The sequence below is a fragment of the Microcoleus sp. PH2017_09_SFU_O_A genome (assembly GCF_020738625.1).
Classification (GTDB): Bacteria; Cyanobacteriota; Cyanobacteriia; order Cyanobacteriales; family Microcoleaceae; genus Microcoleus.
Map to the genome: position 1 here is coordinate 1 of NZ_JAEQCF010000067.1, position 53,503 is coordinate 53,503.

Sequence of the window (53,503 nt, forward strand, 5' to 3'; positions counted from 1 at the left end):
GGAAGCGGAAAATTGCTGCGACGCCGAAACTGGGGGCGAAGAACCAGCCTGATTGACCCAAGGGGTAGAGCAGGAACACCGACACAAACACGGCGATCGGGCCTGTGAATGCGAGGGCGTTGTAGGGACGGATGCCGACTAAACGGGCGATTTCGATCTGACGCAGGCAGAAGCCGATCAGTGCGAAGGCGCCGTGGAGGGCGACAAATGCCCACAGGCCACCGAGTTGGAACCAGCGGGTGAAGTCCCACTGTGCTTCGGGGCCCCACAGGAACAGCAGGGAGTGTCCGAGGCTGTTGGCTGGGGTGGAGACTGCTACGGTGAGGAAGTTGGCTCCTTCGAGGTAGGAACTTGCCAAACCGTGGGTGTACCAAGAGGTAACGAAGGTGGTGCCGGTTAACCAGCCACCGATTGCCATGTAAGCGCAGGGGAATAGCAGGATGCCAGACCAGCCTACGAAGACGAAACGATCGCGCTTGAGCCAGTCGTCGAGTACATCAAAGATGCCTCTTTCGTTCTCGGCGCGTCCGACTGCGATTGTCATTACGCTAATCTCCAAATAGATATAATTACGACGGATTTGTCTCTAGTCATTATTGCCCAAATGTTGATCTGCTTAACAGAAAATGGGTTGAATTATGAACAGAGTTTACTTTTCTTTACCGTATTTAAGATTATAGGGGTAATTCTTTACAATGGCAAGCATTTCTTCAAGAAGTTCGGGATCTTGACTGGTTCGGGAAGTCCTCTAAGTTCTCGAATAAACCCGGAATCCTTGCCGGCACGGGGACAGCGCCCTTACAGCAAGCGATGTTTTTTACCGCAATACTTTGTTACAGCCCGTCGGAAAAGTAAAAAACCGGGTTTTTTGAGTCTTGATGCGTAAGTCCTGTCCTAAGTCCTGTCCTATATATATACTGAGGGTAGAGTTCCAAACTTAGGTTTTTAAGACTATATGTTCAGCATTGACATGATTGTGAAGAACACGCCCGTCTCGCTGTCGGTGCAGCGGAAATCGGTGGAGGACGCTGAGGCTGTTTACCAGCAGGTTTTAGAGGCAATGCGTAACTCCCAACCGCAAATTTTGGAACTTACTTGTGAGAAAAATACTGAGAAAAAGGTAGCTGTTCTCAGCAGCGAGATTTCTGGGGTGGTGATTTCTCAGAAATCGGGAAGTGCTTCTACGGGAAGAGCACCGGGTTTTGTTTCGATGACTTTGGCAGAATGAGGGCTGGGGGTGTGGGCGCCGATATGGGCCAGTCAGCGGTTGCTGTGCGGGATTTGGGTTTTTGCTGGCCGTCGGGCGATCGAGTTTTGCAAGGTTGCTCTCTGGATGTACCCAAGGGTGAGTTTTGGATGCTTTTGGGTACTAACGGTAGCGGCAAATCTACGCTGCTGAGGCTGATGGCTGGGCTGCTGCACCCCCAATCGGGCGAAATTGATCTGGGCGGGCGCGTGGGTTTTGTGTTCCAAAATCCCGATCACCAGTTGGTAATGCCGACGGTGGGTGCGGATGTGGCTTTTGGTTTGGTTGAGGAAAGGCTTTCTAATCTTCAGGTGCGCCAGAGGGTGGCTGAGGCTTTGGAGGCGGTGAATTTGCTGGATTTACAACGGCGGCCGATTTATGCTTTGAGTGGGGGCCAGAAGCAGCGGATTGCTTTGGCTGGGGCGATCGCCCGTCATTGCGAAATTTTGCTGTTGGATGAACCTACGGCTTTGTTAGATCCTGATTCTCAGTTGGATTTGGTGGCGGCGGTGCAGCGGTTGGTGAAAAATCGCGGGATTACGGCTTTGTGGGTGACTCACCGTTTGGATGAGTTGAATTATTGTGATGGGGCTTTTTTGTTGGAAAAAGGCCAGGTTGTCGATCGGGGAGATCCGGCGCGTTTGAAGCAGCGGTTGATGCAAAGCCAAGATGTTTAGCGATCGAGCAATTTTAGAATATGGTGTCATTAGAATATGGTGTCATTGTTCTTGAAAATATGTTGTCATTGCGAGCGTCTTAGCGAAGCAATCTTTGGGCTCTGCGATTGCTTCGCTAAGAGCTCGCAATGACATTCAAGGACTCGCAATGATATTCAAGGACTCGCAATGACATTCATCGCAATCCTCGATCGCGCAACCAAGCGTCAGCCCAAATTGTATCAGCCTCTGACAGCGCTGGTATGACTTCCCAGTTACGATAATCTATCTTGAGATCGTAACTTGCTACGTCGTAAATTTCAGTGAATAACTCCTGTAAATTGATTACAGGTTCCGTATCACCCGATCGCAGTGGCAAAGGAAAAGCTGGCATCGGGTTCTGCACGTTAAAAGCGTACAAATCTGCTCTGGGGCGGCGATTTCCCCGACACACCAAAACGCTATAGTGACTTTCAATGTCATTACCAATAACTGGCATTTTTTCACCGCGCCGCAATAAATCTATTTCAATTAAATGAGTGCGGCTACCTAAAATCTCTTCTCGCTTTTTTTCGTACATTTGTCGTCCTTTTCCTGTGCGTTTATTGCTAGGCGAGAGAATTTCAATGAGGGTGATTAATTCTTGGTTTCCCCTTTCTCTAATTTCTAAATAGCCTTCCCGAACCTGGTATGGCATGGGAATATTCACTGTTAATGGTTGTGTTGGTGGATCTGCAACGGCTACGTTTGATGTTATTAATTCGGTTGTGGTTCTTGGCTGAATTACGTTTACATCAGGAATGCCAATTGATAAATTGTCGTCAGCGGTTTCATACATTCTCACTTCTACAGACACTAAATACTTAGGACGTAGTTGTGGAGATAACAATCTGGCAATTTCAATAATTAGCCAGTGGTGTAGGGCAGGCCAGAGTTCTGGATGCTCTAAATACGGATCCATACCGGGAAAGGGAGATGGCATTGATTTGACTCCTTGACTTAAGTCTATTTATAGTTTAGCAAGACTTTTTTGGAACAATTAGGGCGATCGCACATTTTGCATTTATTGCCACAGTCCGCCTGGGGTTTGAATCTGACAGAAGTCTCCAAAAGAACAGGTATTCCCTATACCACGATCGTCACCTATGCCAATTCTCCAGGTATGGCAATTGTAGACTATACAGCCTTGGATAAGATGGCTCGGGTGTTCGATATTGCGATCGAGGATTTGGTTGAGATATTAGAACAGTAAACTAATTTTTAGGTGGCAACCTGGAATTAATTCCGTTGCAAGTTATATAATTTGCTCAAGATAACTGTTCAATCTCCGATTCTTCAACTAAATTGATATTGTTTTATTCAGAATCAACACATTTTCCCTCTTCCCTCTGGGTGCATCTCAATGCAAGCGAATATATCCGTAGGGGCGAAGCATGACCGCAGAAAATAGGAGATGATAACTAATAACTTATATGCGGTCATGCTTCTTCAGGCTTCAAAAACCAGATGCACCCTTCCCTCTCTTTAACCAAAACTTTTTCGGTTAACTATTTAATTTTTAATTTTTCTCTATCTCATTCAGCTTTTGGGCGACTAGCTTCCTGACTTATGTAAATATTTTCTGCAATTGGCATAGCATCTCTAGTCCATAGAGGTTGCATGATTTTTTATTGCAGACTAGGATAATGCAATAATGCGCGAATAGCTTCCAGTAGCACTTACGCACCATAGCCAGGTGTAAGTCAACGACAGCGGATTGCCCCTTATTTCACCCTATATGTAGGGGCTGTGCCTAAGTCCTGTTCAAGGAGATATTTAATGAATCGTAATAATTGGCGACTACCTGTAACTGGGCTGCGGTTTTTACTTTTTGTGCTGTTGGTGATGGGCATATTTTTTAGAGTTGTCAATATCGATCGCAAATTCTACTGGTTTGATGAAACTTACACTTCCTTGCGAGTGTCTGGCTACTCAGGGAAATCTGTTCAGGAGCAAGTATTCAATGGGCCAGCAGTCACTAGCCAAGATTTACTGAAATATCAGAGCATTAATAATAAAAATAACGAAATCGATACTATTAAGGGTTTAGCAGCAGAAGAAGGTCAACTGCCACCACTCTATTTTCTGATAGCGCGATTTTGGGCTAAATTGTTTGGAACTAGCGTTACAGCCATGAGAAGCTTGCCTGCTGTGATTAGTTTACTACAGTTTCCCTGCGCTTATTGGCTCTGCCTGGAATTGTTTGAGTCTCCCATGGTGGGATGGGTAGCAATGGCATTGATATCGGTTTCGCCCATCCACGTGCTGTACGCTCAGGAAGCACGACCCTATTCTTTGTTGACTGTGTTAACTTTGCTATCCAGTGCGGTTTTGCTGCGGGCTATGCGACTTAAAACTAACCTGCAATGGGGAATTTATACAGCAATTACAGTAGTCAGCATTTACACTCATCTTTATGGTTTACTTGTTTTGATAGCACATGGAATCTATCTACTTATAATTGAAAAAGTGAGATTGAGTAAAACCACTTTTTCTTATGCTATCGCCTTTGCAGTCACGCTAATCGCAGGTTTAATCTGGTATTTGACCATCATTTATTGCCGACCTCTGCACGCTAATCCAAGCCTGCTGCAACCAGAACCTAAAATAGCGTTGACATCTTTAATGGCAAGGTGGATCGGGAATAGTAGCAGGATTTTTTTTGATATAAATATTGATGCGATGAGCTCATTCAAAAAGATGCTCCCTGCGATTCCTGTGATTTTATTTTTATTACTTTTAGTGGCATATTCGATTTATTTTGTCTGCCGCCACACTTCCCAACCGATTTACGCTTTCATCTTGGCTTTGATTATTTTTACATCCGTGCCTCTGATGATGGGAGATTTAATTTTAGGTGGACGGCGGCTCTCAGGCTACGCTCGATATCTAATTCCTACTTATCTAGGTTTGCAGTTGGCTGTGGCTTATTTGCTGACAACGAAAATTACTTCTTCTACTGTTAATACCTGGCGGCAGAAGTTTTGGCAGTTGGTTGCAATAGGAGTGTTTTCGGCTGGAGTCCTGTCTTGCACCCTGAGTTCTCAAGCAGAAGTTTGGTGGAATAAAGGTCTGGATCAAGGCAAATTCACTATTCCTATAGCCCGCATCGTAAATCAAGCCAATTCTCCGCTGTTGATTACTGATACTCCGATCGGTGAACTCATTCCTTTGAGCCGTCGGCTCGATCCGAAAGTGAAAATTCTGTGGGGAGATCAATTTAAGCTTGCTGGGCGTCCTAAAAGTTACAGCAATTTGTTTGCATTTCTTCCCAGTGAGAAACTTCAAGAGAGGCTTGAAAAAGAATACAAATACAAGTTAAAGCCTGTTTTTCTTAATTCAGAGGTGACTTACGATACGCGGCTTTGGGAACTTATTGATAAGTGAGTGGCTATGGCGCGTCTAAGTGCAGTAATCTCAAATGCTGACTTTTTTCCTGGGAATTCTCAGGGTATGGCAACTGTAGATTATACAGCTTTGGACAAGATGGCTCGTGGGTTTGAATTTGCGACAATTTAGTTGAGATTTTGGAACAGTAAACGGATTTGTCGATCGCACATTTTGCACTTATTCCAACAGTCCGTCGGGGGTTTAAACCCCCGCCGGAATCTGGCAACAAATGCAAGATATCAGTTCGATCGCATTAAACTTCGATCGGCAATTGCATCGGAATTGGCACGCTGTTTTCATCTAACACAGACACCGCATTCACGAAAACAATTGTATGCGGGACTGCGGGCATTAAGCGGCGCAGTGCGTTTAGGTAAGATTCGGCATCGCGGCGACGGGCGAAGCGGGCGACTGTTAACCGCTGACACTTGGGGAGGTGGCGAATTAGATGCCAAGGTTGAAGTCGATCGCGATATGTCGGTTGTTTTGGTATCATAGGAGTATCCTTCCCACTTTTGTGGGTGGTGAATGAAAGGCGATCGCTCTTGATTTATCAGGTCTGAGGGCGATCGCTATTGACTGTATATTCATACAATTACGACTACTCGTAATTGTCAAGGGCCAAATGGGACGAATTAGACTGCGAGTTCGAGAACTTGCTCAAGAAAGGGGTTGGACTCTCAGGGAAGTCTCCAACAGAACAGGCATTCCATATACTACGATCGCCACCTATGCCAGTTCTCCGGGTATGGCAACTGTAGACTACACGGCATTGGACAAATTAGTCCGTGTATTTGAGATTCCGATCGAGGATTTAGTAGAAATTTTGGAATATTAAACTGATTTGTTAGCGGGAAAATGGGGTTAATTCGGTTGCGGGTTCGAGAACTAGCCCAAGAGAAGGGTTGGACGCTTAAAGAGGTTTCTGAGCGATCGGGCATTCCTTACAGTACCGTTAGAAGTTATGCCCATTCTCCCAAGTTGGCAACTGTCGATTATACGGCTTTGAACAAATTGGCCCGTGCGTTCGATATTGCGATCGAAGATTTGGTTGAGATTTTGGAGGAATAAACTGATTTGTCAGCGGGAATATGGGACGAATTAGGCTGCGAGTTCGGGAATTTGCTCAAGAAAAGGGTTGGAATCTGACAGAAGTCTCCAAAAGAACAGGTATTCCCTATAAAAACCCGCTATGGGAAGACCGTAACTTGCAATATAATTCAATCAACAGACTGAACAGAATTTTCTTCCAACCACTTCGCTAACGTATCCTGGGTTTCCCCATCAGATGCTAAGCGTTCCATTATACCCACAACTTCCATCTCAGGAACCTCAAGAGAATATCCATTTACTTCCAGGAAAGTTGCCATCACAGCAAACGCTGTTCTTTTATTTCCGTCAATAAAGGGGTGATTCTTTGTCAAGCCATAGCCATAGGCTGCTGCTAAATCAAACAAAGTCGGTTCACCATAGCCAAATAGATGCCTCGGTCTGGCTAAACTACCTGAGAGAAGATTGTCGTCTCTAATTCCCGGACTACCCCCATGCTGAGCAATTTGATCTGCATGAATGATTGTTGCTATTTCTTCTCCCATCCAAAATGGTTCGCTCATTTAGCAAGTTCCCGCAGCGCATTTTTATACTTTTCGCTGACTTTCCTATAAGCTTTCATTGCTTTATCGATTTGAGGATTGCAGGTAGTGAGTTGAATTCCATCAGGAGTTTCTGTGAGGAAAAGATTATCTCCCTCACCGATTTTGAGTTGTTGCAATACTTCTTCAGGCAGAGTTATGACTAAAGACTCTCCAACTTTTTGAATTTTGACCGCGTACATAGCATTACCTAAAAAGATTACTTACCTAATATAAACCTATTCGATCGCCCTCATTCCCAGAAACCGGGTTTTTTCCAGCATATTCGCCGCAGTGCAAAGACTCAGAAAAAACCCGGTTTCTCTGCCGCAACGCGTAAGTGTCGATCGCACTTAATTCCGCAAATCCTCAAAATCTCCAAAATCCTCAATTCCGGCACGAATTGCCAAAAGTGCGTGAAGCGTAGCTATCCCGCAGGGAATCGACCCTGCCAATCTTGATGAAAACCCGCTAGTTGATGCTAAAAATTGGGCGATCGCACTTATCAGAGCCTCAATTTCTTTTTCTAAGTTTTCCTGCAACTTCTGTTCCACTTCTAATTCAATTTGCGATCGAAGTTTAGCCTCAATTTCCCGTTCTAATGTTTGGCGTAATCGATATTCCTGTGCTTTTTCCCGTTGTTGTTGTTTTTCGCGATCGATTTCAACTCTTTGCTTAATTGCTTCCTCAGCGATGCGAATATTTTCTTCAATGGGTAAACCTTCAGGAGTAGTCATCGGCCCGTACCATGTCGCTTTTGAATCTGGGGGATTGCGACGACCAAAAAATATCCGAATCGCTTCATCATCATCCCGATGCGATAGGACATAAGCTTTTAATTCGGATCTGCTCATTTCATCAAAGTTCGGTTTCATCCAAAAACCTCCAAAATCCATTACTAGATACGATTACTTGCAGCTCATCACTTACGAAAATATATACTTCTCTGGTTCGAGCATTAAAACGGAATAGTTGAATATCTCGGTAGTAGCTAGAGAACATCTGGCAGACGCGCAGACAGGCTTGGGCTTGTTCGTCAGTAGGATTAATCGATCGTTCCTCAATTGTGACACAAACTTTAGAATATAATATAACTTACGCATAGGAACCCAGAAACCGGGTTTTTACGAGACTAATTCGCGACAGTGCAAAGACTCGGTAAAAACCCGGTTTCTTTGTCGGAGTGCATAAGTCCATGTGAAATAGTAGGTTACGCAACCTCTTCTAACTCAGGAATATGTTCAGCTTCATAGTTTTCAATTAAGACACTAATAACGTCCATCATCGAAGCAAGGGGATGGCTTTCATCCTCGCCGATTCGATCGATTAGACTATCTAGAAGCTCGACTAAATGCTCGTATTCTTCTTCCGTGCAAGGGACAAAAACCGTTTTAGCAATAGATGACCAAGCAGCAATTGTTCGATCGATATCAAGATTTTGCATCATTCTTTCCACCTCTCTTCATCATATTCTGCATGAGTTAATACAGCCCGAATGTAGACTTTGTTCCGATTGTAATGAATAGCAGCAATGAGTCGAACTTTATTTCCTCCTAGGTTGAATACAGTTAATTTCCCTACTCGATCGGCAGACGGAAATAGTTCGCGGAGTTCAACGAAGGTCGCAAATTCATTTTGTTTGACAAGTTTGTACCACTGAACCAAGGCATTTTGTGTATCTGGATGAAGTTTAGCAAACTCATTAAGCCGTTTGCGGGTAATTACGTGCATATTAATTTGCTCATGCCTCCTCCTCTTTAATTCTTGGCGTTTTACTCAGCATGACATATACGCTTTGTGTAATTCCAGTTTATCAAATTCCAGAAAAAAAGGGAGAAATTCTCACTCTCCCCTTCTCCCCGCGCCGGATACGGCATTGCCGTTTCCCTACTTCATCTCATATCCAAACAAATTCGGATCGACTTCACCCAAATTCAAATCAGCCAAACCATACTCAGCCCAACGCCGCTGAACCATCGCCGCCATATCCGGATCGGATTCCAAAGGTTTACCCCATTCGTGCTCGGTTTCTGGCGGCATCTTCGTAGTAGCATCAATCCCCATTCTGCCTCCCAAACCAAGTTTTTCACTAGCAAAATCTAACGTGTCAAAAGGCGTATTCGGCAAGATAAATACATCTCGAACTGGATCGACTTTAGAACTAATTGCCCAGACTACTTGACGCGGGTCGCGAATGTTGATACTTTTATCGACAACAATCACAAACTTGGTGTAAGTAAACTGCGGCAATGCACTCCAAAATGCTAAAGCAGCTCTTCGCGCTTGACCGGGATAAGCTTTATCGATCGAGATAATTGCAGCTTTATAACTCAGCGCTTCCATTGGTAGGAAGAAATCGACAATTTCCGATACTTGTTGCCGCAAAATAGGAGTGTAAATGCGATTCAGCGCGATCGCCATCATAGCCTCTTCTTTCGGTGGCCGCCCGCTAAATGTCGTTAAATAAATCGGATCTTTGCGGTGTGTCATGCAATTGAATCGCACCAGCGGCGAATCTTCCACACCGCCGTAATAACCCATGTGATCGCCAAAAGGCCCGTCGGGTAACACTTCCCCCGGTGTAATCGTTCCTTCTAACACGATTTCCGAGTCTGCGGGTACTTCCAAATCTACTGTTTTGCACTTCGCTAAACTTACGCCGGAACCGCCGTAAAGTCCGGCAAATAACCATTCGGATAAATCTACAGGAATTGGGGTTGCTGCGGCTAGGATGATCAGTGGGTCAACTCCCAGGGCGATCGCAACTTCCAACTTTTTACCAGCTTGTGCAGCTTTCCGCAAGTGCCGCGCGCCGCCCCGCACCGATAACCAGTGTACAGTCATCGTGTTTTTTGACTGCAACTGCAACCGGTAAACGCCCACATTCGGCGTACCCGTTTCGCAATCCTTGGTAATTACCAAACCGAGGGTGATAATTTTGCCCGCATCTCCCGGATAGGGGCGAATCATCGGGATTTTGTTCAAATCGACGCCTTCTCCCTCAAATACCACTTGCTGACAAGCTGGGAAGAAGTCGCGGCCTGGTTTGGCTTTCACTACGTCGAACAGCACTTTGCCAAATTCGATCGCTTGGGAAATCTTTTTCGGCGGTTTGGGCTGTTGTAGCATACCTAATTTTTTGCCGAGTTCTTCAAGTTCGATCGGCTTTTCCATGTTCATCGCCCAGCAAACCCGTTCTTCCGTGCCCAACAGGTTAATGGCGACGGGGAATTCTGCCCCTTTGACGTTCTCAAACAGCAATCCGGGGCCGCCTTTGACTAGCATTTGATTGGAAATTTCGGCAATTTCTAGGTCGGAATCGACTAAAGCGCTGATCCGGCGCAGTTGTCCTCTGTCTTCTAGCAGTTTGAGGAAGCCTCGCAAGTCTCTAGCCATTTTTTTAAGATTTGTTAACGTTATCTATTTATTATGATGGCCGTCGGGCTGTTTGGGATCGAGTCGCAAATGCGCGGAAAGTACGCACGGTGTCCCCAAACGGTAGTTATCCCGTGAGGAATTGTCCAAAGGTATGTAGTTGCGCTTCAGCGCTCTTTGATATAGAAAAGAGCGCTGAAGCGCAACTACATACCTAAAAATTAACCCGTATTAGAATGCCAGTTGCATCCAGGATGGTCGAAATTTCAAATTTTGTGACATTGAACTGCGATCGACACCTAAAGTTAAGAAAATAATAAGGACGATCGAAGAGCGATCCTCTTCCATGGCTTCGCTAACGCTACTTCCTAATCTTTTTAATCTAATGTTAACCAGAGATTAAGGAAAGATTATTGTTATTGCTCTCATTTTTGAATCATAAAAAGCTTAACCTAACTTTAATCATAATTTAAAACAAGCTTATTATAGTAGCTGTTTTTACTGGGAAATTCAGTCTATCCTAGGTCATAGATTTGCAAAGTCTGCTATCTAATTATTTAAGGACGAGGAGTTATGGTTTTCTTCACTAAAGGCTGGCGACGTGGCTTTATCGTTACCCTAGCAGTAGCAACATTTTCCCTAAGTTTGATTACTTCCGCTGTAGCTGCGGTAACATTAAACGGTTCGGGAGCAACTTTCCCTAAACCTTTGTACGATCGCTACTTCTCTCAGATGAGAAGCGCAAATCAAATTACTGTAAACTACGAAGGTACAGGATCCGGCGCTGGTATCAAAGCATTAATTGCAGGTACTGTGGATTTCGCAGGCAGCGACGCGCTGATGACTTCTGCACAAATCTCTCAGGTAAGCCGTGGCGTCATGGCAATTCCGACAGCCGGCGGCGCGGTTGCAGTTGTCTATAACTTGCCCGGAGTTAACAATGTCAGGCTGAGTGCCGATGCCATGAAAGGCATCTTTGAAGGCAAAATTACCCGCTGGAATGATGCGAAAATCGCAGGGATTTCTGGACAAGCTAAAAATTTGCCAAATACTGCCATTCGAGTAGTTGTGCGGGCAGACAGCAGCGGTACTAGCTTTATTTTTAGCAACCACTTGCAGGCTATTGGCAGCAGCATCAAGGGTGCCGCTCAACCGAGTTGGCCCGGTGGCCCCCTCAGCGGCCAAGGAAACCCCGGCGTAGCAGGTTTGGTGAAACAAACACCCGGTGCAATTGGCTACGTTCAAGATACTTTTGCTCGACAAAACAAGCTGCAAACAGCGTTTATTCAAAATAAAGCTGGCAGATTTGTAGACGCTAACTTGGCAGAAGCCGAAAAAGCTTTAGCAGGGGAAACATACCCGGCAGACTTCCGCTTGGTTGAAGGAAATCCTAATGATGGATATCCGATTGTTGGCTTGACTTGGTTGTTAATCTACAAACAGTATCCTGCTGCGAAAGCAGATGCTATTAAAAAGATGGTTAATTGGGTGATGACTACAGGTCAAGGTTTGAACAAACAATTAGAGTTTACCTCGATTCCGCAAGCTACAGCTCAAAAGGTGATTCAAGCAGTGAATCAGAGTGTGGTTGCTAAAGGTTAATTAAAATATTTTCAGGGAGTTATGAGTTTTGAGTTAATTGTATGGCTCAAAACTCATACATTGCATTTATTAAGGTGCAGGCACTATGCTATCTATTTCATTAATCAAAGATTTCGCTGTTTACGCCATAACTTGGGTATGACCAATTATTCAAAGAAATCGAAAAAATCAACTCGGAAGTCTGCTGGAATCACCACCCACGTAGACTTGACTGATACGAAGGGTGAAGGTTTGTGGCTGGAGTCGGGATTTACAGGATTTGTATGGGCTTTTGCTATAGCCACGGCGGGTACGCTGTTTTGGATGAGCGAGATAATTTTTAAGGATGCTTGGCCGGCTATTAGCAAATTTGGACTGGAGTTTTTGTGGAATCCCAAATGGGATATCGGTGAGTTGCAGTTTGGGGCTCTGCCGTTTATTTACGGTACGGTAGTTAGTTCTGCGATCGCCATTATCATAGCAATTCCTCTAGGACTTGCAGTCGCGATCGTTACCAGCGAGAACTTTTTGCCTGCTTGGGTGCGATCGCCCTTAGGATTCATGGTTGAATTAATCTCAGCCATTCCCAGCGTCATCGTTGGCCTGTGGGGCATCTTCGTCTTAATTCCCTTCCTGCTGCCTTTACAGCAGTCGCTGTTCAACAATTTTAGCTGGTTTCCCCTATTCAGCAGCGAACCTTTTGGGCCGGGAATGCTGCCCGCCGGCATACTTTTATCGATTATGATTTTGCCGACAGTCGCCGCCATCAGCCGCGATGTCTTGATGGCAGTTCCCGTAGATTTGCGAAGTGCTTCAATGTCACTGGGCGCTACCCGCTGGGAAACCATATTTAAGCTGTTATTACCAGCAGCAAGTTCGGGAATTATCGGAGCGACTATCTTAGCATTGGGACGCGCATTGGGCGAAACCATGGCAGTCACAATGGTAATCGGCAACTCGATTCAAATCAACCAATCTATATTAGCTCCCGGCTACTCAATCCCCGCTGTTTTAGCAAGTCAATTTCGGGAAGCTCAAGAAGAACTGCACATCGGCTCTTTAATGTATTTAGCCCTAATTCTATTTGTGATTACCCTATTGGTGAACGCAGTCGCAGTATTGCTGGTGCAGCTAATCGGCGTTAAGGGAGCTAAGAATTAACCATGACTCAAACACAAAAGTCCCACAATATTCTAGATGTAGAAATCAACAATTCGCTGTCGCTGAGCCGAAATTTGTTCAGCCGGGGAATGACAGTTATAGCATTCTCTCTCACAGGTCTGGCTCTGCTGCCTTTGTTCGCTATTTTGTACAAAATCTTGGGCGAGGGACTGACACATTTGAGTTGGGAAGTGCTAGTGTCTCTACCCGCACCCGTCGGAGTTGAAGACCAGCCCAACGGCTTTGCCAATGCGATTCTCGGCACAGCATTAATGGTAGGAATTGCCACATTATTGAGCGTGCCAATCGGCGTAATGACCGGAATATTTCTGTCAGAGTTTGGCAGAGACAATAAAGCTATAGCAAATACTATCCGCTTTATCACCGTCATTCTAAGTAGCGTTCCCTCAATTGTTGTCGGCGTGTTTGCTTACGCTTTAATTGTTGTGACAACTAAGTCATTCTCAGGATTGGCCGGCGGTTTCGCGCTGGGGATTATCATGCTGCCGGTTGTAGCGCTGACAACAGAACAAGCATTAAAATTAGTGCCTGCTTCTTACCGCCTCGCTTCTGCTGGTTTGGGAGGCGGACGCTTTCAAACAATGTTTCGGATTATTATTCCCTCAGCACTTCCAACTATTACCACAGGCATTTTACTCGCAGCTTCCCGCGCCGCCGGCGAAACTGCACCGCTAATCGTAACTGCCTTGTCCAGCCAATTTTGGCCTCCTTTAGTTGAGAAATTGGGCGAGATAGTTCAGTCTCCCGTCGGCGCAGAAACCATGGCAAAAATCCAAGAAATTCCCGAGACACTGCTAACTCCGACTCCTTCTATGTCTGTATTAATATACAGTTACGCCAGCTCTCCTTACAAGGAGCAGAACGAATTGGCGTGGACTGCTGCTTCTGTCCTTTTGGGTATGGTTTTGCTCACCAGCTTAGCTTCTCGTGCCGTCACTCGCAAACGCTTGCAAAATCGGTAAATTGCTTGAGAAGGAAGTTCGGCAACCGTATGGGATGTAATGTATTTAACGGATTAATGTTAGACAAGATTGCATTCATTCTCTTTCCTCTCTTCAAAATATCTGCGTTTATCTCTGTTTATCTGCCTTAAATCTGCGGTTTATGTATCAATATATCCGTGATTTACGAAACAAGTGCATAGATAGAACACCTAACTAAATAAAGCCATCAGGCCATATTCTGCATCTACTAAAAATCTACTGCTCACACTAGAAAAACTCCAAATAATGAAATCCAAAAGTAACTTAAAAGCTGAAAAATATAGCGACCAATTCCTCGAAGATACGACTCCTGAAATCGACCCCAATGCTATGCCAGCATTGCGGGTTCAGGACTTGAGCTTTTACTACGGCACTCACAAAGTTCTCGAAAATCTATCGATGAATATCCCTCACCCGCAAGTGACGGCGATTATCGGCCCTTCAGGTTGTGGCAAATCAACTTTTCTGAAAGCTCTCAACCGCATCGGCGAATTGGAGGGAAAAGTTCAAATCAAAGGCAGGGTTGAGTTTTTTGGACAGGATATTTACAGTCCTAAGGTAAATATTAATAGTTTGCGCCGCCAAATTGGCATGGTGTTTCAAAGACCGAATCCTTTTCCGCTGAGCATTTACGATAACATTGCTTACGGAGTCCGCATTTTTGGTCGAAAAAGCAAAGCAGAGTTAGACGAAATTGTGGAATCTGCCCTGAAAAGTGCGGCGCTTTGGGATGAGGTGAAAGATAATTTGAAGAAGTCGGCTCAGGGAATTTCGGGCGGACAGCAACAGCGACTTTGTATTGCTCGCGCTTTGGCTGTTAAACCGAAAATTTTACTGATGGATGAGCCTTGTTCTGCTCTCGATCCGATTTCTACTATGAAGATTGAGGAGTTGTTTCAAACTCTGCGGGAACAGTTAACTGTGGTGATTGTAACGCACAATATGCAGCAGGCGGCTCGGGTTTCTGATTATACGGCTTTCTTTAATACTGATGAAAGTCGCATCGGCCGCTTGGTGGAATTTGGGCCGACAAGCCGGATTTTCACTTCTGCCAGTAATTCTAGTACGAGGGATTACATTCAAGGTCGCTTCGGTTGATACTTAAATTGGAGCATCTCTGTTTTGGATGGGAGCATCTCATTTTTGTAAAAAGCATTTTTTATTATAGTGCTGTCCCCGCTCGCGTAGTGTAAAATACGCGAGCGGGGACAGCACTATAATAAATGCAAAACTGAGATGCTTCCGTTTTGCATTTTATAGTGCGAGTTCGCAATTTTTCGCTTGCTTTTATTATCTGGCAAGCATTTGCGAACTCACACTAAAAGAAAAAATACTTTTTGCAAAAGTGAGATGCAGTATACCCCTATTCTGGAAGCACTCCCGAAAAACAACAGGTTTCTCGGTACTTGTGCGGATATTCAACTAGCTGTAAATAGCTACAATTGATGTTATTGAAGCTCTCACTTCTCCTCGCTACTCCAAGACAACAGTAACCAATGGCCAGCTTGGTCGAGCAATTTAATTAGATTTTCAAACCTCCATTTACTTGTTGGACAACCAAACCTTAGCGCCACGGGCGGCATTTGCCACATCGCGGACTAAGGGTACGTAGTCATACCAGGCACTCGCATTGATGTCGCTGCGAGAACTGCGTTGCCAGCCTAAATTTGGTTCTGCAATCAGCGTCGTGATATCTGGGTTTTGGGCACGGAAGGTCGAATAGGCGCCGTCTACGTGCATGGGCCCGCCATCGGGATGTCCGCTGGGACGCTGTTGCACTTGTTCTAGAAAAGCTATCAGCCGATCGAGAATTTGTCCGTTTACACCATAGAAATGGGTGGTTTGAATCGCCCGAGTGTATGGTTTTAACAGCACTGCTGCTTCGGACGATCGCCCATTCGGATCTACCTTGGGTAAATTACTATCCGTCAAATAATGCCCCAAGTAGACCATCCCCCAATCCTGCCCTTGCAGTTGTTCGATTAACGCCGATTGCTGAGCGATTAGGGTTGGAGAAATTGCTAAATCATCTTCCATGACCAAAACGTTGGACAAGTTTTGCTGTCTGGCGTGTTTCAAAATGCTCAAGTGGCTCAGGAAGCAGCCCCACGCTCCGATACTAGGGAATTCACCCGCCGTCTCTGGACGACTCGCTGGGAAAATCTCAACACTATTAGTTGCCAAGGAAATCCCCACATTGGCAAGTTCCTTGGTAATGTCACGGCGGCGATCCTGGCGCTCTGGCAAATTCACCACGTAAGTCCGTTCAAAAAAATCCGTCAGTTTCATAAATTATGATTCTGTTAACCGTTACTATGATGTCGGACATCTTTACATATCCTAAACGCTAAGTACAAAATATCTTGTTCACCACAAGCGATCAACGGTGATTTCCTACATGATTCCCAAGTAAAATCACCACGACAATGCTGGAATGATGAGCTATTTTATACCAAGAATTAGGACGTTTAAAAGTTTTGCAGCCACCCAAATTGTTCGCAAGGCTTACAGATAACTATTAAGTTTGGTAACGAGCTATCCAGAAAGAAACTCGGTTTCCGAACCCCGCAGGAAAGTCCTGAACAATAAGCATGATGGTGTCTCCAGGCACATATTTGTATTAAACTAACCCTAGTGTAATTATGTCTCCCTCTCTGTTAAAGCGAGAATTAGGTGTTTTCGGTGCAACTCTCATGGGCCTCGGCTCGATTGTGGGCACGGGAGTATTTGTGAGTATCGGGATAGCTACGGAAATTGCGGGGCCGGGAGTGATTTGGGCTGTGACTGTTGCTGCTTTAGTTGCTGTTTGCAATGGTCTTAACAGCGCTCAGTTGGCGGCGAATCATCCTGTTAGCGGCGGTACTTATGAATATGGTTACAAATATCTCAATCCTTGGCTGGGTTTTACTGCCGGCTGGATGTTTCTTGTAGCTAAAACGGCTTCGGCTGCTACTGCTGCTTTGGGTTTTGCGGGGTATTTTTTAAGTGCACTTGGTGTAGCCGATCGCACTTATCTCATCCTAACGGCATTAATTGCCCTGGCCGCCCTAACTTTAATTGTCTTGACCGGCATCAGGCGATCGAATATCGCGAATACTGCCATAGTCTCAGTTACACTTTTATCTCTGACTGTCTTTATTGCTGCGGGTTTGCCAGAGGTCAGGTGGGAAATGCCGACGCTACAGAACGATAGCGCGATCGGCTCCATCCTCCACGCCACGGCCCTGATGTTTGTCGCCTACACCGGTTACGGTCGCATCGCCACCATGGGCGAGGAAGTGCGGGAACCGAGCAAAACCATTCCCAAAGCCATAATTTTCAGTTTAGTGCTGACAATGGTGCTTTACGTGGCGGTAGCGGTAGTTGTTGCAGGTGCGGGGGGAGCCGATAAATTGTCCCTGCAAGCAGCAACCACTGCTGCACCCTTGGAAGTCATCGCCCGCAGTTTTCCAATTCCCGGAGTTTCCCAACTGCTAGCCGTCGGCGCCATTACTGCCATGCTAGGAGTCTTGTTGAACTTAATTTTAGGCTTGTCGCGCGTGTGGCTGGCGATGGGGCGACGGTTGGATATGCCGAGAGTCCTGGCGCGTCTCAATCCTGCGGGGACAACTCCCTATGTGGCTGTCGTGGTTGTCGAAATTACGATCGCACTTTTAATCCTCATCGGCGATGTCAAAACCACTTGGTCGTTCAGTGCCTTTAGCGTTTTGATCTACTACGCTATCACCAACGCAGCCGCGCTACAACTGTCCCCCGCCGAAAGGCTTTACCCGCAATGGTTGGCTTGGGTGGGCTTGGCTTCATGTCTGTTTCTAGCTTTCTGGGTGGAGAGGCAAATTTGGTTGACAGGCTTGGGTTTAATTATCGCCGGTTTAATTTGGCGGGCGATCGTCCGGCTCCTAGCGAGAAACTAACACTATGATAGATTGAGACACCATCCCGCATTGTAGAGGGCCATGCCCGATCGAACTCCCTTGCTGGCGACTCAAGAATCAGTCGCAGTCAGCGCCATCAGTCGTTATATCGCTCAAACACTAATATCCATCCAGGAAAAGCATCCCGAATGGATAGCTGAAAAATACAGGAAAACCCCCTGGGCCAAACCTGCTTTTCAGTCAGTTTTGATTGGAAAATTAACAAAAAATTTTAAAGTAGCCAGCGATACAGATTTGCTGCTGCTGACGGCAAAAAAATATCTCCAAATTCTGCTGGTTCCCGAATTCATCAATTCACCTCAATTCAGCAAATTATTTGCCAAAATTCAGCAGCTAGCCGTACCCCAAACACCACCAGCCCAATCACAAAACTCAGTTTCAGCAAAACCTCCAACTCCCACCGCCCACCAAACAAATTCGCTTCCTGTCGGCATTGCTATCTTGCTGCTAGATGTCGAAAACTTGCAACTCAACATCGAAACCGAAAAATTCCTCGAAGGAATTTCTCACTATCCCATCCAAATCAAAGTAGCCTTTGCCAACTGGCGCAGCATGGGCAAAAAAGATGCCGAATTTCACCAGCGCGGCTATCAACTGATTCACGTTCCCCCCGGCAAAGACAGCGCCGACTTGAAAATGGCAACAGTAGGCGCCTCAATTTTCGTACATTATCCCACAGCCAAGGAGATTTTTGTCTGTTCGTCCGATCGCGCCCTCACCCACCTCAGCAACACACTGCAAGCCCACGGACTAACCGTCTTTCAAGTCCGCAAGCAAATAGATAAAATCATAATTTTAAACAGCAAAACCGGACAAATGGAAACCTATTCCCTCGTAACAGTACCGGAAATTACACCTGTAGAACAATTAGTTATTCAGCTAAAAGAATTAATTAAAAAAGAGCAACAACGTACCTCATCTCAGTGGATAAAAATTTCTACACTTTCAGCTTTGTATCGGGAAAATTACGGCTTAGTCCTCAATCAAGTTGTTGCCAATCATTCCTTAGGTACTAAAACTAGGGATATATTTCTCAAATATCCCACAGATTTCGTTCTCCACAAACCCTCAGAAGCATCTCAAACTTATGTCACTCTTTTTGAAGTTAAATTATCGCCCCCACCCCCAATACTCAACAAAGAAAATCTCAATCACAACCAAGCAGCATCAGCAAGTTTGACAGATATCAATTCCTTAGAAGATTTGGAAAAAGCTCTGGTCAAAATAGTTGGCGACTTAACCGACAACTCTCCTCACAATTCTGTATTTCTCTCAAATGTTGGCAGCGAATTTCACAAACAATACGGCAAACAAATCACCCAAATAATTAAAGAGTTTAATCTCGGTAGAAAGTTTCCTAAATTTTTACAATCCTGCACTTCTCTCGAATTAAAAAAAACCGAAAAAGGTTGGCAAGTTTCCCTAAATTAATTATTGGTTATTGGTTATTGGTTATTGGTTATTGGTTATTTGTTTTCCATGCCCAATTGCCAATTGCCAATTGCCAATTGCCAATTCCCAATTGCCAATTCCCAATTCCCCATTCCCAATTCCCCATTCCCAATTCCCAATTCCCAATTCCCAATTCCCCATGCCCCATGCCCCATGCCCCATTCCCCATCCCTCCGCTTCGCTTCGCCCAATTCCCATAACTTGAGTTATCATACAATCTGGACGTAAAGAAATGTAAAGGGATATGCAGGACAAAGTTGTAGTTGTGGTGGGTGCGACTGGCGGCATCGGTTCAGCAGTAGCCCGAAAACTCGCCGACGCGGGTGCGACGCTAGTGCTCGCCGCCAGAGACAGCACCAAATTAGACGCTTTAGCCAGCGAAATTTCGACAACAGAGGTACTGTGTGTACCGACAGATATCACCGATTTGTCGCAAGTCGAGACGCTGATGCAGAAAGCTGCGGGGCATTTCGGGCAAATTGATGCCCTCGTAAACGCTGCCGGTGCGGGAATTCTCAAGCAGTGGAACAAGTTAGAACCCGCTGATTTAGATGCGATGCTTGACTTGAACTTGAAAGGCAGTTTTTACACATCTCAAGCAGCCGCAAATGTGATGAAAGACCGCAAATCCGGTCACATCTGCAATGTCATCGGGATTTTGGGCAAGCATTCGATGGCGATGGGAACGGCCTATTGTGCTTCAAAGTTTGGGGTAGTTGGTTTTAGCAAGTGCATGGCAGATGAGCTGCGACGCTACGGCATTAAGTTTACGCTATTCTATTTTGGTGGGGTGGATTCTCCGTTTTGGGATAATGTGAGTTTGAAGGTAGATAGGTCAAAAATGCTGAGTACCGAAACCGCTGCCAATGCAATTATGTTTGCTCTTGCTTCTGACCCGCAAGCTGTGCCACTAGAAATTAATATTCAGCCAGAAAGTCATTTGTTCTTTTAGTAATTTGTTTGGTGTTCCACACGCAAAAAATGAGTTTGTATGGTGCTTTCATAGCACTGATTTACCCAACTCGATACTTCCCAGATTTTAGAAAAAAGTTCAATCTTCGAGATTTATCTGTGGAGTAAATCTCATGGCTGATTCCTTCTAGTATCCCACAGACGATTTACCAGAAATAATTGGTTGAAAGCCTCTGGGTTTGGCGTAAAAATTAAAATTAGAGGATTCATTACTCCAATCTTCAGACTTTCATGTAGAGGTTGCCCTCTGGCTGTCCCAGGTCAACTGTCAACTGTCAACTGTCAACTGAATGAAGTAGTAGGGTGCGTCAGTCACTTCTGGTTCCCCACCTGAAAATTAGACTAATCGCTGACGCACCCTACAATATCGCAAGCGATCGCTCGTACTGTCAACTGTCAACTGTCAACTGTCAACTGTCAAAGTCATCCCAAACACCGTCTTTCTTTTAAGTGCCGATGTATTTCTGCCTTCAGAGGGAGCTAAGATATTCAATTTTTGGGTTATTATTAAGCGATTAGACAAAAAAACAATGAAAAATCTCCATTTCTCAGTCTCTCCCTTGCCATTTAACCGTGAAAATCAGCCGATTTTCAACTTTTCACGTTCCATTTTCAATTATTGATTATGGAGTTTGACCGCATTCAGTTTTACGTTGAAAATGCTCGAGTATCCCGCGACTGGTTTGTCAGCCACTTAGGCTTTCAATCAATAGCAGGTTATGCCAACAGCGACACTCGCACTGAGGTTGTCAGCAGCGGCAATATATGTTTTGTTTTATCTTCGCCTCTGACACCCGCTAGTCCCGCTGCTACTTGGTTGGAGTTTCATCCTCCGGGGATTGCCGATGTGGGCTTTCGGGTTAAAAATATCGAATTAGCGATCGCTAGAGCGCAGGTGGCAGGTGCTAAAATCCTGAAACCGATTCAAGAAGATCTAAAGGCAGGAGGCGGTTTTAAACTCGCACAAATCTCTGGCTGGGGAGATTTAAGCCACACGCTTGTTGAGCGAATTGGCGAGAATTCACTGCTGCGTGCTTCTTCTGGGCCGCCACTGTTGACTCTGATCGATCATGTAGTGTTAAATGTTGAATCTGGCGATTTGTCAAGTGCGGTTAGTTGGTATCAAAAAATATTAGGTTTTGAGCCGCAGCAAAATTTTGATATTCAGACTGAGAAGTCTGCTTTGCGAAGCCAAGTTATGGTACACGCTGAAGGTGGGGTGCAATTCCCGATTAATGAACCGGCATCATCTAATTCTCAAATTCAAGAGTTTTTGAGTGCAAATCGAGGGCCGGGAATTCAGCACATGGCTTTGCAAACGGATCGCATTGTGCAGGTTGTTGCCGATTTGCGATCGCGCGGTTTGCCTTTTTTGCCAGTTCCTCCAACATATTACTCGCAATTGCGGCGGCGGCAAAACTATTTGCCCGCAGATTGGCAAGCAATTGCAGCTTCCGAAGTTTTGGCAGATTGGCAAGAAGATACTCCCGCTGCGATGCTGCTGCAAATCTTTACCCAGCCAATTTTTGCCGAACCGACTTTCTTTTTCGAGATTATTGAGCGTCGAGTTACTTTAGTTAATGACAAACTGGTGCAAGCTGGAGGTTTTGGGGCGGGTAATTTTAGAGCTTTGTTTGAGGCAATTGAACGGGAACAAATGAAGCGGGGAAGCTTGATCGATGATTGATAAAACTTCCACTTTTGAGTTCATGCAGCCTTGTCGAGCAGCAGTGCAATATCCGTCCACCCGTAAGCAATTTCTTTGACTAAAACTCCAGCTCTACTTGTCTGTTGTTCCTCCACTTTTTTGCCTCCTAAAAATTCATAAAACCTGCAAGCAGAATTGTCTCCCAGTACCCAAGCCAGCATCGAGTTCAAACTTAATTCTGCCAATTTTGTGGCAACCGATCGCACGAGTTGTCGCCCAATTCCTTGACGCTGATATTCCTCCAAAATATAGATGGCAAATAATTCTCCTCGATAAACATATTTGCCCGTGCGCTCGCAACCGCCGGCAGCAAAACCTACAACTTGTCCCGAGTTATTTTCAGCAACGCAGACATAATCGCCAGTATTTTTGACGTTTGACAGGATTTCTTGCCAATTGTTTTCTCGTTTTTCATAGGACAGCTTGGCGAGGTAATCTGCCGGTATGATGTTTCGGTAAGCTGTCCGCCAAGTGTCGAGATTAACCTGTGCAATTGCAGGTGCATCAGCGATTTTAGCTTCTCTCACAATCATCAGAAAAAACTCCTTTCTCGCCCTGGCATCGTATTTGAGAATCTACGCAAACAATCCGATCGCGCCCTTCTAGTTTAGCTCGATACAGCGCGCGATCGGCCTCCCCAATCAACCACTCCAAAGATTGTTCAGCAGCGGGCACAGCACTAGCTGCGCCCATACTCGCCGTCACAGACTCACTTACCTTTGAAGCTTCGTGGGGAATTGCCATAGCATTCAAATCGCTGCGAATTGATTCAGCTACCCGCATTGCTCCCTTAGCATCAGTCCCGGACAAAATTACTGCAAATTCTTCCCCACCGTAGCGAGCCGCTAAATCACCTCCCCGGTGAGCGTTTCTGTCTAAAATTTCAGCAACTTTTTTGAGACATTCATCGCCTCCTTGATGCCCGTAGCGATCGTTGTAAAGCTTAAAAAAATCTAAATCGATCAAAATTAAAGACACTGGCTGTTTCTCTCTAGTCATCCGCTGCCATTCTGATTGCAATGTTTTGTCAAAACAGCGACGGTTAGCAATCTGAGTCAAGCCGTCCACAGATGCGAGTCTGTGCAATGCCTGATTAGCAGATTCTAATTCTAATTTAGCCTGTTCTAATGCTACATTTTGCTGAGCCAATTTTTCACTTTGCTGTTTTTCTTGCTCGTACAAAAACCGGATGGAAGCTTCAGCTTCTTGCAATTCTTGCTCCGCATATTTGCGCTTGACAAACTGTCCTAATTGGGAACCTATTGCCGCCATCATTTGCAGTAAGTCTTCATCCGACGGCTGTTTTTCCCGGCAGAAAAAAGTCATTACCCCTACAACTTGACCGCTAGCACGAATTGGGAAACCGAAGGCCGATCGCAATCCTGCTTTAGCAGCTAAGTGCGATCGCATAAAATTGCCATCCTTAAGAAGATCCGTAATCCATTGCGGATAACCGGTGTTCCACACTATTCCCGGTAAACCCGTACCAGGCTCTAGGGTAATCTGCTGGCAATTTTCCACAAACTCCCCAACTTCACTTCCCCGCCGCCAAACTCCCACTCGAAGCAAAAAAGGGAGAATATCTTCAACGTTACTATCTGGTGCAGCAAACAAAAATGGTATTCGATCGTGCGTATCTTCGGCATCAAACTTAGTATGTTTTTCATCCACAGGCGTCCAAAGTTCACCGATATCCCACCCCAAACTTTCACAAATAGCTTGCATAATTTTCGGAGTGGCGCTCTCTAAAGAACCAGATTCTGACATGATGCGAGCTACTGCATATTGTGCTGCTTGACGCTTTTTTGTCCGTTGTTGCTCGGTGATATCTCTGCCCACATAGACAAAATCTTGTATAGTTTTGTTGTCTGAGTGCTTGCTTTCTATACTTGTCTCAATAGTAGAGCAGGAAAATGCAACTGTCAGCTTTGAACCTTTTTTAGTTGTACAAGCTACTTTTACTTGATGCCAAGATTCATTTTTTAGTTCAAGAGGTAGCTGACTGACTTGACGCAATAATTCCTCGTCCGCCGTAATCATCGAGATTGGTTGACCGATTAATTGTGATTCGGTATATCCAAACAATAGTTGGGTGGATTGATTGACCTTTTTGATTTCTCCCGCTTGCGTTGTCACCAATAAAATATCATTTATGGAGTTAAGAATTTTATCAATATAGTCGCGAGCGTTAGCCAAGTAATCGACTTTAATACTGTTTTCGTTGGCTGCTTGAACCATACTTTGCTGAAGAGCAGCAGTGTCTGTTACATCTTCGCAGAAAATAATTAATCTCTCAGGATTGAGCTGCTCTTTCTGACCAAAAATATACAAATCTAGATAAAAATAAGAGCCATCATTTAAAACTCTGGTAACAGATTTTAATTGGAAACTTGGCTGTCGTTGTTCTAGAATATCGTCTAGCAGTTCTTCAATTCCGATCAGTTCGGGAAAACTATCGCGCACATCTTTGCCTTGTTCCAATTCATCAGGAATTTGGGCAAAATCTTGTACGTTCAAGGATGTTTCTTGAATCTTCAGTTCCCGATCGACTGCAAGGTATTCAATGCGACGCAAGGATAACAATTTGTCAAGCAGATTGTTAATGTTTTGGGAGCTAATCTGTAAACTTAATTTGGGAAGCATCTCGTTATTATAAACCATCAGACTCTAGGGTTAGCAGATAAAATTAGTTGTTGTTTTGGTGCTTGCTATTTCTCATAGAAATTTTGATTCTGCTGGATGCCAGCAACTATTCTCGCTGGCTAATTTATCGACACAATAAATTTGGGATTCTCCAAGCTTTTTTTTATTTAAAATTATTACTTAGACCAACTTTTTTGTGAGCAAGCGCAGTCAAAATCAGCCTCTATTGAGGTTTGGATTTATTAACAATACCTAGCGGTTGGCCGTATTTGTACAGCAAATTTTAAATTGTAGATTCCCTGATAATAGGGAGCATCTCATTTTGGCAAAAAGCTTTTTTTTGTTGTAGTGAGAGCTTAAGAGCTCGCTTTGTTTTAACAGCAAGCGAGCGGGGACAGCACTACAAAATCAAAACTGAGATGCTCCCTGATAATATTTGTTACAACCGCTACAGTTGATGATTGGCACAGTTGAATTAAACTATTGCCTTTAATTAGCACCATTCCTATAGACACTACCTCCCCTGGGTATTTGTGTCAAGTTTTGTAAAGGATCTGTGACATTAAAGTGATATAATCTCTAACAATTTGTATAAAATTTTCAAAATACTCTGCTCAATGCTGAGACTTATCACCGACTTTGACGGCCCGATTATGGACGTGTCCGATCGCTATTACGGAGTTTACCAGCAGTGTCTGGCCGAGACTCAGCGTGAGGGCCAAACAGTGCACGAACTCCCAAAAGCCGAGTTTTGGGACATGAAGCGGGCGCGGGTTCCCGAAACCGAAATCGGCATTCTCTCAGGATTAGACGCAGCCCAAGCCCTCGAATTTGCCCAGAAACGGCGTCAAACTGTCCACACGCTGCCGTTCCTGATTTACGATAAACCAGCCCCTGGAGCCGTGGAAACCCTGGAAAAGGTGCAGCGCGCTGGAATAGACTTGGCGGTGATGACTATGCGTCGCGTCAGGGAACTAGACGAGGCTTTCAACCGCTGCAATTTAGGGCATTTTTTCCCAGAAAACCGTCGCTATTGCCTCCCCAACGATTACGTCAAAACCGGGGATGTCAAAGATAAGCCCCTGCTGATGGCAAAAGCTCTCGCTGAACTGCCGCCTGCTTCTGAGCTTTGGATGGTGGGGGATACGGAGGCGGATATTATAGCAGCAAAAACTCACGGTGTCAAGGTAATTGGTGTTTTGTGCGGCATTCGCGATCGCACCCAACTAGAAATGCACCAACCGGATTTAATTGCTAACAATTTGAGCGAAGCTGTTGAGATTATTTTAGGATAGTTATTAGTCAGTTGTCAGTTGTCAACAGTTATCAATCATTAGTCAACAGTCAATAGTCATTAGTTATTGTTAATTAGTAATTGGTAATTGGTAATTGGTAATTGGTAATTGGTAATTGGTAATTGGTAATTGGTAATTGGTAATTGGTAACAATCAACTAACTACTAACACCTAAGAGCTACGAACCAACCAATAACAATTAACCAATAACAATAATTAACAACTGCCAACTGTCAACTGCCAATTGTCAACTGTCAACTGACAACCGACTATCGCAGAAAACTGCTGACCAGCCAAAGAATTAAAAACGTAAACAAAGCGATAAATTTCTCTGTTGTGATAAATGCCGTACTGAGCAAAGGGCCCATAAGACCTCCCAGCACCAAGCCTATAACCAAGCCAGCCACAGTCAGCAGCACAGCCCGACCAAATTTTTGTTCCTTGCGATTAAGAAAATAAAGACAAGAGCCGACCCCAAGAGCCAGAGTCAACTGTAGTAAAGAATCGTTAGCCGCTGGATAAATACTCAGTCCGCCCAATCCCACATAAACTCCAGCCGGCCACAAAATATCGGCTCGACTAGGAGTATCGATCAGGCGCTGCAACCAAGCTGGGCTGCCGGACGGAGCAGATGGAGTAAAGCTGGCGGGTGGGGGAGCCACTCGTTCGGGAAAGCGGATGCGTTCGGGTACTTTTATTTTCCCTTCCTGTCGCTGGCGGAGGCGATCCATGAGGATCGCGTCGTAAGCAACTTCGATCGATTCCAAACGTTTCTTGTCGCCGCTGTGCTGCTCGGCTAGACGGGTGCGGGCCTCTTGCACTTCATCAAAGGAAGCATCTTCATCGACTTCAAGCAGTTGATAGGGAGTTTGCTCACTCATAAAAACACTCGGTAAGTGGGAAACTCAGCGACTTTAGTCCTGAGAGGGAAACGGCTCGGCGATTTCAATCGCCTTAAATCTTTCTTTATCCATTACCGCCTTGGAGTTGCTCGACTTGGTGTACTTTTGTAATGTACTTTCGATGGGACAATTACCATCTCAAATTTTACAACCCTGTACGCATAATGTTTGCTCTTTTGGAGCCTCCCTTACGGGGTAATGTTCGTGCAGACCTGGTTATAAAGGCTTGTTAGACCTGCAACACTGTAAAGCGTGACTTTAAAACTGTTTAATTGCAGATGACAGAGCCCAAAAGCAATTTCTTACAAGCGAGCGTGGCGTTGACTCCCTGAGTTCCTGACAAAACTTTTTGGTATGCGGAAAACTCAGCGTCTTGAGACCTGAGAGGGCTGCAACGAAACGAGGCTAGAAGGTAGAAGGCATTCGGCATTCCGAAATAAAAATTTGTCAATCCAAAGATTGTTATTTAGATTGTGATTTTTTAAGCCGGCAATCTTAAATTTTACCTTGTGCCGAATGCTTTTAGCAGGAACTTGTGTTAGATGTGCTGACAATTCCCGACCACTGGATTTTTTTTAGTCGATCGCGGCGGTAGGAAAAAAAGCGAGCCGAGTCAGAATAAGTACAGAAAGGAGCGATCGCCACTTGAGAAGAATTAATTCCCAACTGCTGCAATTGCAGAGCATTGCAGAGGCGAACATCCAACCGTACCTTTCCCGGTTCTGGATCGGTCAACACAGGTGATTCGGGTAGTTGGTGTAAAAATTCCAGAATGCCGTCGGCTGTTGCACCAACTGCATTCTGAGGAGTAATCGTGGCTCCCAATTGGGCTGCCACTTCCACAGATACCTGGTAAACCTCTCCACCGATCGCCGGCCCGAGAGCAATCTTCAGATTTTCTAATTGACTGCCTTGTGCCACAAGTTGAGCGATCGCCTCTGGTAATATCTTAGCAGCAGTCCCGCGCCAACCAGCGTGAACGGCGGCCGCGAGTCCCGTGCCGCTATCAGCAATTAGCGCCGGTACGCAGTCAGCCGAGCAAACCCACAGCGCCTCAAAATCTCGCGATGCTACCAAGCCATCGGCCTGGGCATAGGTGGGGGTAGCTGTTTCCGGGTCTAGAGCCACAACTGGGGGCAATAGATCGGTTTTGAGTACGACATTGCCGTGTACCTGTTGGAGACGGTAAACGGGAGATCCTGGTGCTAAAACTTCCGTGAGATCGATCGGGCCGCGCGGCGAGAAATCGCGAGTAAAAAAGCCGTGAGACCATCGATCGAGCAAGCTGCAAGTCAGATAGGGCAAGCCTTCGGCACTCTGCTGCCACTGCCAGCTAATACCGTCAGGTTGTCCGGTACGTTCAGAGTCAGGAAAATTTGTCAAGCGATCGCCAGCTAAAGCCATGAAACTTATCCTTCCCCAAGTGAGTCATTTCCTTTGTATTTTAGACAATTAACAATTTTGCTACTTAGTTTAAATGGGCGATCGGCAAAAATTGGGGGAGATGGGGAGATGGGGAGATGGGGAGATGGGGAGATGGGGAGATGGGGAGATGGGGAGATGGGGAGATGGGGAGATGGGGGAGCTTAATTCACAGACACGAACGCCAAAGCGCTATTATCAATGTGGCCGTCACAGGCTAGTTGGCAGTGCAATGATTGGGATCGGAAAAACCAGGGTATCGATCGCGAATCGACACAGCATTCGAGCTGTTCGACGCGAAAAAAAATTGCCTTAAGCCCGTTCAATAGTTGACAGTTGACAGTTGACAGTTGACAGTTTGAGAGCGACCTCTACCTAGAAGAAAGAGGATTGGAGTAATGAATAGTCTGATTTTCATTTCTCCCGAGCAGGGTTCCGGCTTTCAACCAATTACTTCTGGTAAAATCAGTTAAGTCTGTATAAAGATAAGGATTGCCATACACTTCGATCCAGACCCTGCCAAAAAACAGATACTTGCTTTCCGACTCCTGTCGCCAGCAGCCCAAAACTTTAGACTAAGATTCCTCCTCCCAGAATTCAAAGCTGCGAGTAAATCTAAAATCTAAAATCTAAAATCTAAAATCGACTAATCTTCTTGCGCCCCCCTGTTGAGTTGGGAAAAAAAAATCGTGAAACCAGTTCCAGACAAGCAAATAACAGCCCAGTTGAACACCAAACAGCAAAAAAATCACCCCACAGGCGCCCGGACTCGATCGCGCCTTTTGTCCGAACGCTCAATGCTGGTGGGACTAGGTTGCCTTGCCAGTCTGGGACTGCTGAGCAAAGGCATAGTTTGGGCCCAAACTGAAACTCCGCCAGCAGAACAAGCCGTCCCCGGCGCAGCAGAACTTCAGCCACTATTTGAAGCACCTCTGGCGCCCCCGGAACCCGAAGCCCAAGTGCAGCGAGAACCAGATCCCGAACCCCAGGCAGAAGTTCGGGCCCCATCGCCAGATTACGTCACCGAACAACCTCCGGCCCAATATTATCTACCGGAACCCGCACTGATTCCCTTGCCAGAAGCGACGGCCCAGGAACCTCCTTTTGAAGCACCAGTTAACCCAGAAGCCCGCGCTGCCACCGACCAAACAGACTACAGTGTTGGCGCTACCAGCCAATACGAAGCGCCTACAACGATCGAGTTTGCAGAAAGATCGACAGGCTGCGAAGGTTCCGTGTCAGCAGGACAAGGAGTTGGCGGTTTGTGCGGGCCTGCCGCTGTTCCCGAACCCGTGACAGCAGAAGCAGCCCCTCCCAGTTACAGCCCAGAAAGGCCGATCGCCGGAGGGCCCAACTACAACCCGCAAACTCCCAGCACAATTGGCCCTTATATTGCCACCCCTCCTTCTCGAAATCTGCCACAAAGCCCCGGGACTGTTCCGAACCTTCCGGGCAATGTTCGGGGAACTGTCGCCGGAAATAATAGCGGAAATCCTATCAGTAAAGTAGGTCAGGCCGCTCAACAAGTAGGCAACCAGCTTTGGGGACAGGGCAACCAGTCGGAATCTGCTTACACACCTCCGGGCTACTCAGCAGACAGCGGATACCCAGCTAACCCCGGATACTCAGCAGATGCTGGATACTCGATTAACACGGCAGCCTACGCCGCTGGCCCACCCGAACCCAGCATGGGACTAGGGCCAGTGCAAGTCGGCGCGATTAGTGTCAGCAGCGGCAGCAATACAGGTTTTGCTTACTACAATCTCACCCCGCGTCCCTTGGGCCGGCCTGGAAATGGCAACACCAGCCTGCTGTTTCCGCTATCGATTGCTGCGGAAATTACTTCACCCTTTGGGTGGCGGACTCATCCGGTTATGGGCTACGGTAGGTTTCACACCGGAACGGACTTGGGAGCCCCGATGGGAACGCCCGTACTGGCCGCTTATGCGGGTCAAGTGGCGATCGCCGATTGGTTGGGCGGCTACGGTTTGACGGTGGTTCTCAACCACAGCAAACAGTCTCAGGAAACTCTCTACGGACACCTTTCAGAACTGTTTGTCAAACCAGGAGAGTGGGTGAAACAGGGTGATACGATCGGGCGTGTCGGCAGTACAGGAATGTCTACAGGGCCTCACCTCCACTTCGAGGTTCGGCAAATGACTGCTCAGGGTTGGGTGGCGATCGACCCCGGTGCTCAGCTAGAATTCGCTGTAGCAAAAATGATCGGCACTTTGGAAACCGCCAAAATACCCCAAATGCCAAAATTTGTGGAAACACAAAGCGCTAGTGCACTCAAGGATTTGGAAAACGATCTGCCCCAGCTTCCACCTCTGCCGCTGGGAATGGACATCGAAGTTCACAACCTCCAGCCGCCATTCCCAGAATTGTTAAAAACTGACACTTCTGCATCCAAGGATAAAGAAGCCTCCAAACCCAAAATTCAGAAGCAAGCTAGCAGATAGGTTTTTTATCAGGCAATACGCTTGAGTTAACACTGTTTCTTGCCCGGAGATCCCCCTAAATCCCCCTTAAGAAGGGGGACTTTGATCGAGTTCTTGTCCCCCCCCTTTTTTAGGGGGGTTAGGGTGGATCAGCCTTAACCCAAGCGTATTGTTTTATAAGCACTCAAAGTACACACTACAAACAATCAAATAGGTTCGTAGTGAGGACTTTAGTCCGCATCCATAGAAGGACTAAAGTCCTCACTACAAACAATCAGCAAGAGCCTCCCATAAAAATTGGTAAATAGTAGCTTATGCTAATAGCGCAGTATTTGTGGGAATTAATTTTATTTCTGATTATTATAGTCGGGCCGATTCCCCTAAGCTTGTCTCTGGCCTTCGAGAATCACAAGGAAAACAGTAACTATTCATTTCCTCATTTTCTCCTCGTACTTTTGACGGGATGGAGTCTTGCACAAATTTGTATAGGTTTGATTTTAGGAAGTGCCGATCGCCTAAATCTTGCTGCGGTCATTATAGCAGAAATGCTGATTTGTGCGATCGGCTTAATTCTGATTTATGCCAAAAACCAGAAATCTTTTAGCTTCTCGCAGTGGCAGATTCCCCAACTCAAGCAACCTCTGATCCCATCCGAACTCCTAATCATTGGTGCCACCGCATTTGCAGGATTTGTGTTGTGGGAAACCCTAGCAACTAAACCCACAACAAATTATGACTCATTGTGGTTTCACCTACCTGTAATTGCCAGATGGTATCAAACCCACTCATTTACATTCTTAGATGCCGCCGGAAATTGGATTTTTGAACACGAGCAAGCCCGAGTATATCCCTACAATTGGCACGTCTTGTCTGCTTTGTGCGTACTCCCCTTCAAAGAAGATTTTCTCACAGCTTTTCCCATGCTAATTGCCTGGGTACTTGAAGGAATTGCAGTCTATCTATTGAGTATAAAATTTGGAGCAACGAGATTTTATGGCATGGCAGCAGCATCTTTAGTATTGACAGTACCGATGATGCTCAACCAAGTTAACACCATTCACCCAGACTTACCGCTAGCTGCGATATTTACAGTTGCTTTATATTTAGGTTTATCCTATCACAGCAGCCGATCGCAATCCGAGCTATCCCTATTTTTGGCATCTGTAGGAATGATAGCCGGAATTAAAATCACTGCCCTAGTCTATGCAGCCTCACTTTTAGGAGGATTAGCAATATTAGAAATTAAAAGATTCATCGTTAATAAAAATTCTACACGAACTAATTTTAGAATTCGCCACATCAAACCAGTCTTGGTGTGCGGCATACTTTGCTGCTTGTTTTTAGGAGGTTTTTGGTATGCGAGAAACTTGCTGCATATCAATTATCCTGTTGGTGATTCCCGCGAGATTAACATTCCCTTACAGCCTGTTGCCCCACCGTCTCCAGTAGCATCCCCAAAACCTCCAGTAGCATCCCCAAAACCTCCGGTAGCGTCTCCAAAACCTCCGGTACCTGGGCCAAAACCTCCGGTAGCGTCACCAAAACCTCCCGTACAGCAGCCAACACCTACCATACCTGCGCCTTCAGCTTCGCCACTTTTGAAGATTTGGCAAAGCACTTTAGCCGCTCAATTTAATCCCAGTAATATTTCCCACTGGCAAATGTTCGGCTTGCAAGTCCTCATTAGATTGCAACTGCCATTTCTGGCGATCGCACTTCAGGCCTCTTCAGCACCTCTAGCTTTGATCCAAGGTAAAACCAGGATAATCAATCAAAACAATATCATTTTAACCGTAGTTCTTGCCAGCACCGGAATTCTCTACGTCATTACACCTTACACCTCCGGGACTGCCGGAGAGGCGATCGGTCAACTCAGTCCTTTACTCGGTTTTAATCTCAGATACGGCTTTCCCTTTTTAAGCTTACTGGCGATCGCAGCAGCAGCAACCGCAACTCTGCTCAAAACTCGCAAGCAAGTAATTGTAGCAGTTGTTTTAATTAGCAGTATTTCCGGCATTATTAGCAACACAATTTTTGACCTAATTAAAAATGCTTCTTTTACCGGAAAGAGTATTGTTTGGGGAAGTTGGTTGATTGACAGATTTAAATCTCATTTTGCCGAAGCCATCAATCTGGTAATAAAAATATTAGCGCCCCGTTGGCCAGATTTAGGAATATACCCATTGATTTATGTTGGATTACTGCTACTAGCTGGGATTCTATTTAAGCGCAATCCTAGTTTAATTGGCTTGAAAAATCTACTCGCTAGCTTGAAAAAATCAAGTTACATAATGATAATTTGTGTCTGCATAGCATTGATGGTAAGTGCTACTTGGGTGGCGAGGGAAAAGCGAGATGTTGCTCGCGCCGAACTGTATCGCGGCATTTACGAATATATTGACAAAAATACAGTACCCAATGAAAAAATCGGCTTCTTTTTAAGTTACCGCAGCTACCTGTTTTACGGGAAAAATTTGGACAGACAAGTTTTATATGTGCCGTTTAGAGCCGATCGACTTCCGGCATGGATGGACAACCTCCACAAAAATAACATTAAGATGGTAGGATTCGGGCCCCTGACTGAGATGGACGAATACACCAAACTAGCTTTATCTTGGCTGACAAGTCCCGAGGGCCCGCTGCAACCAGTTTTCGGCAAAGATTTTAATACTGAGTCGGTACTGTATCGCTTAAAATATTAAAATATATGAGTTAGAATGAACACAACTAAAACTCTATTTTCAATTATAGTTCCGACTTACAATCGCCCCGAGAAATTAGCGCAGTGTCTTCAGTCTTTTGTGGAACTAGAATATCCGCGCGATAAGTTTCAGGTGATTGTCGTCAACGACAGCACCGAAATATCTGTAGAAAATACAATATCCCCTTTTCAAAATGGGTTAAATCTCACACTTTTGACACAACCCAACTCAGGCCCCGCAACGGCGCGAAATACTGGGGCTTTTGCAGCCGAGGGTAAATTTTTAGTGTTTACAGACGATGACTGTACTGTGGCGGCAGATTGGCTGCAAAATCTAGAAAAGCGATTTGTGGAAACACCAGACTGTTTGATCGGAGGTCGAACTGTCAACGCGCTGCCGGATAATATCTATTCTACTGCCAGCCAGCAACTGATCGATTACCTTTACAGTTATTACAATGCTATTGGCGATCGCGCGCAATTTTTCACTTCTAACAATTTTGCCCTTCCCGCTGAGGCTTTCCAGAAAATTGGCGGGTTTGACACGACTTTTTCGCTAGCGGCTGGAGAAGATAGGGAATTTTGCTTTCGCTGGCTCAATTTGGGAGGCCGCGCGGTCTATGCTCCCGAAGTTACAGTCTATCATTCCCACGCACTAACTCTGCGGAAATTTTGGCGGCAGCAATTCAATTACGGTAGAGGTGCTTTTTTGTTTGGGGAAATTATCTCGAAAAGTGGGGCTAAGGGGAAACGGCAACATCCGTCATTTTATCTGAATTTGCTAACTTATCCATTTTCCCAGGGATCGGGTATTCAAAAGCTATTAATTGCTGCTTTGTTTTTGGTTTCTCAGGCGGGAATTGCGGCGGGGTTGTTTTGGGAGAAAAATGTTTTTGTTGAGAAAGAGTTTGTCGATAGGGGGCGTCAGTTTTGAGCAGATGCAGACGGCGGTTGAAACCGCTTTTGACCTCTTACTCGTAGGCGAAGCCAGCGCGAAGCGCTTATGTGGCGAAGCGCCCGTCATCCGAGTAAGAGGTCAAACTACAAAAACGTAGGCGTTAGCCTTCCCGAAGGATAGTCTGCCTCCGCAGACTAAAGAGAATAACATAATGTTCGCCGCTCGTTCTTCAACCTGCGGAGGCAGGTTTTGTTTTTATAGACGCGGTTTCAACCGCCGGGTATTTTATGATTAAATACTCCGCGTACACCCGAAGATTACATAAATCCGTGTTCTGCTAAGAATTCAGGTGTAATTGTTCCCAAACTGTTCATGGCGGGGGTTTCTTCCCAGGGTTCGGGATGGGCTTCCCGGCCGCCGCTGCGGAGAAATTTGGCTACATATTTGCCGAGTATATCTGCTTCTAAATTGACTAAACTTCCCGGCTGCAAATAGCTGAGGTTTGTCTCGGAAAAACTGTGCGGAATTACGGCAACTTCAAACCAATTTCCGTCTGCATCGCAATCTGCTACGGTGAGGCTGATGCCGTTGACGGCGATGCTGCCCTTGGAAACGATGTATGGCGCAATTTGACGCTGCCATCCCGAATTGGCTGTTGGTGGGGCTGTAAACCTCATCTCCCAAGCGTTGGCGGTTTGGGTGGATGTCGCTAAGGTGCCGATCGCATCTACGTGTCCCGTCACAAAATGTCCGCCCAATTTGCTACCGGCGCGCAGCGAGGTTTCTAGGTTCACCCAAGCATCGGGGAATGCTCCCAAATTAGTGCGGCGCAAGGTTTCTGGGGAAGCGATGGCGACAAAACCTTGGGGCAGAACTTCCACCACTGTCAAACAAACTCCATCCACTGCTACGCTGTCGCCAATGGCTAAATCTTGTAAAATCTGATAGGAGTTGCTTGAGGTGCAGGAAATTTGGAAGTAATCGTTGCCTAGCGATTTCAGCTTTCCGAGAGATTGAATTAGTCCTGTAAACATAGTTATTTTTTGGTAGTCGATCGCTTATTTAAATCAAACCACAGTCACAAACCAGACGGAGGAGCTTTTGCCATCCCCTCTATCCCTATTGTCAATGGAAAATCTAAAATCTAAAATCGACAGTCCCAGATCGGTTGCAGATTCAGGCGAAGATCGAGTCATACTGGATTTAGGTGATCTTTATGTCCAAATTCTCCACCGCCTTGCAGTTTCTTAATTCTATGAGGCCGATCGAATGATTGAAATGAAAGTCGCTGGAATTGCCTTAGATGCAGCCACGCGCAGCCCTATTGTCCTATTGAGAGACGCTACTGAGCGTCGCGCTTTGCCTATTTATATCGGTCAGGAGCAAGCAAAGGCTATTATTAGTGCTCTGGAAGGCCACAAGCCTCCTCGACCTTTAACTCACGATTTGATGGTCAATTTCCTAGAGGCCTGGAGTCTTACCTTGGAGCGGATAGTGATTCACTCGCTGCAAGATAACACGTTCTATGCCGTGCTGATTGTCCGTCAGGGTGAAGTGAAAAAAGAGATCGATGCCCGTCCCAGCGACGCGATCGCCATAGCTCTGCGGACGAATAGCCCCATCTGGGTGATGGAAGAAGTCGTCGCCGATGCTTCTATACCGGTCGATCGAGATGCTGATGAGGCCGAACGCCGGGCCTTTCGCGAATTTATCTCAAACCTCCGCCCGGAGGATTTGATCAAGAGAAGCGGCTTGGGCCAAAGCGAAACTTCCTCCTAACAGATATGCGCTATCGACGGTTTGGCAAAACTAACTTGCACCTGTCCGTATTTTCCTTGGGAACCATGCGTTATTTGGCTTCTGAGGAAATTGCCTTTCAGACTGTACAACAAGCTGTATCTCAGGGAATCAATCACCTGGAAACGGCGGCGGGTTACGGTTGCAGCGAGGAATATCTAGGCGCGGCCCTCGCATCTGGTTTGTCTGTCGATCGATCGCGCTTCCACGTCACCACGAAAATCCCTCCTGGGGACGATGCTGCTGCCACGGAACGCTGCATCGACTCGTCTCTCAAACGTCTAAATCTAGACTATATCGATTGTCTGGCAATTCATGGTTTGAATGCTTGGGAACATTTGGCTTGGGTGCGATCGCCCACAGGCTGCATGGAAGCTGTACGCAAAGCCTTGGCTGATGGCCGAATTCGGCACGTCGGTTTCTCGACTCACGGGCCTCTGGATCTGATTTTGGCTGCTATAAATACAGATTTATTTGAATTTGTCAACCTGCATTATTACTATTTTTTTCAGCGCAACGCCCCGGCAGTTGAACTCGCCAAGCACAAAGATATGGGCGTTTTCATCATTTCTCCGGCAGACAAAGGAGGGCAACTCTACACGCCCCCAGAAACTCTCGCACAATTGTGCTCGCCTTTCTCGCCTTTGGAGTTGAACTATCGGTTTTTACTGAGCGATACTAGAATTGGAACTCTGAGTGTGGGGCCTGCAAATCCGACAGAATTAGAGCAACCTCTAAAATATGCCGATCGCGACTTTCCCCTCACCCAGGCCGAAATTGCTGCGTTTGTGAGGATTGAATCGGTGATTGCCGATCGTTTGAAAACTGACAAATGCAGCCAGTGCTACGCCTGTTTGCCTTGCCCGGAAAACATCAACATTCCCGAAGTATTGCGGCTGCGGAATCTCGCTGTCGGGTGCGACATGACTGAGTTTGGCAAATACCGTTATGCTATGTTTGAAAATGCCGGACATTGGTTTCCTGGAAGCAAAGGCAACCGCTGCACCGATTGCGGCGAATGTTTGCCCAGGTGTCCCGAAGAGTTGGACATCCCAACTTTGCTCAAAGACACTCACCAGCGACTGAATGGCAAAGCGGGCAGGCGGTTGTGGGATTGAAACACAAGGTGACAGTTGACAGTTGACAGTTGACAGTTGACAGCAAAGTCTACCTGGAAGGAAGAGGATTGGAGTAATGAATCGTCTTCTTTTAATTTCTCCGCGGGTTCCAGCTTTAAACCAATTCTTTCTGGTAAAAAAAACTAAATTACAAAATTTGGTTGAAGAGCCAGAAAATTTATTTCTATGACAATACCCCAGTTATTTTATGACTTTCTTCGACCCAGCGAGAGCCAACATTTTTCTGATGGGTGATTAACGGAACTCTCTCTAAAATCTCAACTTCCAAATCTCAACTTGATACTTCCAGATTAATATCCCGTGTCATCTACAAACGATTTAGCATCTACTACTATGGCTCAAACTCAGTTAAACGACAGCCAGCAAAACTGTTCGCAGCCTACTAATTTTGCGACTTCCGAAAGAAGATTGAAAGCAGTTTTCAGACCTGCCACCTACAACTTGTCTGTCACCAGAAAACAATTAATTGGATTGCTGGCTTTACAAACCATCTTGCCAGTCGGATTAACGGGAGCAGCACTTTGGCTAACATCAACTGTTGGAAGCAGCGAACTGCAAAATCAAGCTAAATCTGAACTGAGCCTTAGTGAAAGTAACTACAATCTTAAACTCGATCGCGCTGCATTCAGTTTGCAAAACTCCTCTGACAGCAAAACGATCGCCCAAATAGCCTCAGCTTATAACAGCGGCAAGAATATATCAAATTTGCGACAATCTGTCAAGGATATTTTGGAAACCCAAGTTAAAACAGGGGAAATAGACAGTGCTGTCTTAGTGGGAAAAAACGGGCAGATTGTAGTTAGCGTCAACCCCAACATCAAGGAAAAAAGTGTTAACCTGCAAAAAATAGTCGATCGAGTATTCGCTGCCAAAAAGCCAATAACCGCCAGCAAAATTATTGCCAAATCGGAACTTCAGAAACAATTGGTATCTTTGCCGCGCGCTGCGGGAGACGGTAGCGTTCTCATCCGCTACACAGCAACTCCTGTAAACGATCCCAAAACTAAGACGGTGATTGGTGTCTTAGTGTTAGAAAAAATTTTGAGCCAAACGACGGCAGTTGCTAGCAGCGAAACCATCAATTTACAAAGTGGCGGATATCGCGCTATCTACTCCGTCCCAACTGACGGCAAATTTGTGTTGGCAAGTTCGCAAATATTTACCAAAAATCAAAAGTTGCCAGATTTGCTGGCAGACAAATCGCTGCTGAAATCGGCACTCGCAGCCGCCGGCAAGCCTGTCGCTCAGGAAATGCGAACAGGCAGTAAAACTTATACAGTAGCTGCTCAATCCCTGGACAATTTAGCCGGAAAACCCGCAGCAATTTTAGTGCGGGGAATGCCACAAACTGATCTCGCATCCTGGTGGGGCAATAATTGGCTGCTAGCACTGTCTGTGGCTGCCGCCGCACCCCTGGCCTTAGCAGTAGGAGTCACCCGCCTCCTGGCCAAACCAGCTAACTCAGATTTATTAACAGCAGACGGGAATTTACGCTCTAACTCCACCGCCGAAGCGCACCCGCAATCGGGGAAGTGTGTTAGCGAAGCCAACGAAAAGGATCGCACTTCTGACAATTTATCGGAAAATTTATCTGACAATTTATCTGACAATTTAAATTTGGGCGAACTCCCCGGTTTATTCCTGAAACAACCTAATTTAGACAGTCAATTAGCGATGGATTTTGAGTATGGAAATTGTGCGGGCGATCGCGCGCAAATCACAAATCCCGAAATCTCGCTAACTGTCCCAACCCTAGAATTGGCTGCCAACTGGGGCTCAAACCACCCACAGCCGACAAATACAGAACCAGCAAAAAGCTCGATCGCCTTAAATCAAGTCCAGGAAGCTTGGCAAGACTTAAATCGCCTCAACTTGGAATTGCAGCGAGAAATACTCGAACGTCAAAAGGTTCAAACAGCCCTGCGGAAGAGCGAAGAACTGCTGCAAGCGATTTTAGACAACTCCACAGCAATGATTCACATCAAAGATGCTGACGGAAAATACCTGCTTACAAACAGCCATTTTGACAATTTGTGCCATATGGCAAAAGAACAAATAACTGGTAAAACCGACGGCGATATTTTTCCTCAAGACAAAGCATCAGTCTTGCGAGAAAACGACCTAAAAGTGATTGAAACCTGTTCGCCCCTAAGCATTGAAGAAGTCATCCCTCAAGACGACGGGCCGCACACTTATCTGTCTCTCAAATTTCCCCTCTGCAACTCCGAAGGCACAGCTTATGCAGTCGGTACAATTTCTACAGATGTGAGCGATCGCAAAAAAGCCGAACTCACCCTAGAAAAAGCCAAAGTAGAACTAGAAATAGAAGTCGAACAGCGCACGGCATTCCTCAAACAAGCCAACCAACTCTTGCAGTTTGAACTCGCCGCCCGAGTCCGCGGCGCCATTACCGTCAGACAAATGACGGCTCAAGTAGCCCGACACGCCAGAACAGTTGACGGCATTCTCGGCGCTTCCCTCGACCTAATTTTTCTAGTGGATCAGTCGGGAAGGTACACTTACGTCAGTCGCACCGCCGCCCAAGCTGCCGGCATGAACCCCAGAGAAATGATTCGCAAAACCTGGCAGGAATTAGGCTGGCCTCCAAACATTATGGAGCGGGTTCACCAACAGTGCGATCGCATATTTGTCACAGCCGAACCCGCCAAAGGCGAAGTAATCGTCCCCACCGCAGCCTGGGGAACCCGCGACTACGAGTACATTCTCAGCCCGGTGTGTGCGACAGACGGTAGCGTGGAAGCGGTGGTAGCCACGCTGCGGGATATCACAGAGCGCAAAGACGCCGAGGAAGCGTGGCAGTTGGCAAAAGAAGCCGCCGAACTCGCCAACCGCGCCAAGAGTGCTTTTCTGGCAAACATGAGCCACGAGTTGCGGACTCCCCTAAACGCAATTATCGGCTACAGCGATCTGCTGGTGGAAGATGCCGAGGAGGTGGGCAACTTAGAGGTAGTTTCGGATTTAGACAAAATTCGGACTGCTGGGAAACACTTGCTGCAACTGATTGACGACATTCTCGACATTTCCAAAATTGAAGCTGACAAGATGGAGATTTATCTCGAAAGCTTCGATGTTGGCGGCCTGATCGAGGAGGTGGCGACAACCATCAAACCGTTAATTGAGAAAAACGGCAATACCTTGCAAGTATTGAGTGCCGAGAATATCGGCGCCATGCACGGCGATTTGATGAAAGTGCGGCAGATAATCCTGAATTTGCTGAGCAATGCTGCTAAGTTTTCTGAGAATGGGGCGATCGTACTTACTGTCGAAAGAATTACCAGTGAAGAATTAAAAAATAAATATCAACCGCGAGTTGTTCAAATGTTAATTTTGGATGCTGAATATTTAGTTTTCCGAGTGACAGATACGGGGATCGGCATGACACAAGAACAGCAAGAGCGACTGTTCCAACCTTTCACCCAAGCGGACAATTCAACTACTCGCAAGTACGGCGGTACAGGTTTGGGATTGACTATCAGCCAGCGTTTTTGTCAGATGATGGGCGGTGATATTGAAGTTACCAGCGAGTTAGATTGTGGTTCTACTTTTACGGCTTTTCTGCCTGCTTCGTTGTTTAGGCGATCGGAATTTCAATAATTTTGTCGCAATAAATTATGATGAATCACCACAAATTCAGCCACCAAAATCAAGTTTTCCGGCGCAGACCTAGCATTTTGACAAAAAGTTTATGTTTGTTCCTAATTGCGAGTTCTACGTGCATCACAGCCTTGCTGTGGGGACAATATGCGGCGTTTTCCCAGCAACCAGTCTGCCCGAGTGGAGACGCTGCCAATTTCCCGTCGCCGCCGCTTTCGCAAGCCGAAAAGAGCACGCCGAGTCTGTGGTTGGCTCAAAAACAGTTTGGCGGCAAATTGCTCGATCGCTGGTTTGTCGATCGCAGCAACACATGGGTTATCATCATCGTCAACCGCCAACTGTGGAGTTTGCTCGATTATATGGAACGCTATCAGTTTGTCAACCGCTTCGGCGCTGCTTCTAGCGAGTACGGTTACAACCTGCGAGTTTGCAACCGTCAGGGGACTGCTTTGGCGGTTTATGCGTGCAAGGGCGATCGATCGAGCTGTAAAATAGATTTAGAATCTCTGTCAAATCCGGGTCTTCGAGGCAAAATCAAAGCTTTTTAGTAGGGTGCGCCAGCTATAGAGATTTTTGAGATAATCGATAAATTAAGAGGTGACGCACCGTGCATTTGAGCTAATAAATGCGGTTTCCAAAAACGGAATTAAAAAAAATTAATATCGAAATAGACAACAAATTGTGAGAAAAATTACGGGTGCATCTGGGTTTGGCAATTATATCTGTAGGGGCGAAGCATGACCGCAGTCAATATGGGATTATAACTAATAACTTATATACGGTCATGCTTCGCCCTCTTCAAAAACCAGATAGACCTAAAATTAAAAATTACTAGCAAAACAACAGGCAAAAAATGGCACTTCCTCAAAAAAAATCACGCAGTATCATCATAAACGATGAAAAATATCGTTGGCTTATTTCACGTGACGATTACGGCGGCATTGGTTTGTTTATAGAGTTATACGAGAATCCTGCTCAGAAATTGACGACAGCTTTTTCTTTTGGTTATCCAGCTATTACTCCTGTGTTCGTGTGTGAGGTAATTCTCCATGCCTTAGCACAAGGATACACGCCTCACAAAAAAGGTCAGAATTTTGGGCTACCTGAAAATTCACCCTTAGTAGTAGTTAAGAATTTAACAATTAACGCAGCTTATAAGTACAACTGGTGACTGACACACTCTATGGTTAAAGATGCGTCAGTTTTGATGATTTTCAAGGTACGTAGTTGCGCTTCAGCGCTCTTTAGATCTATGAAAAAGCGCTGAAGCGCAACTACTTACCTCAAAACGTACTTAACTTTTCACTACTTGCTCTTTAGATTTATGAAAGAGCGCTGAAGCGCAACTACGTACCTCAACACGTACTTAACTTTTTACTGCTTGTTTTTTAGATCTATGAAAGAGCGCTGAAGCGCTGAAGCGCAACTACGTACCTCAACACGTACTTAACTTTTTACTGCTTGTTTTTTAGATCTATGAAAGAGCGCTGAAGCGCAACTACTTACCTCAAAACGTACTTAACTTTTTACTGCTTGTTTTTTAGATCTATGAAAGAGCGCTGAAGCGCAACTACGTACCTTAAAACGTACTTAACTTTTCACTACTTGTCGAATTTCTTGCCAAAGCGATCGATATTCGGCAATCCCCGCATCTCCAAACGGCAGCAGAAAGTCGCTGGCGGCAAGAATTTTAGCATCCGGTAACAACACGGGATTGCTTCGCACATCGGCGGGCAAAGCCTCGGGTTTCATGCCGACAATTATCGGCGAACTAGCTTTAGCCAGCAAAGATAATTGAGGCGCAATCTGAGGCTGCAAGCAAAAATTAATCCATTTTTCCACTAACGAAACTGGCTTTTTTGATGCTGGTTGTACCCACAAATCCGTCCACAGTGCAGTTCCAGAAACTGGAATTACTACAGCAATATCCTTTTGAGTTTGTAACAGCGGCAGTACGTCACCAGATGAACCTACGGCTAACCAAGTATCACCTAAAATTAACGGTTGCAGGTATGTATCGGAACTGTAAAGCTTAGTTTGGGCGTGCAGATTTGCCAGTTCTTTTTTGAGGTTGGGAACTTTATCTAATTGCTGCGTGTTGTAAGATTTTCCGAGTTTTTTTAATGTTAAACCGATCACTTCTCTCGCGCTATCCGGTAGCGAAATTCGATCGCGCAATTCGACTCGCCACAAGTCACTCCAATCAGTCGGAGTCCACCCCAAATCCTTAAATTTGTCGGTTCGATAGGCAATTACCGTACTTCCCCAGCGGTAAGGTGCAGCCCAAACTTGACCTTTAGCGTCTAATTGGCCGTCAGCGTTACGCCGGACGAGTTTTTGCCATCTTTCGGGCAATTGCGACCAATTAGCAATTTTAGCAGGATCGATCGGCTGAATCAATTTTTGCCGAATTGCCAAAGTCAGCCAATAATCTCCCAACATCACCAAGTCAGCTTGATTTTTGGCTTCCGGTGTCCGTTTCCACTCCTGTAACAAAGCGAATAATTCTTTTAATTGCCCTTCCTGCGTTACCTGCAACTGCGGAGACGGTTGTAAATCGCGGCTAAATTTGCTTGCGAGTTGGGCCGGAATACCGTTTTTGAGCGATCGAATTTTGAGAGTGGGTTTCGAGTCGCAACCTGCCGCCAATTGACTTAAAGTTAGGGTGGCTGCGCCCAATAGCAAAGACCTTCGTTTCACCTGTGAATCCGCTTTTCTAAATATTGACCGATGTTTTGTGTTCTGCGACCCGGGAAATAATTGTTTGTCGAGTCCGGTAGTCCGCACCGATTTGTCTTATTTCTTTTTCCAACACATAGCCATTGTACTAGCTTCTGCTGCGATCGGAGTCGGTGCTCGTCTTGCCGTCAACTTACCGCCTCGTTTCTAAACTCCAAATTTCTTTGGGCTAATTTTGCCGGTCTTTGCGGGCGATCGCCTGTATCTGTGTTACATTCCTTAATATCAGGAAACCGCGAAAGCGCCACACTCTGCCGTTGGATGACGCTTTTTCCACAAACGAAGTGAAAAAGTCCTTTTAAATCCGCGACAGTTTAATAACTACAAAACCCGGTTGCTGTCTCCATAACAATCTCAACTCCCAAATCGAAAAATGGCAAATTGACTGCCGAGTCAATCTCACACTCCTGGAGGGACTCCCACTCTCAGAAGCCGAGTTTTTTTGTTTTTTTTAACTCTGATTGAAGGTTTGAACAAAGTATAGGAGTTAACAAACCTCGTTTCAGAATCCAAGAAAATCTAAAATCTAAAATCTAAAATCTAAAATCCTCAAGCTGAGTATCTCAACCTAGCGTCAGGATTGGGAAGACAACAATTACGTCAAAAATTAAATAATTTAGTGATAAATCCCACTTATGTAAAGATTTCCCTAATATGTAAAGATATAAGTTACTATTCCGAGGATGACTGTATGGAAGCGCTACGCCAGCAAGTTACAGCATTGACCCAACAAGTCGATGCTTTGTACAAACTCGTAGAAAACCTCAATGAAAAGTTATTGGAGTCCGCCAAGGAGACGAAGCTGGCCCAGCAGCATATGGACGATCGCTCCCTGACAGCAGGAAATCACAAAACCTCTCCCTATCAAAGCTACAGCAATCTCGACGGCATCCTCGGTCACAAGGACATACTGTTAGATGACAACTACTTCGACAAGAATTCTCAAAGTCTGGAAAAAGAGCTGACTTCCGAGATTCAAATCCAGCGCCTAACAGCTCAGCTAACAGCGGCTTACAATCGAATTGCTGCCTTAGAAGAACAGTTGGTCGCCAAAAGAATGCACTCACACGTAGGCGGGTCTAATTAAATATTGCTGCTGGCGATCGGCATGGATCGAGAGAGAAAATACAAGTTGCCTTGATTTATGCTCGTCTACTTATAGAGTCATTGAATAGAGTGTTTTGTCTCGCGAAATTCACAGGAGGAATACTGCATCAAAGCGAGATATTGTGTAGAATATTCTGTAAATCTGAAAGCAAAAATGCTACAGAAAATGATATAATTATTCAGCCCAAACAAAGCTAGTTGAGCAGCACAACGAGGTTGGCAGCTCGATCGCACATCTGAATTTTTCATATTTAATGCCTGATATTCCGACAGGCACGGAAAAGGAAAAACCCGGTTTTACTGTTGAATTTCACACCGCGAGGCTAGGGCTTCCACAGCTTGCAGAAGTTGGGTTGGAGTCCAATTCACAGCTAGGCCGCTGGCGATCGCACACGCACCCGCACCCACACCTTCCTTCACGTACCCGCGATCGTAAGCTTGCAGTTGCGGGTAGCGAGAACTGGCAAAACTTAGCTGTGCAGCCAACAGAGGGACACCGCCGATATCCGAGGCGAGTCCTACAGTGTCCCCTGTGGGGTCTTCCGCCACCCAGCGCGTAGTCCCCACCGCGACTTGTTCGGGACACCATAACAGCTCGTATTCCGTGGCTAAGGCTTGCATCAAAGCATACACTGCCAGCATTTGCGTGCCACCAGCCAAAAGTACCCCGCAAGTCCGACTCGCGGCGATCGCCATTCCCGCCACCGCTATTTGCATCGGATCGCCCACCGCCGCCACCAAATCCAGGGGGGTGCTATTTTTTCTGCCGATTTCCCACCCAGCATTATTGAGTCCCGCTGTCACCGCAGCCAATTTTTGAGCGTGATTGCAGGTAGGGTGAGAACTATTAACCTTACCCGCCGCTGCAATTCCCAAACCCATTAACACGCCCAAAGCAGTAGTCGTGCCACCAACTACGCACTCCCCTAAAATGACATAACTGCCATTAGTTTCGGCGGCCAATTTAGCGCCCCAAATTAATCCTTGTTCCAGCAAATGTTTGACTATTTCTAGTTCCAAAGCATTCCCAGAAGTTAGACACTTTGCCGCAGTACCGCCCAAATCAATTGTAGGTACGGGAGGCGGCAGGGGTAAACCTGCATTAAACAGGTAAAGGGGAATTTCCAAAGCTTCGACTACGGCGCGAGATATTAGCACCGGTGAGGCACCGGCTTCTAGGGGCGGCAAGGGATACTGCGGTGACGGTTGCGGGCCGTTATACAAAAATTCTGCATCGGCCAAACAAGTAAATTGTCGATCGCGCGGGGTTGCTCCTGCTGCCGAAATCCCCGGAATTAAGCCAGTTGCGGTGAATCCTAACACGCAGGCAAATATCGGTTTTTGTCCCCGATGGCGATCGAGCCACCGCTGGCCCTGTTCAATTTCTGTATAAACATGAATCATAATTAGTCAGTTGACAGTTGACAGTTGACAGTTGGCAGTAATAATCGGGGATTGGTAATGGGGAATTGGTAATGGGGAATTGGTAATGGGGAATTGGTAATGGGGAATTGGTAATTGCCGGAAAAACTAGAAAGAGGGAAAGCGGATAATTTGATTTTTTTCCTTCCCTCAACATCCATCTGTTAAATCTGTTACAAGATCCTTCTTCCCTCTTCCTTCTTCCCTCTTCCTTCTTCCCTCTTCCCTCTTCCTTCTTCCCTCTTCCCTCTTCCTTCTTCCCTCTTCCCTCTTCCTTCTTCCTTCTTCCTGATGACTGATGACTAATGACTAATGACTTCCGATTACTCCTCATAATCGATTAAAACTTGCACCCAGCGCGGCGGCCGCGGAATCGGATTTCCCAAACGATCTAACAGCAGCAAAGCTACTAAATGCACTACAAATAAATATACAATATTGTTAATCAAAATCATCCCAGCGGCGATCGCCCCTATTGTACTCAAACTCGGCACGCTCAGCCAGCCCAGCTTCACAAATACCCATTCCACAATCTCTGTTACCTGGGCGGTTACATAAACCCAGAGATCTTGACCCACCAAAGCTGACAGCAGCCAAAACTTAAAAAAGAACCCGACAGCACCAATTACCGCCCCCACACTAATAGAGACAGACCAACTCGCTTTGCGCCGCCAAAGTCCTCCCAGTGCAACTCCCATAATTCCAAAAGGAATCACGTATAAAATGCTCCGCGTTGGGCCCATGAGTACCGACAGCAGCAAACCGGAAACCAAAGCTGACATCCAAGCCGCTCTGTTACCCCAGCGCAGGTAAACTAGGGCAATGGGCACCGGGAAAAAAACCCGCAGCAACGGGCCCAGGGGAAAGTAATAATTTATCAGCCAAATCAAGCTAGCGGTACTTGCCAAAAATGCCGTTTCTACGAGCCTCAAAGGCGCTTCTCCAGTGGGGGGCGTCCCCGGGTCGGAATTTTTGCGATCGCCAGCCATTGCTGAAAAAGTGGCGGTTTGTGGCTCATTATTGCTACTGGGTGAACTGCCTGAATTAGACGCGGCATCTGCTGACAAAAAATCACTCATCCGATTTTAGATTTTAGATTTTAGATTTTAGATTTTACAGGACTTACGTGCTACACGTCTGATTCCCGATTTGAGATTTGAGATTTGAGATTTTACAGAACTTGCCTGCTGCACGTCTGATTCCCAATTTTCCGATTTTCCGATTTTAAATTTTATCAGAAAGAATTGGTTGAAAGCCCCAAGCGCGATCGGGAGAAATTAAAATTAGACTATTCATTACCAGAAAGAATTGGTTGAAAGCCCCAAGTCTTCGAGGGAGAAATTAAAATTAGACTATTCATTACTCGAATACTTGGACTTAAAGGTAGAGGTAGCTCTCGAACTGTCAAGCGGTCAACTGTCAATTGTCAACTGTTGAATCCAATCTTCTTCTTTCTAGGTAGAGGTCGCTGTCAAGCGGTCAACTGTCAATTGTCAACTGAATAAAGTTTGATATTTTACGACACTGGCGGGCCATAAGATTAATTTCCGGTTTCACTATTTGGAGGCCTCGCCACCCAATTTAATATTGTTCGCACAAACCAGGTTTAGGTAGGAACGCCAGTCTTATTTTAGATTGATGTTCTCAGGAAAATTTTCAGCAGCATCATTTTTCAGCTTTGACTTCCTGAATTACAAATACCGAACAAGATGCGTGGTGAACGACATAATTGCTCACACTCCCGAGGAAAGCTTCTGTAAGCCCCGTGCGGCCGCGCCTCCCCACTACTATTAAATCTGCACCCCAAGTTTGGGCGTGTTCGCAGACACAATGCCCCGGATCGCCATCCATTTGGCAGTCAAATTCCACCTCCAATCCTTGTTTGGCTGCAACCTCGCTATAATTTTTCAGCAAACCCTCAGACTGTTTTACCTCCCTTTCCAGCCGCAAACGTTGAGCTTGATAAGCTTGATCCATTAACTCGGCATTCAAGCCCAAATCTACCGGAATTGGCACTGCCGTCTCGCCCAGCGAGTTGACAGTAACGCAGTGAAATAGCATCATCTTAGCTCGATCGATCGAGGCTAATTCTAAGGCTTGACTGAAGACGCGGCGGCCAAGTTCAGAATCATCGACGGCGGCGAAAATTTTCTTAAAACTCACAGCTTTACCTCCGGCGGGAAATCATCAATATCAGTTAGTTAACAGAGAGTGTTGTTGAATGAGATTCAAATTAACAATCTCTGATACTTCTAGAGTAACCCATAAATGGAGTTAATCGGAGTAAGTCACAATATTCCAATTATAGTTCACTTTTTTAACTCCTCTGTAGTCGCGTCTTTCAGTTTGCGGGAGCTAGTCCCAACCAAATAGAGCGTAGTAAGGTAGGAATTTTTAGGCAGTTTACCCTAGCCTAGTACAATCAAAGTGGTAGTCGCTAACACCGTTCTAGTTTGATTGCACACCGTCACGTATTACTACTTCAGGCTTTTAAGATTGAGCGTAGCTTCTAGTAGGTTGCGCTTGATTGCTTTTAATGCCACGTTTCGGGCAGCATTTAATCCAGAGTGAGCCTTGTACCCATCAGCAGTTGCCACCAATGCAGCTCCAGATTGATAGCCCTCAAATCGAAGTGAGTCAGACGGAAACTTAGCCCCTCTCCAAAGTGGTTCTCCCCACGGACTAAGGCGACTCGTATTCATCGGACTAACGCGAGTTGTCACAATTGCATAATCTTGATATGCGATTCGTTTGACTTGCTCAAAGACCTTTCCCTTTAGCCAGTAGGCACGCTTTTGATTTGATCTCCTAGAGAATTTGCCTTTTTTCGGGCGAAGATTGCCTAGGTGTTCAAAACTAATTACATCCACTTTCCAGTGTTTTGCAAACTCAACAAGTTCCCTTGAAACCGCTCTGGAAAAATTAATTTCTCTGGCCGTTATTGAGTCCCATCTTGATTTAGCAAAACCACGACTCACTATTTTGGCTTGTCTCATCTTGATTGCAATTTGTCCTAGATCCCGCTTCCTACGAGCTACGTGACGCGACTGGTTGATAAAGTGCCTAGCGATTTCAGTCGTTTCGCCTCTGTCGTTGGTTTCTAGAACAGTTGCAATGATAATAAACTTGTCTAAATCCATGTCAATCCCGCAGGTTCTAAATGCGGAGTTAGACATAATTCCCTTGATACCTCCTGTGGCAGGCACATATTTTTCTAAGGGGAAAACGAGCCATAAAGAACCATTTTGTACTTGAATTCTTGGAGAACCTTTTGTCCATTCTGTCGGAACATTAGGACATTGATATTGATGTTTGACCCATTTCCATGAATTCCCTACTCGCATTTTCAAAACAATGGAGAAACCATCATCCTCTTTCCACATCCCTGAATCGTAATGCGGGTTAAACCGGAATGCCCTAGGATGAACTGGAGGTTTGTGATCTCTCATTCGCTTCGGACGATGCAACCATTTTTGATAGGTTGAATTCCAGCTTTCGTAAGCACCGATGGCTTGTCGGATTGCGGATCTTTTTAGCGGGGAAGGAAAGCCGCTAATAAACTGATGACCAGCGGTTAGTAATTCGTAGAATCGCCAGCCTCCCTTAGATTGCACGGGAATGCTTACGCCTTGAGGATTTTCAGCAATTAACAGGAAATAAAAATGCACTACTTCGTTGTAAGCATCCTTGGTTTCCTGCATATCAAATTTTGAGCGAATTAGTTTCGCTTTAACTGATTTGGTTGTAATTGAATATCCTTTTTGGCGTTTTAGCATTCTATAATGAAACTCCAATACACTCTAATTCGTCAATAGACGACAGATACATCGCGCTTAGCGCTCCAATATATACATAACCACTCCAGTATACTCCAATATTTCGTTTTGTAGTGATTAGACTAACAGACGCTCCAAGGCGTGTAGGTCGGGAATGCACAAAACGTCACGTTCGCGTTGAATAGTTCCTTTTTTTTCCAGCTTGCTCAGCACTCGCGTTACCGTTTCCCGAGCCAGCCCGCTGAGGCTACTTAATTCTCTGTGCGGCAGGTTGGGAATTTCTGTACCTCCACTGGACATTTTTTTCCCTTGCCCCTCTGCCAAAAATAATAGAATATCTGCTACTCGCGAGGTACTGTCAGACTCTCGCAAACGCAGGCGGCGGTTGACTTGTCGCAGGCGGCGGGCCATCAGTTGAGCTAGCCGAATGCCTGCGAGGGGCTCGGTATGAATGAGTTGCACAAAATCTTGAGCTGGCATATTGCCGATCAGTGTCGGGGCTAGGGTGATGACATCTGTCGATCGCGGTGCTTCTTCGATCGCTGCCATTTCCCCGAACAGTTCTCCTTTCCCTAAAATATTCAGCGTTACTTCTTTTCCGTCTAGATTGTAGGTGCGAATTTTCACCCAACCATCCAATATAAAATACACTGATGTTCCCCAGTCATTTTCTAGTAAAATCACTTGATTCGACGGATGACTGCGGGTAACGATGTGGACAGTTGCTCTCTCGATTACAGGGTCAGGCAAACCTGCAAAAAAAGGAGTAGAAACTATCAATTGATTTATATTTGACTGCGGATCTCGGGCGTTAAAGCGGTCTTCCATGAGGCCATCATCTTAATTTATGCGCTTGAGCTGCGCTGGGCAGTTAGAAATAGCTTGCAGCCGAGTCATTCGAGCGATTTGAGATTCAAGCATTTGAGGAACAAGGAGCTAAAAATCGGCAATTTTTCCTCTAAAGTTTTGCGGTCAAAGGTCGAATATGGGAATTATTGACGCGATCCCCGGCATAAATGCGCGGGAATTCTCAAAGGTTGCATTCCGGTGCGATCGCATCCACACCTTCACGCTTTCTTCTTCCTGTCTCTTAGGCTCTTAACTAGACCGTTTCCGGTTCCCGTCAGACCGCCTCCACAGGCAATTTCTTTAATGTCTACGAAGCGTCCCTCCGCCGACAATCCTTGAAAACCGAATAACTTGAGCGGCTGCTACATCTCGATGTGTTGTATACCCACACTCAGGGCAATTATGCACTCGTTCATCAAGTGCTTTCTTGCCAGTGTGACTATCACAATTCGGACAAACCTGAGAAGTGTAATCCTTGTTTACCTTCTCAAAATGTACTCCCCGTTTCCAGCACACCCACGACATAATCGCGATGAATTGACCGAAACCAGCATCTAAGGTGTGTTTGCCAAACCTACCTTTTGCCCAGACTCGAAAATCGATATCTTCAACAAATATCATTCCCGCATCTAGAGCTAGGTCATGAGCTAATTTAAACTGCCAATCTTTTCTGGTATCGGTAACACGCTGATGCAGCCTAGCAATTTTTCTATTCAACTTATGACGGTTGTTAGAGCCTTTCTTCTTGTTCTTGAGCCGACGTTGCAGCAATTTAAGCTTGCGGTGTTCGACCTTGAGCAACTTAGGACGTTTAACTAATTTGCCTTCAGAAGTTGCTAAAAATTGGTCTAAACCTAGATCTATGCCAACGGGGAATCCCTGTGCAACTGGTTGAGGAACATTAACATCACATTCTAAGAAAAGTATGATGAAATATCCACTAGCCTTCCGGACAATTTGAGCTTGCTTGATTGCAAACTCATTAGGAATCTCTCTTGATTTAATGAATTCAACAATGCCTAACTGTGGGAGTTTAATAGTATTTCCTTGGAGGCAATTTTTGAGCATTTGGGGAAATACAAACGACCGCATTCGGTATTTATTCTTAAATCTTGGGAATCCCATTCCCTTACGTTTCATGTCTAGGAAGGCTGTTTCCAGCTTTCTTAACACCTGTTGAAGCATCTTTTTGTGTTAACCGTTTTAAGTTCGGGAAACAACTCTTTAGCTTTGGTTAGCTCCGCTGCCTGATTGTAATAATTTGGGTAGGGAGCATCAGCCGGAATAATGTACTCGCGAGCGATCGAGCAAGCATTAATCGGACATTTACGAGAGTTAATCCAGTCTTTACGCTCTCTCAATGCGTAGTTCCAAACCTTACGACAAATTACCAGAGTTCTTTCGATTTGAGAAATCTGCTTGTCTGTCGGCTTTAGTTTGTACTCGTAACTGAGATTTAGCATGATTCTTGACTAGCTCTACAAAATATTATATCATTTTGTAGATACTATGACAATAACGAAATCTCACTCTTGTCACTGGCATTGCCTTAGCCTCCGGTTAGCTTTCATGTCCGTCTTGAAAGGACGGGGTTCTCAGCATATTTTTTATAGCCTCAAGCTCTGATTGGGAGCTAGAAACTAAAGACTATACCATAATTGTTTAGATACATACCGCCGAGTAAATTTTATTAACAAAATTTTAGCAGCGCAGCAAGGGACTGAGCGATCGAGTTAGCGAAGACAATGACTTCGCGATGACAAGCTTAACACTGCTGAGAGATTTGTTGTCAGCAGGCCCGACAGTCGATCGGCTAGCGGAAGCACAAGTCCGCCCACGGGACAGACAGCGACCACATCCGATTGCAACTCTCTGGAACCAGTCAAATGTCAGCACTACCAAGAAAATCCACACCAATTTCCAGTCTAAAGGTTGGCACTCTTGGCAACCGAAACCGACGCAGTTTCGAGCAATTTTTTATGCTACCCCGAGATTATTGTACCATTAATCTCTAGCCATGAACACAGATCGAAAGCTATCATAAAAGGTTGCTCAAATCGACTGCACGGGGACAAGCCCGAATCGGGGCATCCCAAAATCGCAGATTGTTTGAGGTTTTTCCCAAGTCTGTAGTCTGTAAAAGATGGAAACAAAAATTTACCAGAAAGAATTGGTTGAAAGCCCCAAGCCTGCTCGGGAGAAATTAAAATCAGACTATTCATTGCTCCAATCCTCGGACTTAAGGGTAGAGGTCGCTCTCAAACTGTCAACTGTCAACTGTCAACTGTCAACTGTTGAACGCATTACCTGAGGAGAGAGTGGCACCCAGCCACCGCCCCAAGCTCGGGGTTAGGAACTGTAACTTAATTTATGGACAAAGCTACCCATCCTTGACTATTTGGGTAGCTTTTTGAGCAAATTGTGGCGGCACGAGACTATTTGCCCGTAGTTCAATTTGTTTTTGCCCCCGTGCCATTGGATGACAGATGTGGGCGTCTTGCGTCAGAGAAATCTGCATTTGGACTGATTATAATTTTTTACCTGCCATGTTGACGCTCGCAGGAACTCGTATATAATACAAAGCACAATACATTTACTCATGTCGAG

Annotated in this window: 53 protein-coding genes and 2 pseudogenes; 29 read left to right on the forward strand and 26 right to left on the reverse strand. The window is 45.7% G+C overall.

The window, feature by feature from the left end; translation table 11 throughout:
* Positions 1–544 (reverse strand): annotated as a pseudogene (locus JGK16_RS23040) (photosystem II D2 protein (photosystem q(a) protein)); the annotation flags it as partial.
* A 411-nt stretch (positions 545–955) separates the two neighbouring features.
* Between JGK16_RS23040 and JGK16_RS23045 the strand changes: the two are divergent.
* Together JGK16_RS23045 and JGK16_RS23050 are read left to right on the forward strand one after the other, a co-directional pair.
* Entirely contained in the window at positions 956–1,228 is a 273-nt protein-coding gene (locus tag JGK16_RS23045) for a hypothetical protein (RefSeq protein WP_293157255.1), read from the forward strand.
* The gene (locus JGK16_RS23050; RefSeq protein WP_293157252.1) at positions 1,225–1,923 is read left to right on the forward strand and encodes an ABC transporter ATP-binding protein; all 699 of its coding nucleotides are present in this window, start codon (positions 1,225–1,227) and stop codon (positions 1,921–1,923) included. Before JGK16_RS23045 ends, JGK16_RS23050 begins: the two co-directional genes overlap by 4 nt.
* Before the next feature lie 175 nt (positions 1,924–2,098).
* Here JGK16_RS23050 and JGK16_RS23055 read toward each other — a convergent pair whose 3' ends face one another.
* On the reverse strand, positions 2,099–2,884 hold the full coding sequence (locus tag JGK16_RS23055; RefSeq protein WP_293186091.1) for a DUF4058 family protein: 786 nt from the start codon (positions 2,882–2,884) through the stop codon (positions 2,099–2,101).
* Positions 2,885–2,956: 72 nt separating this feature from the next.
* Between JGK16_RS23055 and JGK16_RS23060 the strand changes: the two genes are divergently transcribed.
* The 3 genes from JGK16_RS23060 to JGK16_RS23070 all read left to right on the forward strand — a co-directional run bounded on the left by JGK16_RS23060 (position 2,957) and on the right by JGK16_RS23070 (position 5,460).
* Positions 2,957–3,154 (forward strand): helix-turn-helix transcriptional regulator, encoded by a 198-nt coding sequence (locus JGK16_RS23060; protein ID WP_293192738.1) that lies wholly within the window; start codon positions 2,957–2,959, stop codon positions 3,152–3,154.
* A 566-nt stretch (positions 3,155–3,720) separates the two neighbouring features.
* A complete protein-coding gene (locus JGK16_RS23065) occupies positions 3,721–5,328 on the forward strand; it encodes a glycosyltransferase family 39 protein (RefSeq protein WP_293186084.1) in 1,608 nt (535 codons plus the stop codon).
* Between the two features lie 6 nt (positions 5,329–5,334).
* Positions 5,335–5,460, forward strand: coding sequence for a hypothetical protein (locus JGK16_RS23070; RefSeq protein WP_293186083.1), 126 nt, complete (start codon positions 5,335–5,337; stop codon positions 5,458–5,460).
* A 124-nt stretch (positions 5,461–5,584) separates the two neighbouring features.
* Here JGK16_RS23070 and JGK16_RS23075 read toward each other — a convergent pair whose 3' ends face one another.
* Positions 5,585–5,827, reverse strand: coding sequence for a hypothetical protein (locus JGK16_RS23075; RefSeq protein ID WP_293186082.1), 243 nt, complete (start codon positions 5,825–5,827; stop codon positions 5,585–5,587).
* 129 nt (positions 5,828–5,956) lie between these two features.
* On the opposite strand from JGK16_RS23075, the gene JGK16_RS23080 reads away from it, so the two are divergent.
* The 3 genes and pseudogenes from JGK16_RS23080 to JGK16_RS23090 all read left to right on the forward strand — a co-directional run.
* Positions 5,957–6,169 carry a helix-turn-helix transcriptional regulator gene (locus JGK16_RS23080; protein ID WP_293186081.1) on the forward strand — a complete coding sequence of 71 codons (213 nt, stop codon included), beginning with the start codon at positions 5,957–5,959 and terminating at the stop codon, positions 6,167–6,169.
* Between the two features lie 20 nt (positions 6,170–6,189).
* Positions 6,190–6,402 carry a helix-turn-helix transcriptional regulator gene (locus JGK16_RS23085; protein ID WP_293186079.1) on the forward strand — a complete coding sequence of 71 codons (213 nt, stop codon included), beginning with the start codon at positions 6,190–6,192 and terminating at the stop codon, positions 6,400–6,402.
* Between the two features lie 20 nt (positions 6,403–6,422).
* Positions 6,423–6,512, forward strand: a pseudogene (locus JGK16_RS23090) (XRE family transcriptional regulator); the annotation flags it as partial.
* A gap of 39 nt (positions 6,513–6,551) precedes the next feature.
* On the opposite strand, the gene JGK16_RS23095 reads toward JGK16_RS23090, so the two are convergent.
* The 6 genes from JGK16_RS23095 to JGK16_RS23120 form a co-directional block, all read right to left on the reverse strand.
* Positions 6,552–6,944: a type II toxin-antitoxin system death-on-curing family toxin gene (locus JGK16_RS23095; protein ID WP_293186077.1), complete on the reverse strand. Its 393-nt coding sequence runs from the start codon at positions 6,942–6,944 to the stop codon at positions 6,552–6,554.
* Positions 6,941–7,165, reverse strand: a complete 225-nt coding sequence (locus tag JGK16_RS23100; protein WP_293186075.1) for an AbrB/MazE/SpoVT family DNA-binding domain-containing protein — start codon at positions 7,163–7,165, stop codon at positions 6,941–6,943. The genes JGK16_RS23095 and JGK16_RS23100 overlap by 4 nt, the downstream gene beginning before the upstream one ends.
* Positions 7,166–7,315: 150 nt before the next feature.
* Complete coding sequence (locus tag JGK16_RS23105) at positions 7,316–7,837, reverse strand: hypothetical protein (RefSeq protein WP_293186073.1); 522 nt, start codon at positions 7,835–7,837, stop codon at positions 7,316–7,318.
* A 335-nt stretch (positions 7,838–8,172) separates the two neighbouring features.
* Entirely contained in the window at positions 8,173–8,409 is a 237-nt protein-coding gene (locus tag JGK16_RS23110) for a hypothetical protein (RefSeq protein ID WP_293186071.1), read from the reverse strand.
* Positions 8,406–8,693 (reverse strand): type II toxin-antitoxin system HigB family toxin, encoded by a 288-nt coding sequence (locus JGK16_RS23115; RefSeq protein ID WP_293186069.1) that lies wholly within the window; start codon positions 8,691–8,693, stop codon positions 8,406–8,408. The genes JGK16_RS23110 and JGK16_RS23115 overlap by 4 nt, the downstream gene beginning before the upstream one ends.
* 156 nt (positions 8,694–8,849) lie before the next feature.
* On the reverse strand, positions 8,850–10,358 hold the full coding sequence (locus tag JGK16_RS23120) for a UbiD family decarboxylase (RefSeq protein ID WP_293186068.1): 1,509 nt from the start codon (positions 10,356–10,358) through the stop codon (positions 8,850–8,852).
* A 552-nt stretch (positions 10,359–10,910) separates the two neighbouring features.
* Between JGK16_RS23120 and pstS the strand changes: the two genes are divergently transcribed.
* The 4 genes from pstS (at position 10,911) to pstB (ending at position 15,181) form a co-directional block, all read left to right on the forward strand.
* Positions 10,911–11,939 (forward strand): phosphate ABC transporter substrate-binding protein PstS, encoded by a 1,029-nt coding sequence (pstS, locus tag JGK16_RS23125; protein ID WP_293192735.1) that lies wholly within the window; start codon positions 10,911–10,913, stop codon positions 11,937–11,939.
* 138 nt (positions 11,940–12,077) lie between these two features.
* Entirely contained in the window at positions 12,078–13,079 is a 1,002-nt protein-coding gene (pstC, locus tag JGK16_RS23130; RefSeq protein ID WP_293192732.1) for a phosphate ABC transporter permease subunit PstC, read from the forward strand.
* Positions 13,080–13,081: 2 nt separating this feature from the next.
* A complete protein-coding gene (gene pstA / locus JGK16_RS23135) occupies positions 13,082–14,062 on the forward strand; it encodes a phosphate ABC transporter permease PstA (protein WP_293186063.1) in 981 nt (326 codons plus the stop codon).
* Positions 14,063–14,329: 267 nt separating this feature from the next.
* Entirely contained in the window at positions 14,330–15,181 is an 852-nt protein-coding gene (pstB, locus tag JGK16_RS23140) for a phosphate ABC transporter ATP-binding protein PstB (protein ID WP_293186062.1), read from the forward strand.
* Positions 15,182–15,625: 444 nt separating this feature from the next.
* Here pstB and JGK16_RS23145 read toward each other — a convergent pair whose 3' ends face one another.
* Positions 15,626–16,372 carry a glycosyltransferase family 25 protein gene (locus tag JGK16_RS23145; protein WP_293186060.1) on the reverse strand — a complete coding sequence of 249 codons (747 nt, stop codon included), beginning with the start codon at positions 16,370–16,372 and terminating at the stop codon, positions 15,626–15,628.
* A 353-nt stretch (positions 16,373–16,725) separates the two neighbouring features.
* Between JGK16_RS23145 and JGK16_RS23150 the strand changes: the two genes are divergently transcribed.
* Together JGK16_RS23150 and JGK16_RS23155 are read left to right on the forward strand one after the other, a co-directional pair.
* A complete protein-coding gene (locus JGK16_RS23150) occupies positions 16,726–17,997 on the forward strand; it encodes an APC family permease (RefSeq protein WP_293192730.1) in 1,272 nt (423 codons plus the stop codon).
* A gap of 42 nt (positions 17,998–18,039) precedes the next feature.
* Positions 18,040–19,449: an NYN domain-containing protein gene (locus JGK16_RS23155; RefSeq protein WP_293184847.1), complete on the forward strand. Its 1,410-nt coding sequence runs from the start codon at positions 18,040–18,042 to the stop codon at positions 19,447–19,449.
* A gap of 21 nt (positions 19,450–19,470) precedes the next feature.
* Here JGK16_RS23155 and JGK16_RS23160 read toward each other — a convergent pair whose 3' ends face one another.
* The gene (locus JGK16_RS23160; RefSeq protein ID WP_293192728.1) at positions 19,471–19,683 is read right to left on the reverse strand and encodes a hypothetical protein; all 213 of its coding nucleotides are present in this window, start codon (positions 19,681–19,683) and stop codon (positions 19,471–19,473) included.
* A 31-nt stretch (positions 19,684–19,714) separates the two neighbouring features.
* Here JGK16_RS23160 and JGK16_RS23165 point away from each other — a divergent pair, with 31 nt between their 5' ends.
* Entirely contained in the window at positions 19,715–20,422 is a 708-nt protein-coding gene (locus JGK16_RS23165; RefSeq protein WP_293184845.1) for an SDR family oxidoreductase, read from the forward strand.
* A gap of 645 nt (positions 20,423–21,067) precedes the next feature.
* Positions 21,068–22,129, forward strand: a complete 1,062-nt coding sequence (gene hppD / locus JGK16_RS23170) for a 4-hydroxyphenylpyruvate dioxygenase (protein ID WP_293192726.1) — start codon at positions 21,068–21,070, stop codon at positions 22,127–22,129.
* A 20-nt stretch (positions 22,130–22,149) separates the two neighbouring features.
* On the opposite strand, the gene JGK16_RS23175 is transcribed toward hppD, so the two are convergent.
* Both JGK16_RS23175 and JGK16_RS23180 read right to left on the reverse strand, forming a co-directional pair.
* Positions 22,150–22,683 (reverse strand): GNAT family N-acetyltransferase, encoded by a 534-nt coding sequence (locus JGK16_RS23175; protein WP_293192724.1) that lies wholly within the window; start codon positions 22,681–22,683, stop codon positions 22,150–22,152.
* On the reverse strand, positions 22,664–24,793 hold the full coding sequence (locus tag JGK16_RS23180; protein ID WP_293198015.1) for a diguanylate cyclase: 2,130 nt from the start codon (positions 24,791–24,793) through the stop codon (positions 22,664–22,666). The genes JGK16_RS23175 and JGK16_RS23180 overlap by 20 nt, the downstream gene beginning before the upstream one ends.
* 617 nt (positions 24,794–25,410) lie before the next feature.
* On the opposite strand from JGK16_RS23180, the gene JGK16_RS23185 reads away from it, so the two are divergent.
* The gene (locus JGK16_RS23185; RefSeq protein WP_293184838.1) at positions 25,411–26,088 is read left to right on the forward strand and encodes an HAD family hydrolase; all 678 of its coding nucleotides are present in this window, start codon (positions 25,411–25,413) and stop codon (positions 26,086–26,088) included.
* 269 nt (positions 26,089–26,357) lie between these two features.
* On the opposite strand, the gene JGK16_RS23190 is transcribed toward JGK16_RS23185, so the two are convergent.
* Both JGK16_RS23190 and pgeF read right to left on the reverse strand, forming a co-directional pair.
* Entirely contained in the window at positions 26,358–26,969 is a 612-nt protein-coding gene (locus JGK16_RS23190; RefSeq protein ID WP_293184837.1) for a CPP1-like family protein, read from the reverse strand.
* Between the two features lie 543 nt (positions 26,970–27,512).
* A complete protein-coding gene (pgeF, locus tag JGK16_RS23195) occupies positions 27,513–28,394 on the reverse strand; it encodes a peptidoglycan editing factor PgeF (RefSeq protein WP_293184835.1) in 882 nt (293 codons plus the stop codon).
* A 57-nt stretch (positions 28,395–28,451) separates the two neighbouring features.
* On the opposite strand from pgeF, the gene JGK16_RS23200 reads away from it, so the two are divergent.
* The 4 genes from JGK16_RS23200 to JGK16_RS23215 all read left to right on the forward strand — a co-directional run bounded on the left by JGK16_RS23200 (position 28,452) and on the right by JGK16_RS23215 (position 34,488).
* On the forward strand, positions 28,452–28,580 hold the full coding sequence (locus JGK16_RS23200; RefSeq protein ID WP_293203426.1) for a hypothetical protein: 129 nt from the start codon (positions 28,452–28,454) through the stop codon (positions 28,578–28,580).
* 521 nt (positions 28,581–29,101) lie between these two features.
* Positions 29,102–30,874: a M23 family metallopeptidase gene (locus JGK16_RS23205; RefSeq protein ID WP_293192721.1), complete on the forward strand. Its 1,773-nt coding sequence runs from the start codon at positions 29,102–29,104 to the stop codon at positions 30,872–30,874.
* Between the two features lie 293 nt (positions 30,875–31,167).
* Positions 31,168–33,555 carry a hypothetical protein gene (locus JGK16_RS23210; RefSeq protein WP_293184832.1) on the forward strand — a complete coding sequence of 796 codons (2,388 nt, stop codon included), beginning with the start codon at positions 31,168–31,170 and terminating at the stop codon, positions 33,553–33,555.
* A gap of 15 nt (positions 33,556–33,570) precedes the next feature.
* Positions 33,571–34,488, forward strand: a complete 918-nt coding sequence (locus JGK16_RS23215) for a glycosyltransferase (protein WP_293184831.1) — start codon at positions 33,571–33,573, stop codon at positions 34,486–34,488.
* 281 nt (positions 34,489–34,769) lie between these two features.
* Here the strand turns inward: JGK16_RS23215 and ribE are convergent, their stop codons facing one another.
* Positions 34,770–35,486 carry a riboflavin synthase gene (gene ribE / locus JGK16_RS23220; protein ID WP_293184828.1) on the reverse strand — a complete coding sequence of 239 codons (717 nt, stop codon included), beginning with the start codon at positions 35,484–35,486 and terminating at the stop codon, positions 34,770–34,772.
* A 235-nt stretch (positions 35,487–35,721) separates the two neighbouring features.
* Here ribE and JGK16_RS23225 point away from each other — a divergent pair, with 235 nt between their 5' ends.
* The 5 genes from JGK16_RS23225 to JGK16_RS23245 all read left to right on the forward strand — a co-directional run bounded on the left by JGK16_RS23225 (position 35,722) and on the right by JGK16_RS23245 (position 42,174).
* A complete protein-coding gene (locus JGK16_RS23225; protein WP_293184826.1) occupies positions 35,722–36,231 on the forward strand; it encodes a bifunctional nuclease family protein in 510 nt (169 codons plus the stop codon).
* A gap of 5 nt (positions 36,232–36,236) precedes the next feature.
* Positions 36,237–37,367, forward strand: coding sequence for an aldo/keto reductase (locus JGK16_RS23230; RefSeq protein ID WP_293184824.1), 1,131 nt, complete (start codon positions 36,237–36,239; stop codon positions 37,365–37,367).
* 321 nt (positions 37,368–37,688) lie between these two features.
* A complete protein-coding gene (locus JGK16_RS23235; protein WP_293192718.1) occupies positions 37,689–41,003 on the forward strand; it encodes a PAS domain-containing protein in 3,315 nt (1,104 codons plus the stop codon).
* Between the two features lie 17 nt (positions 41,004–41,020).
* Positions 41,021–41,551: a hypothetical protein gene (locus JGK16_RS23240; RefSeq protein WP_293192716.1), complete on the forward strand. Its 531-nt coding sequence runs from the start codon at positions 41,021–41,023 to the stop codon at positions 41,549–41,551.
* 305 nt (positions 41,552–41,856) lie between these two features.
* A complete protein-coding gene (locus tag JGK16_RS23245) occupies positions 41,857–42,174 on the forward strand; it encodes a hypothetical protein (protein WP_293192714.1) in 318 nt (105 codons plus the stop codon).
* Positions 42,175–42,593: 419 nt separating this feature from the next.
* On the opposite strand, the gene JGK16_RS23250 is transcribed toward JGK16_RS23245, so the two are convergent.
* On the reverse strand, positions 42,594–43,703 hold the full coding sequence (locus JGK16_RS23250; RefSeq protein ID WP_293186863.1) for an extracellular solute-binding protein: 1,110 nt from the start codon (positions 43,701–43,703) through the stop codon (positions 42,594–42,596).
* Positions 43,704–43,767: 64 nt separating this feature from the next.
* Here JGK16_RS23250 and JGK16_RS23255 point away from each other — a divergent pair, with 64 nt between their 5' ends.
* On the forward strand, positions 43,768–43,893 hold the full coding sequence (locus JGK16_RS23255; RefSeq protein ID WP_293192712.1) for a hypothetical protein: 126 nt from the start codon (positions 43,768–43,770) through the stop codon (positions 43,891–43,893).
* A 540-nt stretch (positions 43,894–44,433) separates the two neighbouring features.
* A complete protein-coding gene (locus tag JGK16_RS23260) occupies positions 44,434–44,829 on the forward strand; it encodes a hypothetical protein (RefSeq protein ID WP_293186862.1) in 396 nt (131 codons plus the stop codon).
* Positions 44,830–45,146: 317 nt separating this feature from the next.
* Here JGK16_RS23260 and cobT read toward each other — a convergent pair whose 3' ends face one another.
* The 8 genes from cobT to JGK16_RS32810 all read right to left on the reverse strand — a co-directional run bounded on the left by cobT (position 45,147) and on the right by JGK16_RS32810 (position 52,359).
* On the reverse strand, positions 45,147–46,253 hold the full coding sequence (cobT, locus tag JGK16_RS23265) for a nicotinate mononucleotide-dependent phosphoribosyltransferase CobT (RefSeq protein WP_293186861.1): 1,107 nt from the start codon (positions 46,251–46,253) through the stop codon (positions 45,147–45,149).
* The gene (locus JGK16_RS23270; protein ID WP_293192710.1) at positions 46,228–46,605 is read right to left on the reverse strand and encodes a hypothetical protein; all 378 of its coding nucleotides are present in this window, start codon (positions 46,603–46,605) and stop codon (positions 46,228–46,230) included. Before JGK16_RS23270 ends, cobT begins: the two co-directional genes overlap by 26 nt.
* Entirely contained in the window at positions 46,595–47,350 is a 756-nt protein-coding gene (locus JGK16_RS23275) for a DUF2232 domain-containing protein (RefSeq protein WP_293186858.1), read from the reverse strand. The genes JGK16_RS23270 and JGK16_RS23275 overlap by 11 nt, the downstream gene beginning before the upstream one ends.
* A gap of 586 nt (positions 47,351–47,936) precedes the next feature.
* Positions 47,937–48,434: a universal stress protein gene (locus tag JGK16_RS23280; RefSeq protein WP_293152300.1), complete on the reverse strand. Its 498-nt coding sequence runs from the start codon at positions 48,432–48,434 to the stop codon at positions 47,937–47,939.
* Positions 48,435–48,748: 314 nt separating this feature from the next.
* The gene (locus JGK16_RS23285; protein WP_293192708.1) at positions 48,749–50,047 is read right to left on the reverse strand and encodes a hypothetical protein; all 1,299 of its coding nucleotides are present in this window, start codon (positions 50,045–50,047) and stop codon (positions 48,749–48,751) included.
* A 117-nt stretch (positions 50,048–50,164) separates the two neighbouring features.
* Positions 50,165–50,875 (reverse strand): Crp/Fnr family transcriptional regulator, encoded by a 711-nt coding sequence (locus JGK16_RS23290; protein ID WP_293152297.1) that lies wholly within the window; start codon positions 50,873–50,875, stop codon positions 50,165–50,167.
* A 321-nt stretch (positions 50,876–51,196) separates the two neighbouring features.
* Positions 51,197–52,081, reverse strand: coding sequence for a transposase (locus JGK16_RS23295; RefSeq protein ID WP_363319713.1), 885 nt, complete (start codon positions 52,079–52,081; stop codon positions 51,197–51,199).
* Positions 52,063–52,359, reverse strand: a complete 297-nt coding sequence (locus JGK16_RS32810) for a helix-turn-helix domain-containing protein (protein ID WP_325315607.1) — start codon at positions 52,357–52,359, stop codon at positions 52,063–52,065. The genes JGK16_RS23295 and JGK16_RS32810 overlap by 19 nt, the downstream gene beginning before the upstream one ends.
* 293 nt (positions 52,360–52,652) lie before the next feature.
* On the opposite strand from JGK16_RS32810, the gene JGK16_RS23300 reads away from it, so the two are divergent.
* Positions 52,653–52,904: a hypothetical protein gene (locus tag JGK16_RS23300; RefSeq protein WP_293186856.1), complete on the forward strand. Its 252-nt coding sequence runs from the start codon at positions 52,653–52,655 to the stop codon at positions 52,902–52,904.
* On the opposite strand, the gene JGK16_RS23305 is transcribed toward JGK16_RS23300, so the two are convergent.
* The gene (locus JGK16_RS23305; protein WP_293203428.1) at positions 52,879–53,118 is read right to left on the reverse strand and encodes a hypothetical protein; all 240 of its coding nucleotides are present in this window, start codon (positions 53,116–53,118) and stop codon (positions 52,879–52,881) included. The genes JGK16_RS23300 and JGK16_RS23305 overlap by 26 nt on opposite strands.
* Positions 53,119–53,503 lie beyond the last annotated feature (385 nt).

Bases quoted from the DNA above. Each gene is read 5' to 3' on its own strand.
- JGK16_RS32810 (WP_325315607.1), bottom strand. From the start codon at position 52,359: ATGCTAAATCTCAGTTACGAGTACAAACTAAAGCCGACAGACAAGCAG.
- JGK16_RS23045 (WP_293157255.1), top strand. From the start codon at position 956: ATGTTCAGCATTGACATGATTGTGAAGAACACGCCCGTCTCGCTGTCG.
- JGK16_RS23080 (WP_293186081.1), top strand. From the start codon at position 5,957: ATGGGACGAATTAGACTGCGAGTTCGAGAACTTGCTCAAGAAAGGGGT.
- pstS (WP_293192735.1), top strand. From the start codon at position 10,911: ATGGTTTTCTTCACTAAAGGCTGGCGACGTGGCTTTATCGTTACCCTA.
- JGK16_RS23225 (WP_293184826.1), top strand. From the start codon at position 35,722: ATGATTGAAATGAAAGTCGCTGGAATTGCCTTAGATGCAGCCACGCGC.
- JGK16_RS23240 (WP_293192716.1), top strand. From the start codon at position 41,021: ATGATGAATCACCACAAATTCAGCCACCAAAATCAAGTTTTCCGGCGC.
- JGK16_RS23270 (WP_293192710.1), bottom strand. From the start codon at position 46,605: ATGAGGAGTAATCGGAAGTCATTAGTCATTAGTCATCAGTCATCAGGA.
- JGK16_RS23295 (WP_363319713.1), bottom strand. From the start codon at position 52,081: ATGCTTCAACAGGTGTTAAGAAAGCTGGAAACAGCCTTCCTAGACATG.
- JGK16_RS23055 (WP_293186091.1), bottom strand. From the start codon at position 2,884: ATGCCATCTCCCTTTCCCGGTATGGATCCGTATTTAGAGCATCCAGAA.
- pstC (WP_293192732.1), top strand. From the start codon at position 12,078: ATGACCAATTATTCAAAGAAATCGAAAAAATCAACTCGGAAGTCTGCT.
- JGK16_RS23285 (WP_293192708.1), bottom strand. From the start codon at position 50,047: ATGCTAAAACGCCAAAAAGGATATTCAATTACAACCAAATCAGTTAAA.
- JGK16_RS23075 (WP_293186082.1), bottom strand. From the start codon at position 5,827: ATGATACCAAAACAACCGACATATCGCGATCGACTTCAACCTTGGCAT.
- JGK16_RS23070 (WP_293186083.1), top strand. From the start codon at position 5,335: ATGGCGCGTCTAAGTGCAGTAATCTCAAATGCTGACTTTTTTCCTGGG.
- JGK16_RS23180 (WP_293198015.1), bottom strand. From the start codon at position 24,793: ATGCTTCCCAAATTAAGTTTACAGATTAGCTCCCAAAACATTAACAAT.
- JGK16_RS23190 (WP_293184837.1), bottom strand. From the start codon at position 26,969: ATGAGTGAGCAAACTCCCTATCAACTGCTTGAAGTCGATGAAGATGCT.
- cobT (WP_293186861.1), bottom strand. From the start codon at position 46,253: ATGATTCATGTTTATACAGAAATTGAACAGGGCCAGCGGTGGCTCGAT.
- JGK16_RS23215 (WP_293184831.1), top strand. From the start codon at position 33,571: ATGAACACAACTAAAACTCTATTTTCAATTATAGTTCCGACTTACAAT.
- JGK16_RS23210 (WP_293184832.1), top strand. From the start codon at position 31,168: ATGCTAATAGCGCAGTATTTGTGGGAATTAATTTTATTTCTGATTATT.
- pgeF (WP_293184835.1), bottom strand. From the start codon at position 28,394: ATGGCTTTAGCTGGCGATCGCTTGACAAATTTTCCTGACTCTGAACGT.
- JGK16_RS23100 (WP_293186075.1), bottom strand. From the start codon at position 7,165: ATGTACGCGGTCAAAATTCAAAAAGTTGGAGAGTCTTTAGTCATAACT.
- JGK16_RS23230 (WP_293184824.1), top strand. From the start codon at position 36,237: ATGCGCTATCGACGGTTTGGCAAAACTAACTTGCACCTGTCCGTATTT.
- JGK16_RS23175 (WP_293192724.1), bottom strand. From the start codon at position 22,683: ATGATTGTGAGAGAAGCTAAAATCGCTGATGCACCTGCAATTGCACAG.
- JGK16_RS23150 (WP_293192730.1), top strand. From the start codon at position 16,726: ATGTCTCCCTCTCTGTTAAAGCGAGAATTAGGTGTTTTCGGTGCAACT.
- JGK16_RS23155 (WP_293184847.1), top strand. From the start codon at position 18,040: ATGCCCGATCGAACTCCCTTGCTGGCGACTCAAGAATCAGTCGCAGTC.
- JGK16_RS23305 (WP_293203428.1), bottom strand. From the start codon at position 53,118: ATGAATAGTCTGATTTTAATTTCTCCCGAGCAGGCTTGGGGCTTTCAA.
- hppD (WP_293192726.1), top strand. From the start codon at position 21,068: ATGGAGTTTGACCGCATTCAGTTTTACGTTGAAAATGCTCGAGTATCC.
- JGK16_RS23160 (WP_293192728.1), bottom strand. From the start codon at position 19,683: ATGATAACTCAAGTTATGGGAATTGGGCGAAGCGAAGCGGAGGGATGG.
- pstA (WP_293186063.1), top strand. From the start codon at position 13,082: ATGACTCAAACACAAAAGTCCCACAATATTCTAGATGTAGAAATCAAC.
- JGK16_RS23275 (WP_293186858.1), bottom strand. From the start codon at position 47,350: ATGAGTGATTTTTTGTCAGCAGATGCCGCGTCTAATTCAGGCAGTTCA.
- JGK16_RS23300 (WP_293186856.1), top strand. From the start codon at position 52,653: ATGACAAGCTTAACACTGCTGAGAGATTTGTTGTCAGCAGGCCCGACA.
- pstB (WP_293186062.1), top strand. From the start codon at position 14,330: ATGAAATCCAAAAGTAACTTAAAAGCTGAAAAATATAGCGACCAATTC.
- JGK16_RS23115 (WP_293186069.1), bottom strand. From the start codon at position 8,693: ATGCACGTAATTACCCGCAAACGGCTTAATGAGTTTGCTAAACTTCAT.
- JGK16_RS23085 (WP_293186079.1), top strand. From the start codon at position 6,190: ATGGGGTTAATTCGGTTGCGGGTTCGAGAACTAGCCCAAGAGAAGGGT.
- JGK16_RS23245 (WP_293192714.1), top strand. From the start codon at position 41,857: ATGGCACTTCCTCAAAAAAAATCACGCAGTATCATCATAAACGATGAA.
- JGK16_RS23105 (WP_293186073.1), bottom strand. From the start codon at position 7,837: ATGAAACCGAACTTTGATGAAATGAGCAGATCCGAATTAAAAGCTTAT.
- JGK16_RS23260 (WP_293186862.1), top strand. From the start codon at position 44,434: ATGGAAGCGCTACGCCAGCAAGTTACAGCATTGACCCAACAAGTCGAT.
- JGK16_RS23165 (WP_293184845.1), top strand. From the start codon at position 19,715: ATGCAGGACAAAGTTGTAGTTGTGGTGGGTGCGACTGGCGGCATCGGT.
- JGK16_RS23110 (WP_293186071.1), bottom strand. From the start codon at position 8,409: ATGATGCAAAATCTTGATATCGATCGAACAATTGCTGCTTGGTCATCT.
- JGK16_RS23290 (WP_293152297.1), bottom strand. From the start codon at position 50,875: ATGGAAGACCGCTTTAACGCCCGAGATCCGCAGTCAAATATAAATCAA.
- JGK16_RS23050 (WP_293157252.1), top strand. From the start codon at position 1,225: ATGAGGGCTGGGGGTGTGGGCGCCGATATGGGCCAGTCAGCGGTTGCT.
- JGK16_RS23185 (WP_293184838.1), top strand. From the start codon at position 25,411: ATGCTGAGACTTATCACCGACTTTGACGGCCCGATTATGGACGTGTCC.
- ribE (WP_293184828.1), bottom strand. From the start codon at position 35,486: ATGTTTACAGGACTAATTCAATCTCTCGGAAAGCTGAAATCGCTAGGC.
- JGK16_RS23095 (WP_293186077.1), bottom strand. From the start codon at position 6,944: ATGAGCGAACCATTTTGGATGGGAGAAGAAATAGCAACAATCATTCAT.
- JGK16_RS23065 (WP_293186084.1), top strand. From the start codon at position 3,721: ATGAATCGTAATAATTGGCGACTACCTGTAACTGGGCTGCGGTTTTTA.
- JGK16_RS23120 (WP_293186068.1), bottom strand. From the start codon at position 10,358: ATGGCTAGAGACTTGCGAGGCTTCCTCAAACTGCTAGAAGACAGAGGA.
- JGK16_RS23145 (WP_293186060.1), bottom strand. From the start codon at position 16,372: ATGAAACTGACGGATTTTTTTGAACGGACTTACGTGGTGAATTTGCCA.